The sequence below is a fragment of the Stenotrophomonas sp. YJH_SMC_82 genome, from assembly GCF_059368875.1.
Map to the genome: position 1 here is coordinate 341,688 of NZ_JCAFSE010000004.1, position 56,731 is coordinate 398,418.

The 56,731-nt window shown below is 67.9% G+C and carries 48 protein-coding genes, 1 pseudogene and 1 riboswitch (2 of these 50 only partly in view); of the genes and pseudogenes, 31 read left to right on the plus strand and 18 right to left on the minus strand.

The annotated features are described in order from the left end of the window. From AC5P53_RS16840 to lpxC, 10 genes and pseudogenes are all read left to right on the plus strand, one after another. On the plus strand, window positions 1-1,116 hold the 3' portion of the coding sequence (locus tag AC5P53_RS16840; RefSeq protein WP_241887622.1) for a UDP-N-acetylmuramoyl-tripeptide--D-alanyl-D-alanine ligase. The gene continues 279 nt to the left of window position 1, outside the view; 1,116 of the gene's 1,395 nt are visible here — the last part of the coding sequence; its start codon lies beyond the left edge, outside the window; the stop codon is at window positions 1,114-1,116. Then, window positions 1,106-2,191, plus strand: coding sequence for a phospho-N-acetylmuramoyl-pentapeptide-transferase (mraY, locus tag AC5P53_RS16845; protein WP_004154219.1), 1,086 nt, complete (start codon window positions 1,106-1,108; stop codon window positions 2,189-2,191). The genes AC5P53_RS16840 and mraY overlap by 11 nt, the downstream gene beginning before the upstream one ends. A 1-nt stretch (window position 2,192) precedes the next feature. Beyond that, on the plus strand, window positions 2,193-3,518 hold the full coding sequence (gene ftsW / locus AC5P53_RS16850) for a putative lipid II flippase FtsW (RefSeq protein WP_014645940.1): 1,326 nt from the start codon (window positions 2,193-2,195) through the stop codon (window positions 3,516-3,518). Continuing rightward, window positions 3,515-4,603, plus strand: coding sequence for an undecaprenyldiphospho-muramoylpentapeptide beta-N-acetylglucosaminyltransferase (gene murG / locus AC5P53_RS16855; RefSeq protein WP_241887623.1), 1,089 nt, complete (start codon window positions 3,515-3,517; stop codon window positions 4,601-4,603). Before ftsW ends, murG begins: the two co-directional genes overlap by 4 nt. A 40-nt stretch (window positions 4,604-4,643) precedes the next feature. Continuing rightward, window positions 4,644-6,080: a UDP-N-acetylmuramate--L-alanine ligase gene (gene murC, locus AC5P53_RS16860; protein ID WP_014645942.1), complete on the plus strand. Its 1,437-nt coding sequence runs from the start codon at window positions 4,644-4,646 to the stop codon at window positions 6,078-6,080. Continuing rightward, window positions 6,077-7,039 carry a D-alanine--D-alanine ligase gene (locus tag AC5P53_RS16865; RefSeq protein WP_014645943.1) on the plus strand — a complete coding sequence of 321 codons (963 nt, stop codon included), beginning with the start codon at window positions 6,077-6,079 and terminating at the stop codon, window positions 7,037-7,039. The genes murC and AC5P53_RS16865 overlap by 4 nt, the downstream gene beginning before the upstream one ends. Beyond that, window positions 7,036-7,713, plus strand: a pseudogene (locus AC5P53_RS16870) (cell division protein FtsQ/DivIB); the annotation flags it as partial. The gene AC5P53_RS16865 and the pseudogene AC5P53_RS16870, both read left to right, overlap by 4 nt. 68 nt (window positions 7,714-7,781) lie before the next feature. Beyond that, the gene (gene ftsA, locus AC5P53_RS16875) at window positions 7,782-9,017 is read left to right on the plus strand and encodes a cell division protein FtsA (protein ID WP_005408083.1); all 1,236 of its coding nucleotides are present in this window, start codon (window positions 7,782-7,784) and stop codon (window positions 9,015-9,017) included. A gap of 170 nt (window positions 9,018-9,187) precedes the next feature. Then, window positions 9,188-10,423 (plus strand): cell division protein FtsZ, encoded by a 1,236-nt coding sequence (ftsZ, locus tag AC5P53_RS16880; RefSeq protein WP_005415297.1) that lies wholly within the window; start codon window positions 9,188-9,190, stop codon window positions 10,421-10,423. A gap of 205 nt (window positions 10,424-10,628) precedes the next feature. Then, the gene (gene lpxC / locus AC5P53_RS16885) at window positions 10,629-11,540 is read left to right on the plus strand and encodes a UDP-3-O-acyl-N-acetylglucosamine deacetylase (RefSeq protein ID WP_049440195.1); all 912 of its coding nucleotides are present in this window, start codon (window positions 10,629-10,631) and stop codon (window positions 11,538-11,540) included. 281 nt (window positions 11,541-11,821) lie between these two features. On the opposite strand, the gene AC5P53_RS16890 is transcribed toward lpxC, so the two are convergent. After that, window positions 11,822-12,271: a DciA family protein gene (locus tag AC5P53_RS16890; RefSeq protein ID WP_032956682.1), complete on the minus strand. Its 450-nt coding sequence runs from the start codon at window positions 12,269-12,271 to the stop codon at window positions 11,822-11,824. A 12-nt stretch (window positions 12,272-12,283) separates the two neighbouring features. Here AC5P53_RS16890 and AC5P53_RS16895 point away from each other — a divergent pair, with 12 nt between their 5' ends. The 3 genes from AC5P53_RS16895 to AC5P53_RS16905 all read left to right on the plus strand — a co-directional run bounded on the left by AC5P53_RS16895 (window position 12,284) and on the right by AC5P53_RS16905 (window position 17,316). Next, on the plus strand, window positions 12,284-13,240 hold the full coding sequence (locus AC5P53_RS16895) for a M23 family metallopeptidase (protein WP_014645946.1): 957 nt from the start codon (window positions 12,284-12,286) through the stop codon (window positions 13,238-13,240). Window positions 13,241-13,527: 287 nt separating this feature from the next. After that, window positions 13,528-16,260: a preprotein translocase subunit SecA gene (gene secA, locus AC5P53_RS16900; protein WP_014645947.1), complete on the plus strand. Its 2,733-nt coding sequence runs from the start codon at window positions 13,528-13,530 to the stop codon at window positions 16,258-16,260. A 102-nt stretch (window positions 16,261-16,362) separates the two neighbouring features. Continuing rightward, a complete protein-coding gene (locus AC5P53_RS16905) occupies window positions 16,363-17,316 on the plus strand; it encodes a Nudix family hydrolase (RefSeq protein ID WP_049406070.1) in 954 nt (317 codons plus the stop codon). A gap of 102 nt (window positions 17,317-17,418) precedes the next feature. Here AC5P53_RS16905 and AC5P53_RS16910 read toward each other — a convergent pair whose 3' ends face one another. Further along, window positions 17,419-18,003 (minus strand): DUF4124 domain-containing protein, encoded by a 585-nt coding sequence (locus tag AC5P53_RS16910; protein WP_075076538.1) that lies wholly within the window; start codon window positions 18,001-18,003, stop codon window positions 17,419-17,421. A 40-nt stretch (window positions 18,004-18,043) separates the two neighbouring features. Further along, complete coding sequence (gene metF, locus AC5P53_RS16915) at window positions 18,044-18,871, minus strand: methylenetetrahydrofolate reductase [NAD(P)H] (protein WP_014645950.1); 828 nt, start codon at window positions 18,869-18,871, stop codon at window positions 18,044-18,046. Between the two features lie 203 nt (window positions 18,872-19,074). Between metF and AC5P53_RS16920 the strand changes: the two genes are divergently transcribed. The 5 genes from AC5P53_RS16920 (at window position 19,075) to AC5P53_RS16940 (ending at window position 23,187) form a co-directional block, all read left to right on the plus strand. Continuing rightward, the gene (locus tag AC5P53_RS16920; protein ID WP_049406074.1) at window positions 19,075-20,001 is read left to right on the plus strand and encodes an alpha/beta fold hydrolase; all 927 of its coding nucleotides are present in this window, start codon (window positions 19,075-19,077) and stop codon (window positions 19,999-20,001) included. A gap of 36 nt (window positions 20,002-20,037) precedes the next feature. Continuing rightward, window positions 20,038-21,087, plus strand: a complete 1,050-nt coding sequence (locus AC5P53_RS16925; protein WP_241887624.1) for a sensor histidine kinase — start codon at window positions 20,038-20,040, stop codon at window positions 21,085-21,087. Beyond that, complete coding sequence (locus AC5P53_RS16930) at window positions 21,084-21,815, plus strand: LytR/AlgR family response regulator transcription factor (protein WP_014645953.1); 732 nt, start codon at window positions 21,084-21,086, stop codon at window positions 21,813-21,815. The genes AC5P53_RS16925 and AC5P53_RS16930 overlap by 4 nt, the downstream gene beginning before the upstream one ends. A 50-nt stretch (window positions 21,816-21,865) precedes the next feature. Then, the gene (locus AC5P53_RS16935; RefSeq protein ID WP_014645954.1) at window positions 21,866-22,450 is read left to right on the plus strand and encodes a DUF3228 family protein; all 585 of its coding nucleotides are present in this window, start codon (window positions 21,866-21,868) and stop codon (window positions 22,448-22,450) included. A 101-nt stretch (window positions 22,451-22,551) separates the two neighbouring features. Continuing rightward, the gene (locus tag AC5P53_RS16940) at window positions 22,552-23,187 is read left to right on the plus strand and encodes an energy transducer TonB (RefSeq protein ID WP_241887625.1); all 636 of its coding nucleotides are present in this window, start codon (window positions 22,552-22,554) and stop codon (window positions 23,185-23,187) included. Between the two features lie 70 nt (window positions 23,188-23,257). Here the strand turns inward: AC5P53_RS16940 and AC5P53_RS16945 are convergent, their stop codons facing one another. From AC5P53_RS16945 to ahcY, 5 genes are all read right to left on the minus strand, one after another. Beyond that, a complete protein-coding gene (locus AC5P53_RS16945) occupies window positions 23,258-23,743 on the minus strand; it encodes a hypothetical protein (protein WP_049440185.1) in 486 nt (161 codons plus the stop codon). After that, entirely contained in the window at window positions 23,743-24,216 is a 474-nt protein-coding gene (ybaK, locus tag AC5P53_RS16950) for a Cys-tRNA(Pro) deacylase (RefSeq protein WP_014645957.1), read from the minus strand. The genes AC5P53_RS16945 and ybaK overlap by 1 nt, the downstream gene beginning before the upstream one ends. A 110-nt stretch (window positions 24,217-24,326) precedes the next feature. After that, window positions 24,327-25,661, minus strand: coding sequence for a peptidoglycan-binding domain-containing protein (locus AC5P53_RS16955; protein ID WP_241887626.1), 1,335 nt, complete (start codon window positions 25,659-25,661; stop codon window positions 24,327-24,329). A 50-nt stretch (window positions 25,662-25,711) separates the two neighbouring features. Next, window positions 25,712-26,500: a lysozyme inhibitor LprI family protein gene (locus tag AC5P53_RS16960; protein ID WP_241887627.1), complete on the minus strand. Its 789-nt coding sequence runs from the start codon at window positions 26,498-26,500 to the stop codon at window positions 25,712-25,714. A 258-nt stretch (window positions 26,501-26,758) separates the two neighbouring features. After that, entirely contained in the window at window positions 26,759-28,204 is a 1,446-nt protein-coding gene (gene ahcY / locus AC5P53_RS16965) for an adenosylhomocysteinase (RefSeq protein WP_014645960.1), read from the minus strand. Window positions 28,205-28,240: 36 nt separating this feature from the next. Next, a riboswitch (S-adenosyl-L-homocysteine riboswitch) is annotated at window positions 28,241-28,324 on the minus strand. 120 nt (window positions 28,325-28,444) lie between these two features. Here ahcY and AC5P53_RS16970 point away from each other — a divergent pair. Together AC5P53_RS16970 and ppc are read left to right on the plus strand one after the other, a co-directional pair. Next, entirely contained in the window at window positions 28,445-30,976 is a 2,532-nt protein-coding gene (locus AC5P53_RS16970) for a prolyl oligopeptidase family serine peptidase (protein WP_241887628.1), read from the plus strand. A gap of 237 nt (window positions 30,977-31,213) precedes the next feature. Next, window positions 31,214-33,925, plus strand: a complete 2,712-nt coding sequence (gene ppc, locus AC5P53_RS16975; protein WP_241887636.1) for a phosphoenolpyruvate carboxylase — start codon at window positions 31,214-31,216, stop codon at window positions 33,923-33,925. Between the two features lie 41 nt (window positions 33,926-33,966). Here the strand turns inward: ppc and AC5P53_RS16980 are convergent, their stop codons facing one another. Together AC5P53_RS16980 and metK are read right to left on the minus strand one after the other, a co-directional pair. Further along, a complete protein-coding gene (locus tag AC5P53_RS16980) occupies window positions 33,967-34,473 on the minus strand; it encodes an acyl-CoA thioesterase (protein ID WP_010481883.1) in 507 nt (168 codons plus the stop codon). Between the two features lie 140 nt (window positions 34,474-34,613). Beyond that, window positions 34,614-35,825, minus strand: a complete 1,212-nt coding sequence (metK, locus tag AC5P53_RS16985; protein ID WP_010481882.1) for a methionine adenosyltransferase — start codon at window positions 35,823-35,825, stop codon at window positions 34,614-34,616. A 335-nt stretch (window positions 35,826-36,160) separates the two neighbouring features. Between metK and olsF the strand changes: the two genes are divergently transcribed. The 3 genes from olsF (at window position 36,161) to AC5P53_RS17000 (ending at window position 39,860) form a co-directional block, all read left to right on the plus strand. After that, the gene (olsF, locus tag AC5P53_RS16990; RefSeq protein ID WP_241887629.1) at window positions 36,161-37,876 is read left to right on the plus strand and encodes a bifunctional ornithine lipid synthase OlsF; all 1,716 of its coding nucleotides are present in this window, start codon (window positions 36,161-36,163) and stop codon (window positions 37,874-37,876) included. Beyond that, on the plus strand, window positions 37,873-38,673 hold the full coding sequence (locus tag AC5P53_RS16995) for a UDP-2,3-diacylglucosamine diphosphatase (protein ID WP_005412268.1): 801 nt from the start codon (window positions 37,873-37,875) through the stop codon (window positions 38,671-38,673). The genes olsF and AC5P53_RS16995 overlap by 4 nt, the downstream gene beginning before the upstream one ends. Before the next feature lie 119 nt (window positions 38,674-38,792). After that, the gene (locus AC5P53_RS17000) at window positions 38,793-39,860 is read left to right on the plus strand and encodes a metal-dependent hydrolase (RefSeq protein WP_046428852.1); all 1,068 of its coding nucleotides are present in this window, start codon (window positions 38,793-38,795) and stop codon (window positions 39,858-39,860) included. A 57-nt stretch (window positions 39,861-39,917) separates the two neighbouring features. On the opposite strand, the gene AC5P53_RS17005 is transcribed toward AC5P53_RS17000, so the two are convergent. From AC5P53_RS17005 to AC5P53_RS17025, 5 genes are all read right to left on the minus strand, one after another. Then, on the minus strand, window positions 39,918-40,745 hold the full coding sequence (locus AC5P53_RS17005) for a class I SAM-dependent methyltransferase (protein WP_005415318.1): 828 nt from the start codon (window positions 40,743-40,745) through the stop codon (window positions 39,918-39,920). A 64-nt stretch (window positions 40,746-40,809) separates the two neighbouring features. Further along, window positions 40,810-41,805, minus strand: coding sequence for a tRNA dihydrouridine synthase DusB (gene dusB / locus AC5P53_RS17010; RefSeq protein WP_046428891.1), 996 nt, complete (start codon window positions 41,803-41,805; stop codon window positions 40,810-40,812). 147 nt (window positions 41,806-41,952) lie between these two features. Next, window positions 41,953-42,384, minus strand: coding sequence for a hypothetical protein (locus AC5P53_RS17015; protein ID WP_014645966.1), 432 nt, complete (start codon window positions 42,382-42,384; stop codon window positions 41,953-41,955). Window positions 42,385-42,533: 149 nt separating this feature from the next. Next, window positions 42,534-43,499 (minus strand): ribokinase, encoded by a 966-nt coding sequence (locus tag AC5P53_RS17020; protein ID WP_014645967.1) that lies wholly within the window; start codon window positions 43,497-43,499, stop codon window positions 42,534-42,536. Between the two features lie 25 nt (window positions 43,500-43,524). Beyond that, entirely contained in the window at window positions 43,525-44,823 is a 1,299-nt protein-coding gene (locus AC5P53_RS17025) for a NupC/NupG family nucleoside CNT transporter (RefSeq protein WP_014645968.1), read from the minus strand. 193 nt (window positions 44,824-45,016) lie between these two features. Here AC5P53_RS17025 and AC5P53_RS17030 point away from each other — a divergent pair, with 193 nt between their 5' ends. The 5 genes from AC5P53_RS17030 to AC5P53_RS17050 all read left to right on the plus strand — a co-directional run bounded on the left by AC5P53_RS17030 (window position 45,017) and on the right by AC5P53_RS17050 (window position 50,335). Further along, the gene (locus tag AC5P53_RS17030) at window positions 45,017-45,988 is read left to right on the plus strand and encodes an aldo/keto reductase (RefSeq protein WP_014645969.1); all 972 of its coding nucleotides are present in this window, start codon (window positions 45,017-45,019) and stop codon (window positions 45,986-45,988) included. A gap of 193 nt (window positions 45,989-46,181) precedes the next feature. Continuing rightward, complete coding sequence (hemP, locus tag AC5P53_RS17035; protein WP_005412278.1) at window positions 46,182-46,376, plus strand: hemin uptake protein HemP; 195 nt, start codon at window positions 46,182-46,184, stop codon at window positions 46,374-46,376. 153 nt (window positions 46,377-46,529) lie between these two features. Next, the gene (locus AC5P53_RS17040) at window positions 46,530-48,722 is read left to right on the plus strand and encodes a TonB-dependent hemoglobin/transferrin/lactoferrin family receptor (protein ID WP_369334247.1); all 2,193 of its coding nucleotides are present in this window, start codon (window positions 46,530-46,532) and stop codon (window positions 48,720-48,722) included. A 4-nt stretch (window positions 48,723-48,726) separates the two neighbouring features. Further along, on the plus strand, window positions 48,727-49,326 hold the full coding sequence (locus tag AC5P53_RS17045) for a hemin transporter (RefSeq protein WP_032956720.1): 600 nt from the start codon (window positions 48,727-48,729) through the stop codon (window positions 49,324-49,326). A gap of 73 nt (window positions 49,327-49,399) precedes the next feature. After that, the gene (locus AC5P53_RS17050) at window positions 49,400-50,335 is read left to right on the plus strand and encodes a DUF6607 family protein (RefSeq protein ID WP_032956723.1); all 936 of its coding nucleotides are present in this window, start codon (window positions 49,400-49,402) and stop codon (window positions 50,333-50,335) included. Window positions 50,336-50,437: 102 nt separating this feature from the next. Here the strand turns inward: AC5P53_RS17050 and AC5P53_RS17055 are convergent, their stop codons facing one another. Both AC5P53_RS17055 and AC5P53_RS17060 read right to left on the minus strand, forming a co-directional pair. Further along, entirely contained in the window at window positions 50,438-52,948 is a 2,511-nt protein-coding gene (locus AC5P53_RS17055; protein ID WP_495227472.1) for an ABC transporter permease, read from the minus strand. Next, complete coding sequence (locus tag AC5P53_RS17060) at window positions 52,945-53,592, minus strand: ABC transporter ATP-binding protein (protein ID WP_075076551.1); 648 nt, start codon at window positions 53,590-53,592, stop codon at window positions 52,945-52,947. Before AC5P53_RS17060 ends, AC5P53_RS17055 begins: the two co-directional genes overlap by 4 nt. A gap of 75 nt (window positions 53,593-53,667) precedes the next feature. On the opposite strand from AC5P53_RS17060, the gene AC5P53_RS17065 reads away from it, so the two are divergent. From AC5P53_RS17065 to AC5P53_RS17075, 3 genes are all read left to right on the plus strand, one after another. Next, complete coding sequence (locus AC5P53_RS17065) at window positions 53,668-54,309, plus strand: arylesterase (RefSeq protein WP_032956728.1); 642 nt, start codon at window positions 53,668-53,670, stop codon at window positions 54,307-54,309. Between the two features lie 87 nt (window positions 54,310-54,396). Further along, complete coding sequence (locus AC5P53_RS17070; protein WP_002811889.1) at window positions 54,397-55,110, plus strand: response regulator transcription factor; 714 nt, start codon at window positions 54,397-54,399, stop codon at window positions 55,108-55,110. Window positions 55,111-55,263: 153 nt separating this feature from the next. Further along, window positions 55,264-56,535, plus strand: a complete 1,272-nt coding sequence (locus tag AC5P53_RS17075) for an ATP-binding protein (RefSeq protein WP_164077288.1) — start codon at window positions 55,264-55,266, stop codon at window positions 56,533-56,535. Between the two features lie 135 nt (window positions 56,536-56,670). Here the strand turns inward: AC5P53_RS17075 and AC5P53_RS17080 are convergent, their stop codons facing one another. Continuing rightward, window positions 56,671-56,731, minus strand: partial view of an SGNH/GDSL hydrolase family protein gene (locus tag AC5P53_RS17080; RefSeq protein ID WP_014645976.1) — the final stretch only. It continues 641 nt past the right edge of the window; the window shows 61 of its 702 coding nt (coding positions 642-702); its start codon lies off the right edge, out of view; the stop codon is at window positions 56,671-56,673.

The following is a 56,731-nucleotide window of genomic DNA, read 5'->3' on the forward strand; positions in this document are numbered from 1 at the left end:
ATGCAGCGTGACCGTGGCACCGAGGTGTTCGCGATCACCGGCAGCAATGGCAAGACCAGCGTGAAGAGCCTGCTGCTGTCGATCCTGCAGCAAGTGGCCCAGCACGCGCACAAGGTGGTCTACGCCAACCCGGGCAACCGCAACAACGAGATCGGCCTGCCGCTGGCGGTGATCGATGCGCCGGAAGATGCCGACTACGCCGTCTACGAGATGGGCGCCGGCAAGCCGGGCGACATCGCCTACCTGACCGAGATCGCCCGCCCGCGTTATGCGCTGGTCAACAACATCGCCCCGGCGCACCTGGAACGTATGGGCAGCCTGCTCGGCGTGGCGGTGACCAAGGGCGCGATCTACGCCGCGCTGCCGGCCGATGGCGTGGCGGTGATCAACGCCGACGATGCCTATGGCCGCTGGTTCGAACAGCATTTCATCAGCACCCCGGCGCGTTGCCGCGTGCTGCGCTATGGCCTGGAACACTCGGCGGACGTGACCGCGCGCGATATCCGCGCCGGTGCGCAGGGCAGCCAGTTCACTCTGGTCGCACCGGCCGGCGAAGCGCGCGTGGTGCTGGGCCTGCCGGGTCGCCACAACGTCAGCAATGCGCTGGCCGCCGCCAGCCTGGCGCTGGCCGCCGGTGTCGATCTGGCGCTGATTGCCGCCGGCCTGGCCGAAGCGCAGCCGGTGCCGGGTCGCCAGATCGCCCATCAGCTGCGCAATGGCGCGGTGCTGGTGGATGACAGCTACAACGCCAACCCCGGGTCGCTGGCCGCGGCCATCGATGCCCTGGCCGCGGCGCCGGAAGAGGGCTGGCTGGTGCTGGGCGACATGCGCGAGCTGGGCCGGGACGCGGAAGCGCTGCATGCGCAGGCCGGCATCCGCGCACGTGCTGCCGGCCTGAAGCGCCTGTATGCACTGGGCCCGCTCAGCGCCGCTGCCGCCTCCGCCTTCGGCGAAGGCGGCCGCCATTTCGCCACCCACGACGCGCTGTCGCAGGCGCTGAAGGACGAGCTGCACGCCGGCGTGCGCTGCCTGGTCAAGGGTTCCCGTGGCAGCGCCATGGACACGATTGTCAAAGCGCTGCTGGCGCAAGGAGAGGAATCCCCGCATGTTGTATGAACTGGCTCGATGGTTGCAGCAGTTGGAGAGCCTGTTCGGGCTGTTCAACTACCAGACGTTCCGCGCCATCCTTGCCGCGCTGACGGCCCTGTTCCTGTCGCTGTGGCTGGGCCCGGCGATGATCCGCAAGCTTGCCCAGTTCAAGGGCGGCCAGCCGATCCGCAAGGACGGTCCGCAGACCCATTTCTCCAAGGCCGGCACGCCGACCATGGGCGGTTCGCTGATCCTGCTCACCATCACCCTGTCGGTGCTGATGTGGGCCGACCTGCGCAACCGCTACGTGTGGCTGGTGCTGGCGGTGATGCTGTGCTTCGGCGCCATCGGCTGGTATGACGACTGGATCAAGATCGTCCGCCGTGACCCGAACGGCCTGAAGTCGCGCTGGAAGTACCTGCTGCAGTCGATCTTCGGCCTGGCTGCGGGCCTGTTCCTGTTCTACACGGCCGACGTGCCGGCGGCGCTGACCTTCTACATCCCGATGTTCAAGTCGGTCGCGCTGCCGCTGGCCGGCATCGGCTTCGTGGCCATCGCCTACTTCTGGATCGTCGGTTTCTCCAACGCGGTGAACCTGACCGACGGCCTGGACGGCCTGGCGATCATGCCGACCGTGCTGGTGGCCTGCGCGCTGGGCGTGTTCGCCTATGCCTCGGGCAACGTGGTGTTCGCCAACTACCTGCAGATCCCGCAGATCCCGGGCGCCGGCGAGCTGGTCATCATCTGTGCGGCCATCGCCGGCGCGGGCCTGGGCTTCCTCTGGTTCAACACCTACCCGGCCATGGTCTTCATGGGCGACATCGGCGCACTGGCACTGGGTGCGGTGCTGGGCACGATCGCGGTGATCACCCGCCAGGAGCTGGTGCTGGTGATCATGGGCGGCGTGTTCGTCATCGAAACGCTGTCGGTGATGATCCAGGTTGCCTCGTTCAAGCTGACCGGCAAGCGCGTGTTCCGCATGGCGCCGATCCACCACCATTTCGAACTGAAGGGCTGGCCGGAGCCGCGCGTGATCGTGCGTTTCTGGATCATCTCCGTCGTGCTCGTGCTGATCGGCCTGGCCACGTTGAAGGTGCGCTGAGATGAACGACCTGTCCCGCCAGGCAACACGCCTTGAAGCCATCGAAGGCAGCTACGACAAGTGGCTGCTGGGCGCGATCATCGCGCTCACCGGTGTCGGCGTGGTGATGGTGGCCTCCAGCTCGATCGCGCTGATGAGCAGCCCGTTCTATTACCTCAACCGCCACCTGATCTTCCTGGCGGTGGGTATCGTGCTGGCGGTCATTGCCGCCCGCACCGAGCTGAAGTCGATCGAGCAGTACAACCAGATGCTGCTGCTGGGCTGCTTCGTACTGCTGCTGGCGGTGTTCGCACCGGGACTGGGCAGCACGGTCAACGGTGCGCGCCGCTGGATCAACCTGGGCATTTCCAAGTTCCAGACGGTCGAAGCGGTGAAAGTGCTCTACATCGTCTGGCTGTCGAGCTACCTGGTGCGTTTCCGCGACGAGGTCAATGCGACCTGGCCGGCAATGCTCAAGCCGCTGGGCGTGGCCGGTGCGCTGGTGGTGCTGCTGCTGCTGCAGCCGGACTTCGGTTCCTCGACCCTGCTGCTGGCGATCACCGCCGGCATGCTGGTGCTGGGCGGGGTGAACATGCCGCGCATGTCGATGCCGGTGATCATCGGCCTGGTCGGCATGAGCGCGCTGGCGATCATCGAGCCGTACCGCATGCGCCGCATCACCTCCTTCCTGGACCCGTGGGCCGACCAGCAGGGCGACGGCTACCAGCTGTCCAACGCGCTGATGGCGGTGGGCCGTGGTGAATGGACCGGCGTCGGCCTGGGCAACTCCGTGCAGAAGCTGTACTACCTGCCCGAAGCGCACACCGACTTCATCTTCTCGGTCACCGCCGAGGAATTCGGTTTCCTGGGTACCTGCGTGATCGTGGCGCTGTATGCGCTGCTGGTCGGCCGCACCTTCTGGCTGGGCATGCGCTGCGTGGAAATGAAGCGCCACTTCTCCGGCTACATCGCCTTCGGCATCGGCCTGTGGATCAGCATGCAGACCTTCGTCTCGATCGGCGTGAACCTGGGCATCCTGCCGACCAAGGGCCTGACCCTGCCGCTGATCTCCTCCGGCGGTTCGTCGGTGCTGATGACCTGCGTGGCGATGGGCCTGCTGCTGCGCGTGTCGTATGAACTCAAGCGCGCCGAGCGCCGCCAGGCCGTGCGCATCGGTGGCGCCGAAGACGCCGCGGCCGAACCGATGGACAAGCCCGCCGCAGCGGTGGACGCCAGCGTGCCGATGCGTGCCGAGCCGGTCGCACCCGCGTCCGCTGCAGCGAGCGCCGCACGTGGCACCAGCCGCCTGCAGTCGCGCATCGAACCGACCTTCGGGAGGCTGTCATGAGTGCAGCCACCGAGAGTGGGCGCCCGGTGATGATCCTGGCCGGAGGCACCGGCGGTCACATCTTCCCCGGCCTGGCCGTGGCCCGCGTGCTGCGCGAGCGCGGCGTGCCGGTGACCTGGATGGGCGCCGACGGTGCGATGGAAACCCGCCTGGTGCCGCAGCACGACATCGCCATCGATACGCTGGCCATCACTGGCCTGCGCGGCAAGGGCAAGCTGGCCCTGCTGGCGGCGCCGTGGCGGCTGATGCGCGCGCTGCGCGCGGCCGGGCTCATCATCCGCCAGCGCCAGCCGCGCGCGGTGGTCGCCTTCGGTGGCTTTGCCTCCGGCCCCGGTGGCATGGCCACGCGCCTGCATGGCCTGCCGCTGATCGTGCATGAGCAGAACCGTGCGCCGGGCCTGACCAACCGCATCCTGTCGCGTTATGCGCGTCGCCTGCTGACCGGTTTCCCGGGCACCTTCGCCAAGGGCGAGGAGTTCGTCGGTAACCCGGTGCGCGCGGAAATCGCTGCCATCGCGCCGCCGGAACAGCGCTTCGCCGACCGGCAGGGCCCGCTGCGGGTGCTGGTGGTGGGCGGCAGCCAGGGCGCGCGTGCCCTCAATACCGGCGTGCCGCAGGCGATTGCCGCGCTGGGCGCCGGCCTGCCGGTGCAGGTGCGCCACCAGAGCGGCGAGAAGATGCATGCCGAAGCGGTGGAGGCTTACGCCAAGGCCGGTGTGCAGGCGGAAATCACGCCGTTCATCGCCGACATGGCCGAAGCCTTTGCCTGGGCTGACCTGGTTGTCTGCCGCGCCGGCGCGTCCACGCTGGCCGAGCTGTGCGCGGTCGGTGTCGGCAGCGTGCTGGTGCCATTCCCCGCTGCCGTCGACGATCACCAGACCCGCAACGCGGAGTACCTGGTCGAGCGCGGCGCGGCGGTGTTGCTGAAGCAGGACGGAACGCTGGCCGACGGCATTGCCGCACTGCTGCGCGATCTGTCCGAAAATCCCGCCCGCCGCATGCAGATGGCGCAAGCCGCGCGTGCCCTGGCCAAGGTCGATGCCGCCGAGCGCATCGCCGATATCATTCTCGAGGAAGCTGTATGAAGAAGGCATGCCACCGCGCCTGCCCTGCGCGAGGCCGCGCATGATCCGTCGCCTGCACGACACCAACGACCTGGTGCGCGCGTTCCCGCGCGTGCATTTCGTCGGCATCGGCGGCACCGGCATGAGCGGTATCGCCGAAGTGATGCTGACGCTGGGCTATGAAGTGTCCGGCTCGGACAACGCCGACAACGTGGCGACCCGCCGCCTGGCCAGCCTGGGTGCGCGCATCATGCGCGGCCACTCCGCGGCCAACGTGCTGGGCACCGACTGCGTGGTGGTCTCCAGTGCCATCCGCGAAGACAACCCGGAACTGATGGAAGCACGCAGCCAGCGCATTCCGATCATGCCGCGTGCGGCGATGCTGGCCGAGCTGATGCGCTTCCGCCGCGGCATCGCCGTGGCCGGTACCCATGGCAAGACCACCACCACCAGCCTGACCGCTGCGGTGCTGAGCGAAGGTGGCCTGGACCCGACGTTCGTGATCGGTGGCCAGCTGCTGGCCGCCGGTGCCAACGCCAAGCTGGGTGGCGGGCAGTGGCTGGTGGCCGAGGCCGATGAAAGCGATGGCAGCTTCCTGCGCCTGAACCCGCTGATGTCGATCATCACGAACATCGATGCCGACCACCTGGAAAACTACGGCAACGATTTCGCCCGCGTGCAGGCGGCGTTTGCCGAGTTCCTGCAGCGCCTGCCGTTCTACGGCCTGGCGGTACTGTGCATCGATGATCCGGAAGTCGCCGCGCTGGCCGCCAGGACCCCGCGCCACGTGATGAGCTACGGCATGAGCCCGCAGGCCGACGTGCGCGCCGAGAACGTGGTGCAGGAAGGGTCGCGCATGCGCTTCACCCTGCGCCTGCCGCAGGGCACCAGCCAGGAAGTGGTGCTGGCGCTGCCGGGCAGGCACAACGTGCTCAACGCGCTGGCCGCCGCTGCGGTGGGCTGGCAGCTGGGCGTGGCCCCGGACGCGATCGCACGCGCGCTGGAGGGCTTCGCCGGTGTCGGCCGTCGCTTCAACGATCTGGGCGAGGTGACCACCGCCAGTGGCGCCAAGGTCCGCATCATCGACGACTATGGCCATCACCCGAGCGAGCTGGAGGCAGTGTTCGCCGCCGCTCGTGGTGGCTGGGCCGACAAGCGCCTGGTGGTGGCCTTCCAGCCGCACCGCTACAGCCGTACCCGCGACCAGTTCGACAAGTTCGCCGCCGTGCTGTCGAGCGTTGATGCGCTGGTGCTGAGCGAGGTCTACCCGGCCGGTGAAGAACCGATTGCCGGCGCCGACTCGCACGCGCTGGCCCGTGCCATCCGCGCGCGTGGCCGCAGTGAGCCGGTGGTGGTGGGCAAGGCCGCCGAGCTGGCCAGCGTGCTGCCGGACGTGCTGCAGGACGGTGACCTGCTGCTGATGATGGGCGCCGGCGACATCGGTGCCGTGGCCACCCATATCGCGGTGGAAGGTTTCAAGGGGGAGGGCCAGGCGTGAGCACGCTGACCTTCCCGCCGCTGCGCGTGACCGACCCGGCCGAGTTCGGCCGCGTCGCCGTGCTGCTGGGCGGCAGTTCCAGCGAACGCGAGGTGTCGCTGGATTCGGGCCGCAACGTGCTCGAAGCCCTGCAGTCGCGTGGCGTCGATGCGTTCGCGGTGGACGGCATTCCGGCGCTCGCCAGCGCGCTCGCCGCCGGTGGCATCGATCGCGTCTTCAACATCCTGCACGGCCACAACGGTGGCGGTGAGGACGGCATCGTGCAGGGCCTGATGGACGCCTTCGGCGTGCCGTACACCGGCTCGAACGTGCTGGGTTCGGCGCTGAGCATGGACAAGATCCGCACCAAGCAGGTGTGGCTGTCGCTGGGCCTGCCGACCCCGCAGTACCGCAAGGTCACTGCCGAGGACGTGCACGCCAATGCCGCCGAACTCGGCCTGCCGGTGGTGGTGAAGCCGGCCAACGAAGGCTCCAGCGTGGGCATCAGCCGGGTCACCGATGACGCCGGGCTGGATGAAGCGGTGGCCCTGGCTGCGCGCTACGACGGCCAGCTGCTGATGGAGCAGATGGTGGTCGGCGACGAATTGACCGTGGCCATCCTTGGCGACGTCGCACTGCCGTCGATCCGCATCGTGCCCAAGGGCCAGTGGTACGACTACAACGCCAAGTACATCGCCGAGGACACCCAGTACCTGTGTCCGGGCCTGGACGGTGGCGACGAAGAGGACATCCGGCGCATCGCGCTGGCCGCGTTCCGTGCCGCCGGGTGCCGTGGCTGGGGCCGCGTGGACGTGATGCGCGATCGCGACAGCGGCCGTTTCTTCCTGCTGGAAGTGAACACCGCGCCGGGCATGACCAGCCATTCGCTGGTGCCCAAGGCGGCCCGCCAGGCCGGCATCGGTTTCGAGGAACTGGTGTGGCGCGTGCTGGAACAGACCCTGGAGGCCTCGCACGCATGAACGCGGTGCTGCGCATCTTCGTCTGGCTGTTGGCGCTGTCGGTGGTTGCACTGCCGGTGGTGGCCGTGGTCAATGGCTGGGTCGGCGCCGAGCGCTGGCCGCTGGCGAAGCTGCGCGTGCATGGTGAGTTCAAGCGGGTGCCGGCCGAACAGCTGCAGCAGGTGCTGCTGCCGTATGCGCGCGCCGGCTTCTTCGCGGTCAAGCTGCAGGACGCGCAGGACGCCCTGGAAAAGCTGCCGTGGGTGGAAAGCGCGCAGGTCCGCAAGCAGTGGCCGGACGTGCTGGAAGTGACCCTGGTCGAGCACAAGCCGTTCGCCCGCTGGGGTACCGACCGCCTGGTGTCCGAGCAGGGCAAGCTGTTCCCCACGCCGAAGAAGCTGTCCGACCTGGCGCTGCCGGAGCTGGATGGCCCGGACAGCCAGACCGCGGAAGTGATGAAGCTGTACAGCGACTCGCGTGCATTGTTCGCACCGGCCGGCGTCGATGTGCGCCGGGTGACGATGGACGCACGCGGCAGCTGGTCGCTGGTGCTGAGCAACGGCACCGAAGTGGTGGTCGGCCGCGACGACGCGCGCTCGCGCATGCAGCGCTTCGTCAAGGTACTGCCGCAGCTCAACCGTCAGGACGCGCCGATCGAGCGCGCCGACCTCCGTTACACCAATGGTTTCACGCTGAGCTGGGGTACCCCGGCCACGCCGGCGAAAACGCCGGCGACCCCGGCCAGAAGCACGCAGGAAAGGACATGAATCGCAAGGGTGACAAATCGCTGATCGTTGGCCTGGACATCGGCACCTCCAAGGTGGTGGCGCTGGTGGGCGAGTATTCGCCGGGCAACCCGATCGAAGTGATCGGCATCGGCTCGCACGAATCGCGCGGGCTGAAGCGCGGCGTGGTGGTGGACATCGAATCGACCGTGCAGTCGATCCAGCGCGCGGTGGAAGAAGCCGAGCTGATGGCCGGCTGCGAGATCCGTTCGGTGTACGCCTCGATTTCCGGCAACCACGTGCAGTGCAAGAACTCGCCGGGCATCGTGCCGATCCGCGACGGTGAAGTGACCTGGGGCGACCTGGATCGCGTGCTCGACGCGGCCAAGGCGGTGGCGATCCCGGCCGACCAGAAGATCCTCCACGCGATCCCGCGCGAGTACGTGCTGGACGATTCGCAGGAAGGCATCCGCAACCCGGTCGGCATGACCGGCGTGCGCCTGGAAGTGCATGCGCACCTGGTGGTGTGCGCGCAGTCGGCCGCGGCCAACATCAGCAAGTGCGTGCAGCGCTGCGGCCTGCAGGTGGACGACCTGGTGCTGTCCTCGCTGGCCTCCAGCGTGGCAGTGCTGACCGCCGACGAGCGCGAGCTGGGCGTGGTGCTGGTCGACATGGGCGCCGGCACCACCGACATCGCGGTGTTCGTGCAGGGTGCGATCTGCCACACCGCCTCGCTGCCGATCGCCGGCGACCACGTGACCAACGACATCGCGCACATGCTGCGCACGCCGACCCCGGAAGCCGAGCAGATCAAGGTGCGCTATGCCTGCGCCCTGGCCCAGCTGGCCACGGCCGAGGAGAGCATCCAGGTGCCGTCGGTGGGCGACCGCCCGCCGCGCCGCATGCCGCGCCATTCGCTGGCGCAGGCCGTGCAGGGCCGCTACGAGGAAATCTTCGAGATGGTGCAGGCCGAACTGCGCCGCTCCGGCTTCGAGGAGCTGGTGCGCGCCGGCATGGTGCTGACCGGTGGCGCGTCGAAGATGGAAGGCGTGGTCGAACTGGCCGAGGAAATGCTGCAGATGCCGGTGCGCGTGGGTATCCCGCAGCACGTCACCGGCCTGGGCGAAGTGGTCGGCAACCCGGTACACGCCACCGGCGTGGGCCTGCTGCTGATGGGCAGCCAGATCGAGCACCCGCGGCGGCCGTCGCTGCCCACCGGGCGCGCCGGAAGCATGTTCAAGAAACTCAAGACCTGGTTCCGCGGCGAGTTCTGACGCGGAACCCGTAAACCCGGGCCTCGCCCGGGCGCAACACCCGCAGTACCCGCATCACAACGCAGTACCGGCTACACACAACCCACACAGCCGCAACGTCGGCATGCAGCAGGACGGCAGGACGCCCGAATGCCCATGCCAGCCAAAGCGGATACAACGAGGACACGGACATGGCGCATTTTGAACTGATCGAAAAGATGGCACCCAATGCGGTGATCAAGGTGGTTGGCGTGGGCGGCGGCGGCGGCAATGCCGTGGCGCACATGGTCAACTCGGCGGTGGATGGCGTGGAATTCATCACTGCCAACACCGACTCGCAGGCCATCAAGAATTGTGGTGCCAAGCTGCAGCTGCAGCTGGGTACCAACGTGACCAAGGGCCTGGGCGCAGGCGCGAACCCGGAAGTCGGCCGCCAGGCCGCGCTGGAAGACCGTGAGCGCATCATGGACGCGCTGCAGGGCGCCGACATGGTGTTCATCACCGCCGGCATGGGCGGCGGCACCGGTACCGGCGCTGCGCCGGTGGTGGCACAGCTGGCCAAGGAAATGGGCATCCTGACCGTGGCCGTGGTCACCAAGCCGTTCCCGTTCGAAGGCCGTCGCCGCATGCAGGTGGCGCTGAAGGGCATCGAGGAACTGAGCCAGCACTGCGACTCGCTGATCACCATCCCGAACGAGAAGCTGATCACCGTGCTGGGTCGCAACGCGACCATGATCCAGGCCTTCCGCGCTGCCAACGACGTGCTGCAGGGCGCCGTGCAGGGCATCGCCGACCTGATCGTGCGTCCGGGCCTGATCAACGTCGACTTCGCCGACGTGCGCACCGTCATGTCCGAAATGGGCCTGGCGATGATGGGTACCGGCACCGCCCGTGGCGATGACCGCGCCCAGGCCGCTGCCGAATCGGCGATCCAGAACCCGCTGCTGGACGATGTGAACCTGGCTGGTGCCAACGGCATCCTGGTCAACATCACCGCCGGCGCCGATTTCACCATGGCCGAGTTCGACGAGATCGGCCGCACCATCGATGGCTTCGCTTCCGAAGATGCCACCGTGGTGGTCGGCACCGTGCTCGATCCGGACATGCAGGACGAAGTGCGCGTGACCGTGGTGGCCACCGGCCTGAACCGCGTCTCGGCCAGCAAGACCCAGCGTCCGGGCGAGCGTGCGCCGATCAAGCTGGTCCGCAACGCCACCACCGGCCAGCCGGAGTTCGGCGAGTTCGACAACGGCGGCGATGCCGTCTCCAAGGCGGTGGGTGGCATGGGCCTGGGCCTGCGTCGCGCCAGCAGCGATACCGCAGCGGCCTCCGCCCCTTCGGCCCCGGCCGCTTCGGCCCCGGCGGCGGCGGAACTGCCGAACGATTACCTGGACATCCCGGCGTTCCTGCGCCGCCAGGCGGACTAAGCGGGGCGGCCCGGGGTTGTCCTCCCCGGGTTGCGCCACCATGTCCTGAAAACGCGGGCGCCGGGCCAGGATGGGCCCGGCCGCCCTGCTTCACGCGCTTTCCAGCGGCGTGCCGGTGGATTCTGCCGGTGGCTGCAACTGGCGTTTCAGCCGGGGTAGGGGAGTGCGCGTGTTAATCTAATGTGTCACTTCCGGTCCATCCCCCATGATCCAGCAACGCACCCTCAAGAACACGATCCGCGCCACCGGCGTTGGCCTGCACAGTGGTGACAAGGTCTACATGACCCTGCGCCCGGCACCGGTCAACCATGGCATCGTGTTCCGCCGCGTGGACCTGGACCCGGTGGTGGAGGTGCCGGCCAAGGCCGAACTGGTCACCGAAGTGACCCTGTGCACCGGCCTGACCTGCAACGACGCAAAGATCCAGACCGTCGAACACCTGATGTCGGCGCTGGCCGGCCTGGGTGTGGACAACATCATCGTCGAACTGTCCTCGGCCGAGCTGCCGATCATGGACGGTTCGGCCGGCCCGTTCGTGTTCCTGCTGCAGTCGGCGGGCATCATCGAACAGGATGCGCCCAAGCGCTTCATCCGCGTGCTCAAGACCGTGGAGGTGACCGAGGGCGACAAGGTGGCCCGTTTCACCCCGTACGAGGGCTACAAGCTGGGCTTCACCATCCAGTTCGACCACCCGATGATCCCGGCCAAGCAGTCGCGGCAGGAAATCGAGTTCTCGACGCTGGCCTACACCAAGGAAATCTCCCGCGCGCGCACCTTCGGTTTCATGCGCGACCTGGAATACATGCGCGAGCGCAATCTGGGCCTGGGCGGTTCGATGGACAACGCCATCGTGCTGGACGAGTTCCGCGTGCTCAACGAAGACGGCCTGCGCTACGCCGACGAGTTCGTGCGCCACAAGATCCTTGACGCCATTGGCGACCTCTACCTGGCCGGTGGCCAGGTGCTGGGCGCCTACGAGGGCTTCAAGTCCGGCCACGCGCTCAACAACAAGCTGGTGCGGGCCCTGATGGCCGACGCCAGCGCCTGGGAATGGGTCAGCTTCGACTCGCCGACCACCCCGGATCCGGTGGAATATGCCACCCCGGCCTACGCCTGATTCCGTAGATCGTTGAATTTCAAGATAAAAACGCCGCCTTCCAGGGCGGCGTCGTTGTTTCCGGCGCTTGCGACGCATTCAGCGTGCTTGAAAGGCGTCAAGGCCGGTTCAAGGTCACGGTTTTGTGAACCTGTTGGATCGGAAGCCTGAATTTAACGAAGTTTTAACTTCAATCTAACGACAGGCCTCCGGATGGCCGCTAGGATGCGACCCGGCCCCCGAAATGTTTCACGCCGTGGTGACACGCGCGACGGGGAGCGGAGCCGGATGCTCCGTTGCCATCAGGATCGCTTCTTCGGCTTCGAGGGAACGTCCTGCAGGCAAGCCAAGGCGTCGCGTAGCCCTTTGTGCGTGGCGGCTGAAACTGCGTGGGGGCCATTCCGGTTGTCGATCGCTGGGGAGCGTGAGGGAGTGGTGGACGCAGTCTTGATGGTCACCCTGGTGGCCTTCAGCCCGATGGAACGGGCCGCGTCGAGCAACTGGGCTTCGGCAAGCCGCAACTTGGCATGCCAGACCGGGGACTCGACGAGAAAAACGAGGTGTTCCCCGTCCACATTGGCCAGCCGGCAGCGGCTGCGCAGAGGTGGCGGCAACTGGGGGCGCAACTGCCGGTCCAGCGCGTCGAGCCACAAGGCCCGACGCAGCGGGTTCCCGCTTTTGTCCGCCATTACCGCATCCAGCGCCGGTTTCGGCACTGACGCGGGGCGAACGCTGGATTTCGGCTCAGACATGAAAACTCACTGATGGCATTCAAAAAGATCGTAATCAAAACGCGTGAAGGACAGGCCAAGGCGTCGCCGATCACGCGTTTGCGGTTCTATTTCGAGGACCGCCCCCGCGCCCTGCTGGGCAGCGTGCTCGGGGTAGGCTGCATTATCGGCCTTGCCGGCGGCATTGGCGCCAGTGCGCTGAATGATTCGCGCCTGCAGGCCAAGGTCGAGCGCCAGGATGCGGAGCTGGCCAAGGTCAAGCGCGATGCGCAGACCCAGGTCAACGCGCTGGCCGCCCGCCTCGGCGAGCTGCAGGCGCAGGCCACCCGCCTGAACGCCCTCGGCGAACGGCTGACCCAGATGGGCAAGCTGGAAGATGGCGAGTTCGACTTCAACGAGACCCCCGGCCTCGGTGACGGCGACGCCGGCGGCCCGACCAGCGACATCCCGGTCAAGGACGTCAACGCCGACTTACAGGTGCTGGAGCAGCGCTTCGCTGCTTCAGGCCGCCAGTTGTCGGTGATGGAATCGCTGATGTTCGACCACCAGCTGCAGCAGAACGCCGTGCCGTCGCGCATGCCGATCCGCAACAGCTACGTGACCTCCGGCTTCGGCACCCGTGCCGACCCGTTCGGCCGCGGCGCCGCCACCCACAAGGGCATGGACTTCCACGCCAAGGTCGGTGACCCGGTGATGGCCGTGGCCGAAGGCGTGGTCAGCTTCGCTGGTGTGAAGGGCGGCTATGGCAACGTCGTCGATGTCGACCACGGTAACGGCTATGTCACCCGCTACGCGCACAATTCGCGCCTGGTGGTGAAGGCCGGTGACCTGGTCCGCGCCGGCCAGGAAGTGGCCAAGGCCGGTTCCACCGGCCGTTCGACCGGTGCCCACGTGCACTTCGAGGTGTGGGAGAACGGCAACGTGGTCAACCCGCGCAAGTTCCTCGGCGACGGCGGCAACACGCCGGTCGGCCGCGTCAGCCGCGGCTGATGCCCGGGTCGGATTCCTTCCGCGCCGCGGAAGGGCTCTGACCCGATTCGGTTGAGGGCTGGGGTCAGAGCCCTTTCGCCATGGCGAAAGGGGTCCGACCCCGCATCCGTGTTTCTTTGCCGAATCCGGGGCGATTGCGACCGGATTGGCGCTTGAAACCTCAGCCGCCCGTCCCAAGCTACAATGGGTGTTGCCATCGACAGGGCGCCAGGCGCCCTGTTTCGTTTGCGGCGGACGGATCCCAAGGGGGAGGCCGGGCGTCGTGTCCATCCAACCCGGTTCCTTCAATGATCAACAGCCTGCTTACCCGCGTATTTGGCAGTCGTAACGAACGACAGCTGCGCCAGCTCAACCGCATCGTCGCCAAGATCAATGCGCTGGAGCCGGAGATCGAGAAGCTTTCCGACGAGCAGCTTCAGGCCAAGACGCCGGAGTTCAAGCAGCGCATCGCCGGCGGTGAAGCCCTGGACAAGGTGCTGCCGGAAGCGTTCGCGGTCTGCCGCGAAGCCGGCCGCCGCGTGCTGGGCATGCGCCACTACGACGTGCAGCTGATCGGCGGCATGGTGCTTCACCTGGGCAAGATCGCAGAAATGCGCACCGGTGAAGGCAAGACCCTGGTGGCGACCCTGCCGGTGTACCTCAACGCGCTGGAAGGCAAGGGCGTGCACGTGGTCACCGTGAACGACTACCTGGCCCGCCGCGACGCCGCGCAGATGGGCAAGCTGTACAACTGGCTGGGCCTGAGCGTGGGCGTGGTGTACCCGGGCATGCCGCACAGCGACAAGCGCGAAGCCTACGCGGCCGACATCACCTACGGCACCAACAACGAATTCGGCTTCGACTACCTGCGCGACAACATGGCGCTGTCCAAGGCCGACCGTTACCAGCGCGGCCTGCACTACGCCATCGTCGACGAAGTCGACTCCATCCTGATCGACGAAGCGCGTACCCCGCTGATCATCTCCGGTCCGGCCGATGATTCCCCGGAGCTGTACATCCGCGTCAACCGCGTCGTGCCGCACCTGGTCAAGCAGGAAGCGGAAGACGGCGAAGGCGATTTCTGGGTCGACGAGAAGGGCAAGCAGGTGCACCTGTCCGAAGCGGGCATGGAGCACGCCGAGCAGCTGCTGGTTGAAGCCGGCATCCTCGACGGCGAGACCGAAGGCCTGTACGCGGCGCAGAACCTGACCGTGGTCCACCACCTCAATGCCGCCCTGCGCGCGCACGCGATCTACCAGCGTGACGTGGACTACATCGTGCGCGACGGCGAAGTGGTCATCGTCGATGAGTTCACCGGCCGTACCCTGGCCGGCCGCCGCTGGTCCGACGGCCTGCACCAGGCGGTGGAAGCGAAGGAAGGCGTGCCGGTCCAGCGCGAGAACCAGACGCTGGCGAGCATCACCTTCCAGAACCTGTTCCGCATGTACAAGAAGCTGTCCGGCATGACCGGTACGGCCGATACCGAAGCGTTCGAATTCCAGAGCATCTACGGCCTGGAAGTGGTGGTGATCCCGACCAACCGCCCGACCATCCGCAAGGACAGTCCGGACCAGGTGTTCCTCAACCGCAAGGGCAAGTTCAATGCGGTGCTGGCCGACATCGAAGAGTGCGCCAAGCGCGGCCAGCCGGTGCTGGTGGGTACCACCTCGATCGAAACCTCGGAAATGCTGTCCGAGCACCTGAGCAAGGCCGGCGTGAAGCACGAAGTGCTCAACGCCAAGCAGCATGACCGCGAAGCGACCATCGTCGCCAACGCTGGCCGCCCGGGCGCAGTGACCATCGCCACCAACATGGCCGGCCGCGGTACCGACATCGTGCTGGGCGGTTCGCTGGAAGCCGAGATCCACGCCCTGGGCGAGGACGCGACCGACGAGCAGAAGGCGGCGGTCAAGGCCGAATGGCAGAAGCGCCACGAGGCAGTGAAGGCGGCCGGCGGCCTGCACATCGTCGGCACCGAGCGCCACGAATCGCGTCGTATCGACAACCAGCTGCGCGGCCGTTCGGGCCGCCAGGGTGACCCGGGTTCGTCCCGCTTCTACCTGTCGCTGGAAGACAACCTGATGCGCATCTTCGCCTCCGACTGGGTGCAGAAGGCCATGCGCATGATGGGCATGAAGGAAGACGACGTCATCGAGGACCGCCTGGTCAGCCGCCAGATCGAAAAGGCGCAGCGCAAGGTCGAGGCCCACAACTTCGACATCCGCAAGAACCTGCTGGACTTCGACGACGTCAACAACGACCAGCGCAAGGTGATCTACGCCCAGCGCGACGAGCTGCTGGATGCCGAGTCGGTGAAGGCGAATGTCGATGGCATCCGCGACGACGTGATCTTCGACATCGTGGCGCGCTTCGTGCCGCCGAACTCGATCGACGAGCAGTGGGACCTGCGCGGCCTGGAAGCGACCCTGGAGTCGGACTTCGGCCTGCAGATGTCGCTGACCGACCTGGTCAAGGAACACGAAGAGCTGGACGCCGAGGCCATCGCCACCAAGGTCCAGGAGCGCGTCAACCAGCACTTCGCCGAGAAGGAAGCCGGCCTGGGCGAAGAAACCATGCGCGCGCTGGAGAAGCACGTGATGCTGACCGTGCTGGACCAGAGCTGGAAGGAGCACCTGGCGCGCATGGATTACCTGCGCCAGGGCATCTACCTGCGTGGTTACGCGCAGAAGCAGCCGAAGCAGGAATACAAGAAGGAAGCCTTCGAGCTGTTCTCGGACATGCTGGAGAACGTCAAGCGCGAAGTGGTGACCCTGCTGGCCCGCGTGCGCATCCGCAGCGACGAGGAAGTGCAGGCGCTGGAAGCGGCCGAGCGCCAGCAGGCGCAGGCGCGCCTGAGCCAGTCGCAGTTCCAGCACCAGGATGCCGGCGGTTACAGCGCCGACGAGGAAGCCGCGCAGGTCGAAGCCGCCCAGCAGGGCGTGGCCACGCTGCAGCGCGACGAGCCGAAGATCGGCCGCAATGATCCGTGCCCGTGCGGCAGTGGCAAGAAGTACAAGCACTGCCACGGCCAGCTGAGCTGACCCCGGAAGGCCCCGCGCAAGCGGGGCCTTCTGCTTTGGCGCGGGCGATCCGGCGCGGATTCGTGATTGCGCTGGCCGCCCTGTTCTGGGCATGCTGGCCCCATGGTTTCTCCCACCCGATCGATCCATGTCGTGGCCGCCGTCATCACCGACGCCCGTGGCCGCGTGCTGCTCAACCGCCGTACCGAGAACCGCGACATGGCTGGCCTGTGGGAGTTCCCCGGCGGCAAGCGCGAATCCGGCGAGACCTCCGAACAGGCGCTGGTGCGTGAACTGCGCGAAGAGCTGGGCATCGAGGCCGATGTCGGGCCCTGGCTGATGGATGTGCCGCAGCGCTATCCGGACAAGCACCTGACCCTGGAAGTGCGCCACGTGCGCAGCTGGAAGGGCACACCGCGCGGGCGCGAGGGCCAGGCGATCACCTGGGTGGCGCAGGACAAGCTGGGCCGCTATTCCATGCCGCCGGCCGACCTGCCGGTGGTGGCCGCACTGCGCCAACCGGATCGCTACCTCATCACGCCGGCGCCGGCCGAAGATGCCGGCGGCGTGCAGCACTGGCATGAACGGCTGCAGCAGGCAGTGGCGGCGGGCCAGCAGCGCATCCAGCTGCGCCTGCCGCCGGAGCATCCGCAACGGCAGGCGATGATCGAACAGGCCGTGCGCGCGCATCGTCGCGGCGTGCAGTGGCTGCTCAACCGCGATGTCGCGTTGGCCCGCACACTGGGCGTGGGCGTGCACCTGGGCAGCGAGCAGTTGCTGGCCCTGCAGGAGCGGCCCTTGCCGGAAGGACAGCTGGTCGCCGCGTCCTGCCACGACCTGGAGCAGCTGCAGGCGGCGCAGCAGCTGGGCTGCGACTTCGCGGTGCTCGGCCCGGTGCAGGCCACGGCCAGCCATCCCGGGGCGGTGCCGCTGGGCTGGGAGGCCTTCGCTGCGCTGCGCGCGCAGGTGTCGCTGCCGATCTACGCGTTGGGCGGCATGGCCGCCGGCCATATCGCCGAAGCGCGTCGGCATGGCGGGCAGGGCATCGCTGCGATTCGTGGGCTGTGGCCGGCGTGAGCCGGCATGCAGGGTCAGATCCCTGCGCAGCAGGGCTCTGACCCCATCGCGGCAATCTGGGGTCGGAGCCCTTTCCGCTGGAAGGGATCCGACCCCTCCCGATCACAACGTGATCCAGAAGCATCCGTATTGCCGCCGCAATCCCAGCACCGTGGACGCTCGCGACGCGCTGCCGGGCAGCGTCTGCTCCAGGCGCAGGCCGACCGGATGCCGTGGCGCTGGCGGCTCAGGGTCGGATTCCTGCGCCGCAGGGCTCTGACCCTCTTCCTGCGAGGACGCCAGCCCCTGTGGCGGATACACCGGCACCACGTCCACCAGTGGCCGCCGTGCCAAGGATTCCAACTGGCCGAGGATGCGCTGCGCGCCGGCATCGGAGACCGCACCCCACAGGTACAGCGAGGACAGCCGGTTCACATCGTTGCTGACGATGCCGGTGCGCAGTGCGTCCACCAGCTCGCTCAGGCGTCGTGGGCAGCGCGCACCCAGGGTGTCGCGTGGCAGGGTGCTGCCGGTGGGCGCGGGCGGTGGCAATCGCGACCGGGCGCCAACGCTGTCGCAGGGGCGGTCGGTATACACGCTCTGCCCCTGCGCATCGGTGCAGCGGTTCAAGCGCGGGGACTGCGCATGGACAATGCTCGATACCGAACACAACGACAGCAGCAACAGCAGGAAGGAAAACCGGTTCATCGGCGCAGGGTAGCGCCGATCGCGGTGGCATGGCGTGCTTTCAGCCGTGCAGCAGCTTCAACACCGACGTGGTCGGCTTGGCCAGGTTCAAGGTGTAGAAGTGCAGGCCCGGCGCGCCGCCCTCGATCAGGCGCTGGCACAGTTTGGCCACCACTTCGGTACCGAACGCCCGCACCGATTCGGCGTCATCGCCATAGGCCTGCATCTTGCGGCTGATCCAGCGCGGGATCTCCGCACCGCATTGCTCGGAGAAGCGGCGCAGCTGGCTGAAGTTGGCGATCGGCATGATGCCGGGCGTGATCGGCACCTGCACGCCGAGCCGGCGCACGGCATCGACGAAGTGGAAGTACGCATCCGGGTTGTAGAAATACTGGGTGATCGCCGCGTCGGCGCCGGCATCGATCTTGGCCTTGAAGTGCTTCAGGTCGGCCAGTGCATCGGAGGCCTGTGGATGGGTCTCCGGATAGGCACCGACTTCGATGCGGAAGGCGGTGCCGTGTTCGGCGCGGATGAAGTCGATCAGCTCGGCGGCGTAGCGCATGTCACCGGGGAAGCCCATGCCGGAGGGCAGGTCGCCGCGCAGCGCGACCAGGCGATGGCAGCCGATGGCGCGGTACAGCTTGAGCAGTTCGCGGATTTCCTGGCGGGTGCCGCCGACACAGGACAGGTGCGGTGCTGCCTCGAAGCCGTGGTGCTGGTTGAGGTGGCGCACGGTCTCGGAGGTATAGCTCAGGGTCGAGCCACCGGCGCCGAAGGTACAGGACACGTACTCGGGGTCGTAGTCCTTCAGCCTGGCCGCGGCGCGGTCCAGCTGGCTGCGCTGTTCGTCGGTCTTGGGCGGATAGAACTCGAAGCTGATGGCGGTCATGGCACGGGCGGCAGCGGCGGGTGCGGGTCAGTATATCGCTTCATCAAGATGGATGTTAGTTGGCTGCATGGACTGGCACCGTCCGCCGCCGGCGACCGTTTGCCCGGGTCTGCGGCCGTTGCTCCGGAATCGCAACCTGGCTGCCGTAGCCGGGCGCACGCTGCTCCCATCCCGGCACCCCCCACCTGATGAAGGAGCACACGATGAAGATCTTCCTGGCACTCTGGTACGCGATGAAGGCCCTGGCCCGGCTGGCGATGATCGGCATGGCGATGGCCGTGCTCGGCTCCGGTTCCGCGCATGCCGCCACCGGCTCGACCGCTGGCAAGGTACAGGTCGAGGTGGTCGGCATGGGGCGACCGCTGCTGATGATCCCCGGCCTCAACAGCAGCGCCGAGGCCTGGCGCGAGACCTGCCTGGCCCTGAAGGACGTGCAGTGCCACCTGGTGCAGTTGCCGGGCTTTGCTGGCGCGGCAGCGGCCGACCCGCGCCCGGCCGGCTTCCTGCCGGCGATGCGCGGGCAGCTGCTGGCCTACCTGCATGACCAGCACCTGGGGCCGGTGGTGGTGGTCGGCCACAGCCTCGGTGGCGTGCTGGGCCTGCAGATGGCGCAGGCCGAGCCGAAGGCGATCAGCGCACTGGTGGTGGTCGATGCCCTGCCGTTCCTGCCGGCGGCGCGCGACCCGAGTGCCACCGCTGACAGCGTGCGGCCGATGGCCGACCAGCTGCGCAAGGGCATGCTGGCCGCCGACGCCGCGCAATGGCAGGCGCAGTTGAAGGCGGGCCTGCCGGGCATGACCCGCGATCCGCGGCGCCAGGCCGAACTGGGCCGCTGGGGCGAAGCCAGCGACCGCCAGACCACGGCCGATGCGATGCATGCGGTGATGACCACCGACCTGCGCGACAGCATCGCTTCGATCACCGCGCCGACGCTGGTGCTCGGCAGCTGGGCCGGCTACCAGCCGATGGGCGGCACCGAGGACGGCACGCGTGCGGTGTTCCAGGCCCAGTACGCGAAACTGCAGGGCGTGCAGATCGCGATGAGCGCGCAGGGTTTCCACTTCCTGATGTGGGATGATCCGCGCTGGTTGCAGGAACAGGTGCAGCGTTTCCTCGCCGCGCATCCCTGACCCTTGTCCGCCCTCCTGCCACCGCCGAGAGCCCGCATGGACGCCACCACGCCTTCCCGCCGTTTCTGGACGCTCAATGCACTGGCATGGGCCGGCTATGCGCTGTACGGGCTGTGGGTCGGCATGCGGATCGGTGGCGGCATCGTGTTCAGTGGCATCGTGCTGATCACCGTCAGCGTGGCGGTCTCACTCTGGCTGTGCAGCGGCGCATTGCGTTCGGTTGCACTGCGCCAGCGCTGGTGGGAGGGCAGCCTGGGCAGCCTGGTGCTGAAACTGGCTGCCGGCGTGGTGCTCGGGGCCAGCGTCGCACAGGCGGTAACGGCGGCGCTGCTGCTGCCGGCGCTGGCGCTGGGTTGGGTGCAGCTGCCTGGCGGCCATGCGGATTACCAGTGGTCTTCGGTGCTGCTGTATTGGATGAACACCGCGTTGTTCCTGCTGGTGTGGACCGGTTTGTGGGCGGGCCTGCACGGCCTGCGGCGGGCACGCCACAGCGAGCTGGCACGCCTGCGCGCCGAAGCCGAACGCAGTGTGCTGGAACGTGACGCACTGCGTGCGCGGCTCAATCCGCATTTCATGTTCAATGCGCTGAACAACCTGCGTGCGCTGATCCTGGAAGACCCGGAACGGGCCCGTGACATGGTCACCCGCCTGTCGCGCACGCTGCGCCAGGCGCTCGCCCACAACCGCAGCGAGCAGGTCACGCTGGCCGAGGAACTGGCGGTGGTCGATGATTACCTGGCCATCGAGGCGGTCCATTTCGAACAGCGCCTGCAGGTGCGGCAGCAGATCGATGCCGATGCCACGCAGGCGCAGCTGCCGGCGATGGCGTTGCAGTTGCTGGTGGAGAACGCGATCAAGCACGGTATCGCCAGCCGTCCCGGCGGCGGCGAGGTGCAGATCCGCGCCACGCTGGACAATGACGTGCTGCGGTTGCAGGTGGACAATCCACTTCCAACCGGCAGCGAACCCACCCATGGCCATGGCGTCGGCCTGGCCTACCTGCGTGCGCAGCTGGGCATGCGTGGCCGATTCGTGCTGCAACCGGCCGGTGACCGCATGCAGGCCCTGCTGGAGATTCCGCAATGACTGGCATGCTGCGCGTGTTGATCGTCGATGACGCACGGCTGGCCCGGCAGGAGCTGCGCACGCTGCTGTCGGCGCTGCCGTGGGTGCAGTGCGTGGGCGAGGCCGACGACGTGCCCGCCGCACGCGAGGCGATCACCACGCTGGCACCGGACCTGGTGCTGCTGGATGTGCAGATGCCCTCCGGCAGTGGTTTCGACGTGCTGGACGGCCTGGACACGGTGCCGGCCGTGGTCTTCGTCACCGCCTACGACACCTATGCGGTGCGTGCGTTCCAGGCCAACGCGCTGGACTACCTGGTGAAGCCGGTGGAGGCGCCGCGGCTGCTGGAAGCGCTCGAGCGGGCGCGGCAGTGCGAGGCGGTTGCGGCCGACGTGCCGGAATCGCGCGGCACGCTGGGCGCGCACGACCAGGTGTTCGTGCGCGAGGGTGAACGCTGCTGGTTCGTGGCAGTCTCCGAGATCCGTCGGCTGGTGGTGGATGGCAACTACACGCGGCTGTGGTTCCGCGACCAGAACGCACTGCTGACCCGCAGCCTGAGCGCGCTGGAAGCACGCCTGCCGCCGGATCTTTTCTTCCGCGCCAACCGCAACACACTGGTCAACCTGCGCCGTATCCGTGGGGTGTCGCCCAGCATCGGCGACGGCTATGACCTGACGCTGGATGATGGCAGCGAGGTGGAGGTATCGCGGCGGCAGGCACGCGAGCTGCGCGAGCGGATGGCGTTGTAGGTGCTGCCAGCGGTTACCCTGTGCAGCGGATTCCCAGATCACGCCGCGCCATGTCCATCGTCCTCACCGATTTCGCCCGTCCCCGCCTGTTCCCGCGCGTGCCACGCGGCAATACCATCCAGGACTGCACTGCCGAGCAGTTCGAGGCACACCTCAATGCGCACGCGCCGCTGAAGGTGCTCGACGGCTACGCCCCGTTCTGCAAGTTGTTCGTCTACGAGAACTGGACCAGCACGCGCTGCCTGACGGTGCCGGTCACCGAGGCCAACCGCCACCAGCTGCGCAGCGGCTACGAAGCGCGCAACCGCGAGGAACTGCCGGTACTGGTGCGCTGGTTCGAGGGCGTGGAGTCGCCGCGCGCGAACTACCTGGTGGTGATCCTGTACAACGCCGAGCAGCTGGCCAGGGAAGGCTCACCGATCGAAGCCGACTGGGGCATCGTCGGCTGCATCTACACCGCCGAACCGGAAGAAGTGCCGATGGCGCCGATCACCATGATGCGCAATGCGCTGGGCGTGGAGGAGGGCGGTTCCGGCGTGCCATTGGACAAGGAGGCCTACCGGCGCTCGGTGGAGTTCTGGGAGAACAACGCCAACTGGCGGCCGGGGTCGGATCCCCGCATCGCAGGGCTCTGACCCGATCATTCGAGCCCCCGGTCGAAGCCTTTCCCTGAGGAGGGGATCCGATCCCAGGCGCGCGCTATGATCGGGCCAGGCAAACCCAAGGAGGGCGGGGCATGGCGGTCTGGGCAAGGATGATCCTGATGTTGCTGGCGGGCACGCTGCCCGCCACCCCGGTACTGGCCGCGAAGCCTCCTGCCGGGATGGCCTGCGAACCCATGGCACGCCTTCCCGGGCTGCGCGATGCAGGCGTGACCGCGCTGTCGATGCAGCCGCAGGACGGCCGCTGCGTGATTGAAGTGGCGGCGGCCAATGGCAACGCGCTGCGTCGGCAGCAACGAATGCTGGAGGCGCTGGTGCAGCATGCCTGCGCCGCGCCGGCGCACGTGACCGTGAATGAGGTGCAGGTATCCCTGCAGCTGCGCCTGCCGACGCCCTGCACGGCACGCAGCAACCGGGATCTGTTCGCGGGTGAAGGTATTCCCTGGCTGCCTCCACGCGGCGTGTCGCCGCGCTATCCGGTGGAGGCCATGCGGCAGGGGCTGTCCGGCCGCAGCATGCTGAAGGCGTTGGTCGATGCGCGGGGGCGCGTTGCGGCCGTGATCGTGGAGACCTCCAGCGGTCATGCGTTGCTGGATGACGCTGCAGCGGAGGAGCTGCAGGGCTGGCGTTTCAGCCGCGCCGATGCGAAGGGTACGGTGCCGGCGTTGACCCTCGTGCGCATGCCGATGCGGTATGAATTCGTGGAGTGAGCGTCATCCATGCATGGCATGGATCTGGACGTACCGCAGCGGAGCCACGCCGTGCGTGGCTGCATCACTGTCAGAGGCGCTTCCACTCCCACCACGGGTAGTGGTATTCACGCTCGGTGGCGCTCCACGGCTGCGTGCAGGACGTGCACGTCACCCGGTAGCACTCACCCCAGCCATCCTCGGCCTCGCCTCGTCCGAGCAGCAGCACGTGGCCCTGTTCCAGCAGCGGTGCAGGGTTGAAGAACACATAAGAAGGGTAGAGTGCGCACAGGCACCCCTCACGCGCCCGCCAGTAGCGCAGCCGTTGCAGGGCCGCCTTCAGGTGCGCCTGGTTGCTGATCAGCATGCCGCCAAGTGCGATGCCCTCGCAGTTGCGTTCGATCGTATCCACATGTGCGACCAACGCGTCCAACGATGCGGTGCTGAACAGCCGTGCCACCGTGCGTGCGGCATCGGTGATGCGCGTGGCATCGCGCGACAGCAGGTCCTGCAGCAGCACGTCGGCCTGTGCATCGTCGAGCCGGGGTACCGGCGCTGCAGACCACGGCCAGCGCATCAGCGTGACTTGCCGATGGCAGCGTAGTGGCCGGCGGTGAGGCGCAGAAGGTCGGCCGGTGCCAGTTCTACCTCGAGGCCGCGGCGCCCGGCGCTGACATGCAGCGCGGGCAGCGCTTCGGCACTGGCGTCCAGGAACGTGCGCAGGCGCTTCTTCTGCCCCAGCGGGCTGATGCCACCGACCAGGTAGCCGGTCGCGCGCTGTGCGGCATCGGCGGCGGCCATCTCGCACTTCTTGCAGCCGGCGGCTTCGGCCAGCGCCTTCAGGTCAAGCTGGCCGGCGACCGGCACGATCGCCACCAGCAGTTCGTGTGCTTCCGTGCTGGCCAGCAGGGTCTTGAACACCTGGGCCGGGTCGAGGCCGAGCTTGTCGACGGCTTCGCCGCCATACGATTCGGCGTGGGCGTCGTGCACGTAGCTGCGCACGGTGTGGGCGATCTTCTCGCGCTTGAGCAGGTTGATGGCCGGGGTCATGGGCGCATCCTAGCGCGAGGTAGGGATATTGCCTTGACCGAAACTCGCGCATCAACGCAGGACGGGCCCCCGAAGGCGCCCGTCCCGGCTGTGATCGTCGGCATCCCGCGTCAGCGCGACATCGACTGCTGCGTCTGAATCTGTTCCTGGGTCTGTCGCTGCGACAGTTCGTTGTCCAGCGCCTGGCTATGCCGCGTGCTGTCCTGCAGCGTGTGGTTCGCCGCCTGCGACAGATCGACGTAAGTGCGGTGCATGGCGGGATCGCCAAGCTGGCCCTGCACGGCGAACACGCCCTGGTTGTCCGGCCGCGCCAGCACGGTATCGACCTGGCTCATGCCGGCCAGCTTGGACTCGTAAGCCACCAGGCCTGCGGCGTTCTCGAGCTGGCTGCGGTCATTGAACAGTGGCGCCAGGCCACCCTGGCGGCGTTGTTCTTCCAGCGTTTCCAGCTTTTCCACGACCTGCTGGTAACGCGGGTTGTCGGCGTGGCCGGGGGTGGCCATGGTCGGTTCGGCGGCCCGCTGTTGCTGTTGCGCGGTGGCCTTGTCGAGCGCACCCAGGGTGGTGGCACCGACCTTGCCATCGACGGTGAGCTGGTGCTCACGCTGGAACTGCTTGACCGCTTCCAGGGTGCCGGGCCCGAAATCGCCATCGGCTACCAGTGGCTTGCCGTCCTTGCCCAGATAGCCCAGGTCGGCCAGCTTCTGCTGCATCGCCTTTACCTCATCGCCCCTGGCGCCGCTGACCAGTACGCCGTTGCCGCCGGGCGACCCGTGCGAGGGGGCATGGGTGGGGGTGATGCCCAGCTGGGTCATCGCCCGGTCGAAGCGCTCATCGCGGCTGGTCACCGCGGCCGGCGACTGGATGCCGTACTTGGTGGCATCGACGAAGTTCTGCACGTCGCCGCGGGTCGGTGGATTGCCGGCCTGGACCGTACCGCCCTGCAGCTTTTCCGCGTTGCCGGCCAGATAGCTGATGAACTGCGGGCCCATGCCGCCGAACTGGTTGTCATAGTCGGCCATGGCCAGCTGCAGTTCGGGGTTGGCCGCGATGGCATCGGCGGCGGCCGGGTTGATGGCACGCACCTTGGCGATGGCTTCATCGACGCGCTCGATGGCGCTGTCCAGCTTGTCGTTGGTGAGCTGGTCCATCTTCGCCTGCGGAATGGCCTGCAACTTGGCGTCAAGCGCCGCCAGCTGCCGGGTGCTCAATCCGCCCTGCTGGGACAGCAGTTCGATATCAGCGGCGGTGAAGCCGTTGTCGCGCAGGAAACGCCTGGCCTGCGGATTGCCGCCGACATCGAACTGCACCAGTCCGAACGAGTAGGTGCTTGCGCCTTTCTGCGCGTATGAGAAGTGGTCCAGGTGGCGGGTGTTTCCGCCCAGCTCCGTGTTGAGGAACAGCGTGGACAGCTGTTCACGGGTAAGGGTGGAATCCTTTGCCATGGTCATCGTCCTTCAATGTGGGAAAAAGCGCCGGGCGCACCCAGCGGATGTCAGCCGGCGCAGTGCTGCTGCGTGAAGCCGAGCAGCTGGCGGACGGCCTGGGTGCCGTAGGCGGTCGATGCCGGTTCGAGGGCGAACTGGCCGACCATCTGGTTGCTGCACAACTGCACGTTGCGCTTGCCGGCGGTGGTTTCCTGGATGCAGTTGGCCGCCAGCACGGCGTTGGGGCCACCGCCCACGTTGGTGGCGGCCGTACAGCCCAGCAGGCGGCCTTCCTGGCCGTTTTCTCCCAGCAGCGTGTTGAAGTTCGCCAACTGGCTGTTGGGGTCGCGCAGCACCAGCAGGTCCACGCACTGCTGCTGGCCGTCGGGCACTTCGCAGGCGTCCTGGTCGACCAGGCCGTCGCGCGTGGCCGAGAGCACCTTGAGGCGATCGGCAAATACCTGTTGCAGGCAGTGCGCGTCACCGCACAGGTCGCGCGTATGCTGGATCCAGCGCTGCTGCTCGGCCTGCAGCTTGGCCTTGCCGGCGGCATCGAGGGTGTCGCGTGCGGAGGCTTCAGCCTTGACCAGCTCAGCTTCCTGCTGCAACAGGGCGGGGTCGTTGCAGATCAGGGTCTGCACCTGTGATGCCCCCTCGGCGCAGGCAGCGCTGCTGCCCGTGGCCGCTGCCGGGGTGCTGGTTGCCTTGCCGTCGGTGCTTGCCTGGCCGGTGTTCGCTGCCGGCGCGCTGGCACCGGCATCGCTGCCAGGCGGGCTGCAGGCGGCCAGCAGGGCCACCCAGCACAGGATCATCAGGGGCTTCATCGCCCGGGTCACTCGGTCATTGTTGCGCGGCATGTCCTGTCCTTTGCTGTCAGCGTCCCGGCGCATGGCCTGCAGTTGGCAGTCCATGGGGGCATAGAGACTAGCAAGCGGCTTCTTAGGGCACTGTGACAGGGCGCGCGGATCTGCTGCGGGGCGACGCAACGCAGAACGGGCGCCCGAAGGCGCCCGTTCTGTCTGCATCTGTTGCCGGGGTCAGCGCCCTTTCCTGCGGAAAGGGATCCGACCCCGCCTGCGCCGGTAGTGCCGGCCGCTGGCCGGCACCGCGCACGATCAGTAGCGGTAGTGGTCCGGCTTGAACGGGCCTTCCACCGGCACGCCGATGTAGTCGGCCTGTTCCTGGCTCAGGGTGGTCAGCTTCACGCCGATCTTTTCCAGGTGCAGGCGAGCCACTTCTTCGTCCAGCTTCTTCGGCAGCAGGTACACCTTCTTCTCGTAGCTGTCCTTGTTCGCCCACAGGTCGATCTGTGCCAGGGTCTGGTTGGCGAAGCTGTTGGACATCACGAAGCTCGGGTGGCCGGTGGCGCAGCCCAGGTTCACCAGGCGGCCTTCGGCCAGCAGGAAGATCGCATTGCCGTTCGGGAAGATGTACTTGTCGACCTGCGGCTTGATGTTGACGTGCTTGATGCCGGCGAAGGACACCAGTGCGTCGACCTGGATCTCATTGTCGAAGTGGCCGATGTTGCAGACAATGGCCTGGTCCTTCATCGCGCTCAGGTGCTCGATGCGGATGATGTCGCGGTTGCCGGTGGTGGTGACGTACAGGTCGGCACGGCCCAGGGTCGATTCGATGGTGTTGACTTCATAGCCTTCCATCGCCGCCTGCAGGGCGCAGATCGGGTCGATCTCGGTGACGATCACGCGCGCGCCGTAGGCACGCAGCGACGCGGCGCAGCCCTTGCCGACATCGCCGTAGCCGCAGACCACGGCTACCTTGCCGGCCAGCATCACGTCCATCGCGCGCTTCAGGCCGTCGGCCAGCGACTCGCGGCAGCCATACAGGTTGTCGAACTTGCTCTTGGTGACCGAGTCGTTGACGTTGATCGCCGGGATCAGCAGGGTGCCGGCCTGGGCCAGCTGGTACAGGCGGTGCACGCCGGTGGTGGTCTCTTCGGAGACGCCCTTCCAGTCCTTGACCACGCGGCCCCAGTAACCCGGGCGCTCCTTGGCGACGCGCTTGAGCAGGTTCTTGATGACCTGTTCTTCGTGCGAGGCGGACGCGGTGTTGACCCAGTCGCTGCCGTTCTCCAGTTCGTAGCCCTTGTGGATCAGCAGGGTCACGTCACCGCCGTCGTCCACCACCAGTTCCGGGCCGGTCAGGGTGCCGTCGGCCAGGGTGAAGGTCAGCGCGTCCAGGGTGCAGTCCCAGTACTCTTCCAGGGTCTCGCCCTTCCAGGCGAACACCGGGGTGCCAGTGGCGGCGATGGCGGCAGCCGCGTGGTCCTGGGTCGAGAAGATGTTGCACGAGGCCCAGCGCACGTCGGCGCCGATGTCCTTCAGGGTCTCGATCAGCACCGCGGTCTGGATGGTCATGTGCAGCGAGCCGGTCACGCGCACGCCCTTCAGCGGCAGCTCGGCCTGGTACTTGCGGCGGATCGACATCAGGCCCGGCATTTCGTGCTCGGCGATGTCCAGTTCCTTGCGGCCCCAGTCGGCCAGCGTGATGTCGCGGATCTTGTAATCACCTTCGGTGGAGAAGGTCTTGGCAACAGCGTTCATTCGTGTGCTCCGGTTGTGGGCGAGCGGGTGCTCGCATCTAGCCGGGCGCCGTTGTTACAAAGCCACCTTACCGAGCCTGGCCGGGCCTCATCGGATCCGGTCGCAGCGCCCCTCGGCAGGGGAGAACCCCCATTATATCGCGGCCCCGGCATGACATCCGGATGACCCAACCATCGGCAGATGGGGGCGCGTGCACGGCCTGTTAAGGTCGGTGCTTTCACGCATCACGCAGGTAGAACGATGAGCATGCACGCGCGCCGTACGCGGCGCTGGACCGGCCTGGTCCTGTCGATGGGACTGCTGGCCGTGGCCCCGCTGGCCGTGGCCCCGCTGGCCTGGGCGGTGGCCCCACAGCCCGCTGCAGCACAGGCCCAGGGTGCCAATGGCTACGAACTGCCCTCGGCGGCGCTGCAGGCGGTGGTCGACGCACCGCGCGCGCCGTCGCTGCACCTGTCGCCTCGCCGCGACATGGCCGCGTTGATGCAGATGCCGTCGCTGCCGCCGATCCGGGTGGTGGCGCAGCCGGAACTGAAGCTGGCCGGCCTGCGCATCAACCCGCGCACGTTCTCCGACAGCCGTTTCAGCTTCGGCGAGAAGCTGTGGCTGATGAACGTGGCCGATGGCAAGGAACGGCAGATCAGCGGCCTGCCGGCCACGCTGTCGATCGCCAGCCTGATGTGGTCTCCGGATCAGAAGTGGCTCGCTTTCAACCAGGTCGACGCCACCAGCGGCGCCAACGAACTGTGGCTGGTGGACGTGGCCGCCGGCAGCGCCCGCCGCCTGCTTGCCGGCCTGAACACGGTGATCGGCAGCGGTTACCAGTGGCTGCCGGACAGCCGCGGGCTGGTGGTGTTCACCCGCCCGGCCAACCTCGGTGCGGCCCCGGCCACCGACGGCATCCCGACCGGCCCGGCCGTGCAGCAGACCCGCCAGGGCGATGGCGTGGTGTCGATCCGTACCTACCAGGACCTGCTGAAGAACGAGGCTGACGCGCGCCAGTTCGACTACTACGCCACCACACAGCCGGTGGAAGTCAGCCTGGATGGCAGCACCCGCGCGATCGGCGCGGCCGGCATCTTCATGGGCTTCTCCGTGTCGCCGGATGGCCGCTTCGTGCTGCGGCAGCCGGTGCAGCGCCCGTATTCCTACGTGGTGCCGGTGAGCAGTTTCCCGCGCCGCATTGAAGTGATCGACCGTGCCAGCGGCAAGCTGGTGCATACCGTGGCCGTGCGTCCGCTGGTGGAAGGCCTGCCGACCGGCAACGACGCCGAAGTGACCGGCGTGCGTGACATCGGCTGGCGTGGTGATGCCGACGCGACCCTGGTCTGGGCCGAAGCGCAGGATGGTGGCGACCCGAACAGGGATGCCAAGGTGCGCGATGCGGTGCTGATGCAGGCCGCGCCGTTCGACACACCGCCGGTGACGCTGGCCCAGCTGGGCAGCCGCCTGGCCGGTATCAGCTGGGGCCGTGGCGACCTGGCCCTGCTGACCGAATCGTGGTGGAAGACCCGCAGGACCAAGACCTGGCTGATCGCCCCGGACAATGCCAGCGCCGAACCGCGCCTGCTGTGGGATCGCGATGCGCAGGACCGCTACGCCGATCCGGGCCGGCCGCTGCGGGCCAGCGACGAGCGCGGCCGTTCGCTGCTGCAGACCAGCGCCGATGGCGGCAGCCTGTACCTGGCCGGCGCCGGTGCTTCGCCGGAAGGCGACCGTCCGTTCGTGGACCGCTTCGACATCGCCACGGGCAAGGCAACGCGCCTGTTCCACTCGCAGGCACCGAGCTATGCGCTGCCGGTGGCATTGCTGGACAAGCAGGGCAGTTCGCTGCTGCTGAGCCGCGAGAGCCCGGACGAGCCGGCCAACTTCTACGTGCAGTCGCTGGTCGATGCTGGGAGCGCACCGCGCGCGCTGACCCATTTCGCGCATCCGCTGCCGCAGCTGAAGGGTGTGCAGAAGGAGCAGATCCGCTACAAGCGCAAGGACGGCGTCGACCTGACCGCGACCCTGCTGCTGCCGCCGGGATACGACCCGAAGCGCGACGGCCCGCGCCCGCTGCTGATGTGGGCCTACCCGGGCGAGTTCAAGAGCGCGGCCGCGGCCAGCCAGGTGACCGATTCGCCGTATCGCTTCAATGCGGTCAGCTACTGGGGTCCGCAGGCGTTCCTGGCCAAGGGTTACGTGGTGCTGGCCAGCCCGTCGATGCCGATCATCGGCGAGGGCGACAAGGAGCCGAACGACACCTACATCGAACAGCTGGTGGCCAATGCGCAGGCGGCCGTGGATGAAGTGGTGCGGCGTGGCGTGACCGACCGCGATCACATCGCCATTGGTGGCCATTCGTACGGTGCGTTCATGACGGCCAACCTGCTGGCACACACCCGCCTGTTCAAGGCGGGCATTGCGCGCAGCGGCGCCTACAACCGCACGCTCACGCCGTTCGGCTTCCAGGCCGAGGAGCGCAACTACTGGCAGGCGCAGGACGTCTACCAGAAGATGGCGCCGTTCAATTACGCCGACAGGATCAAGGATCCGATCCTGTTCATCCACGGCGTGGACGACAACAACTCCGGCACGTTCCCGATCCAGAGCGAGCGCATGTTCGCGGCGGTGAAGGGCCTGGGTGGCACCGCGCGGCTGGTGATGCTGCCCAACGAATCGCATGCCTACCGTGCACGCGAATCGATCATGACCATGCTGGCCGAGAGCGAGCGCTGGCTGGAGCAGACCATCGGCCCGGCCGAGCAGGGCACGGCGAAGAAGAAGCGCTGATACGTGCATGAGGGTGGCCGCTGCAACAGCGGCCGCCTGTGCGGCTGCGCCGCCGCCCGAGCATGGGCTCGGGCGCTACACGGTGTCACGCGCCATGACGCTTGTAGAGCCGAGCCCATGCTCGGCTGCGTCCGCCATGGATACGTGCAGATGAAACCATTCTTGCATCGCAGCACGACGCCCGATCTGGGATAGGCTTGGGGTCTGGATCCGTTGACCGAGGCCTGTGCGTCGCCGATGAACGAGTACCGCAGCAGCATCGAGTTTGCTTCTCCCGATCTTCCGCTTCGCGATGACGTGCGCCGGCTCGGCGCACTGGTCGGTGACCTGCTGGTCGAACAGGTTTCGGCCGCTTTTCTCGACGATGTCGAGGACGTGCGCACCCGCGCCATTGCCCGCCGCGAGAACCAGGCGCCGCTGTCGGAGCTGGCCGAAGGGCTGGCCGGGCGCACGCCGCAGCAGGCCGAGACCATGGTGCGGGCCTTCAGCACCTACTTCCAGGTGGTCAACATCGCCGAGCGCGTGCATCGCATCCGCCGCCGCCGTGATTACCAGCGTGCCGGTACCGCCGGGGCGCAGCCCGACGGCCTGCAGGATGCGCTGCAGCACCTGAAGGCGCAGGGCGTGGGCCTGGATGAGCTGGCGCAGTGGCTGCCGCGCATCGACATCGAACCGGTGTTCACCGCGCACCCGACCGAAGCGGTGCGCCGCGCGCTGCTGGAGAAAGAGCAGCTGATGGTGGCCAGCCTGGTCGACAACCTCGACGGCCAGCGCACGCCGGGGGAAGCGGCCGCCGATGCTGCGCGCTTCCGCATGGCGCTGACCGCTTCGTGGCAAACCACCGATTCCTCGCCGGTGCGGCCTACCGTCGATGACGAGCGCGAGCACGTCGGCTTCTATCTGGTGCAGGTGCTGTACCGGGTGATCCCGGTGCTGTACGAATCGCTGCAGCAGGCGCTGCGCGATACCTACGGCGAAGAACTGCCGCTGCCGCGCCTGCTGCGCTTCGGTACGTGGGTGGGCGGCGACATGGACGGCAACCCGAACGTGGATGCCCACACCATCCGCACTACGCTGGACGCGCAGCGGCAGGCCGTGCTGGGTCGCTACCAGAAGGAACTGCTGCAGCTGGCCAGCCTGCTCAGCCAGTCCACCGAGCGGGTGGGCGTGAGCGAGGCGCTGCAGGCGCGCGTGGCGCACTACCAGCAGCTGCTGCCGCAGGTGCAGTCGCGCCCGCGCCATGCCGACATGCCGTACCGCCTGCTCAACGACCGCATGCGCGCACGCCTGCAGGCCACGTTGGATGACGGCGAAGGCGCCTACGCCGGTCCGGACGAACTGATCGACGACCTGCAGCTGATCCTCGACAGCCTGCGCGCCAACCGCGGCGAACATGCCGGTGGCTTCGCCGTGCAGCGCCTGCTGTGGCGGGTGAAGACCTTCGGCTTCCACCTGGCGCGGTTGGACGTGCGCCAGGAATCGAGCGTGCACGCGCGCGCGCTGGCCACGGTGCTGGGCGGCGACGCAGCGTGGGACGGTCTGGATGCCTTGGGCCGCGCACGCCTGCTGGCGCCGCATGCCAGTGGTGACGCGCCGTTGCCGAAGGGCGACGACGAAGGCAACCGGCGACTGGACGCCGTGTTCGCCGCACTGGCCGATGCCCGTGCGCGGCATGGTGGCGATGCACTGGGCAGCTACATCATCTCGATGGCACATGACCGCAGCGACGTGCTGGCGGTGCTGGCGCTGGCGCGCCGTGGCGGCCTGGTGGAAGAGAACGGATCAGTACCGCTGGATATCGCGCCGCTGTTCGAAACGGTGGAGGACCTCAAGCGCGGCACCGCGACCCTGCGTGATCTGCTGGCCGACCCGATCTATCGCGCGCACCTGCGAGCGCGCGATGACGTGCAGATGGTGATGCTGGGCTATTCGGACAGCAGCAAGGACGGTGGCATCGCCGCATCGCGCTGGGGCCTGCAGCGTGCACAGGTGGAGCTGCTGGAGGTGGCGGCCGAGGCCGGCATCCGCCTGACCTTCTTCCATGGCCGTGGCGGCTCGATCAGCCGCGGTGGCGGCAAGACCACGCACGCGGTGGACGCATCGCCGCGCGGCAGCATCGATGGCCGCCTGCGGGTGACCGAGCAGGGCGAGGTGATCCATCGCAAGTACGGCATCCGTGCGCTGGCCCTGCGCTCGCTGGAGCAGGCCACCGGTGCGGTGCTGCGTGCCAGCCTGCGCCCGCGTGCCGCCGAGCCGCGCGAGGATGAGTGGCGACCGGTGATGGACGCGGTGGCATCGGCCAGCAGCGAGGTATATCGCGCGTTCGTTGGCCAGGCCGGCTTCATGGACTACTTCCGCACCGCCACGCCGATCGACGTGATCGAACGCATGACGCTGGGCTCGCGGCCATCGCGCCGGCTCGGCCAGGACGCCGCGCTGGGCAACCTGCGTGCGATTCCCTGGGTGTTCGCCTGGAGCCAGGCGCGCGCGGTGATTCCCGGTTGGTACGGCGTGGGCAGTGGCCTGCAGGCGGCGGTTGATGCCGGCCACGAACAGACCCTGCGCGAGATGGCGCGGGACTGGCCGTTCTTCCGCACCTTCCTGGACGACATCGCGATGGTGCTGTCCAAGGGCGATATCACCATCGCCGAGCAGTTTTCGCTGTTGTCGGGTGAACGGCACGGGCACTTCTTCCCGCAGGTGCAGCGCGAACTGGAACTCACCCGGCACTGGCTGCTGGCGCTGATGGACCAGCGGACGCTGCTCGACCACGATGCGCGGCTGGCGCTGTCGATCCGCCTGCGCAATCCCTACGTCGATCCGATCAGCGTGCTGCAGGTGGACCTGTTGCAGCGCTGGCGGGCCAGCGGGCGCGAGGATGACGGGTTGCTGCGCGCGCTGGTGGCCTGCGTGAACGGTGTTGCGCAGGGCGTGCAGAACACCGGTTGATCCGCATCCGCCGGGCATGGCCCGGCGAATTCGCAACTACCTCATTCCTCCGGTGACGGCGGATTCGATGCCAGCAGTTCCAGATGGCGCTGTTCCATTTCCTGGCGCAGCTGGCGGCGGATCTGCGCGGCGGCCTGGCGGCGCTTCTCGTCGGACGTCGCCGGCTGCAGGGGCGGGACGGGCGTCGGCCGGCCTTCCTCATCCACGGCCACCATGGTGAAGAAGCAGCTGTTGGCGTGGCGCACGCTGCGCTTGAGGATGTCCTCGGCCACCACCTTGATGCCGATCTCCATCGACGAGGTGCCGGTATGGTTCACCGACGCCAGGAAGGTGACCAGCTCGCCCACCGCGATCGGCTGGCGGAACATCACCTGGTCCACCGACAGGGTGACCACGTAGCTGCCGGCGTAACGGCTGGCGCAGGCGTAGGCAACCTGGTCGAGCAGGCGCAGGATGGCGCCGCCGTGGACCTTGCCGGAGAAATTGGCCATCTCCGGCGACATCAGCACGGTCATGGACAGCTGGTGGGTTTTCAGTTCGGTCGACATGCGGCGATTGTATCGGCGTGGCGTAGCTCTTGTAGAGCCGAGCCCATGCTCGGCTGCTCTTGTCGCAGGAAAAAGAAAGCCGAGCATGGGCTCGGCTCTACAGAAAGCAGAAGGGCCGCGTGAGCGGCCCTTCGTGTTTCTTACTTCAGCTTCGCATCGGCGCGCAGGGCGGCGGCGCGGTCGGTCTTCTCCCAGGAGAAGGCCGTGGCGTTGACGGTCTCGCCTTCGCCGTTGAGGTAGCTGAACTCCTTCGGCTTGCGGCCGAAGTGGCCGTAGGCCGCGGTCTGCTGGTACATCGGGTGCACCAGGTCCAGCATCTTGATGATGCCGTACGGGCGCAGGTCGAAGTGCTTGCGGATCAGCTTCTCGATCTTGTCGTCGCTGATCTTGCCGGTGCCGAAGGTGGTGACCGAGATCGAGGTCGGCTCAGCCACGCCGATGGCGTAGGAGACCTGCACTTCGCAACGGTCGGCCAGGCCGGCGGCCACCACGTTCTTGGCGACGTAGCGGGCCGCGTAGGCTGCCGAACGGTCGACCTTGGACGGGTCCTTGCCGGAGAAGGCACCACCACCGTGACGGGCCCAGCCGCCGTAGGTGTCGACGATGATCTTGCGGCCGGTCAGGCCGCAGTCGCCCACCGGGCCACCGATCTCGAACTTGCCGGTCGGGTTGATGTGGAACTTGGTGCCCTTGTGCAGCCACTTGGCCGGCAGCACCGGCTTGATGATCTCTTCGCGGACGGCCTCGATGAGGTCCTTCTGCTTGATGCCGGGGGCGTGCTGGGTCGACAGGACCACGGCGTCGATGGCCGAGACCACGCCGTTTTCATAGCGCAGGGTGACCTGACTCTTGGCGTCCGGACGCAGCCACGACAGCGGCGAGTTCTTCTTCTTGCGGATCTTGGCCTGCTGCTCGACCAGGCGGTGCGACAGGTGGATCGCGGCCGGCATGTAGCTGTCGGTCTCGTTGGTGGCATAGCCGAACATCAGGCCCTGGTCGCCAGCGCCCATTTCTTCCGGCTTCTTGCGATCCACGCCCTGGGCGATGTGCGGCGACTGCTTGCCGATCAGGTTCAGCACGCCGCAGGTGGCGCCGTCGAAACCGACGTCGGAGCTGTCGTAGCCGATGTCCGTGATGACCTTGCGGGTCAGCGCTTCCAGGTCGATCCAGGCGCTGGTGGTGATTTCACCGGCCACGATGGCAACGCCGGTCTTGACCATGGTCTCGCAGGCCACGCGGGCGCGCTGGTCCTGGGTCAGGATCGCGTCCAGCACCGCATCGGAGATCTGGTCGGCAACCTTGTCCGGATGGCCTTCGGAGACCGACTCGGAGGTGAAGAGATAGCTGGACATCAGGCGTAATATCCCTTGATTCGGATGGAAAGATGGGCGCGCATGATACACGGGGTGCGCCGCCTGTGCATTGTGAACCTGTGCCGGTTGCCGGTGGTTAAGCCCGCGTAGGCCTGGAGGGGCCGTCCCTTGGGGATTGGGGCCCAGCCTTGAGGCCCAGTGTTCCACCAGCGTGACAACAGACGGGACGGCTGCCGGCCCCGACCGCGCAGGCGGCGACCTCGCCGCGAAGGCGGGCCGGCCGTCATCGTTCTGCCCCGAAACCGCCATCTGGCTGCCGCCTGCCGGGCGCAGGCTGTCGGCCAATCCGGCCGCCGGGCATCAGTGGATCCGCCATGCAGGAACTCGAACAGCGTCTCCAGCAACGTTTCCCCGATTGGTTCCATGGCCGTCGCGGCCAACTGGCGCGGCCGCTGCTGCGCAGCGTCGGGCGCTGGTCGCGCCTGGACCAGATCGAAGCCTTCCTGCAGCGCAGCTCAGGACTGCGCGGCTTCGGTTTCGTCGCCGCCGGCCTGGAATTCATCGGCGGCCAGTACCAGGTGGATCCGGCCGCGCTGGCCAGGATCCCGGCCACCGGCCGCCTGCTGATCGTCGCCAACCACCCCTCCGGGGCACTGGATGCCCTCGCACTGCTGGACGCGGTTGGCCGTATCCGCCGCGACGTGCGGATCGTGGCCAACGATCTGCTGGGGGCGATCGCGCCGCTGCAGGACCTGCTGCTGCCGGTGCGCATCCTCGGTGGCAAGGCCCGGCGCGGCAGCCTGCATGCGGTGGAGGAAGCATTGGCCGCCGAGCAGTGCGTGATCGTGTTCCCGGCCGGCGAGGTCTCGCGCCTGTCGCTGCGCGGCATCCGCGATGGCCGTTGGCAGCGCGGGTTCGTCCGCTTTGCCCGCGCGGCCGCTGCGCCGGTGCTGCCGGTGCGGGTGGAAGCGCGCAACTCGGCGCTGTTCTACGGCGCCTCGACCCTGTTCAAGCCGGCCGGCACCGCGCTGCTGGCGCGCGAAATGTTCGCCCGTCGTGGCCGCCCGCTGCGGCTGAGCATCGGCGAGCCGATGCAGCTGGGCAAGGGCGGTGACCCGGGCGCACAGCTGCTGGCGGTGCGCCGCGCGCTGTACGCGCTGGGCCGCAACGGCGCGGCCGGCAATGCCGCTGCGTGCGCAGGCCCCGAGCCATTGGCGTCTCCGGTGCCGCCTTCGCAGGTCGCCGCCGGCATTGCCGCGGCCACCCAGCTGGGCCAGACCGCCGATGGCAAGCAGATCCTGTTGGCGACCTGTACCGCCGATTCACCGCTGCTGCTGGAACTGGGCCGCCTGCGCGAGCTGACCTTCCGCCAGGTGGGCGAGGGCACCGGGCGCAGCCGCGACCTGGACGCCTACGATCCGCAGTACGAGCACATCGTGATCTGGGACGCGGCGGCGCAGCGCATTGCCGGTGCCTACCGCATCATGCGCGGCGCCCAGGCCCTGGCCCGGCACGGCCTGTCCGGGCTCTACAGCGCGTCGCTGTTCCGCTATTCCGACGATGCCATCACCCACATTGCCGAGGGCCTGGAGCTGGGCCGCAGCTTCGTGGTGCCCGATTACTGGGGCAGCCGCAGCCTGGACTACCTGTGGCAGGGCATCGGCGCCTACCTGCAGTGCCGGCCGGGCATCCGCTACCTGTTCGGCGCGGTCTCGATCAGCGCAGCGCTGCCGCGCGATGCGCGCGAGCAGCTGGTGGCCTACTACCAGCGCTACTACGGCGGAACCGCCGGGTTGGCCGAATCGAACCGCCCCTTCCAGTACTTCGCCGCACCGCCAAGTTTCGGCGAGCTGGATGCGGGTGCCGCGTTCGATGTGCTCAAGGCCAACCTGGCCGCACTGGGTACCGGCGTGCCGACGCTGTACCGCCAGTACACCGATCTGTGCGAACCCGGCGGCGCGCGCTTCCTCGCCTTCGGTGTGGACCCGGACTTCAGCGATTCGATCGACGGCCTGATCGAAGTGGACCTGTGCGCGATCCGGCCGAACAAGCGCAAACGCTACCTGCGCGACACGGGTGCGCCGGCATGAGCACGCTGGCGAACCTGTCGCCGCACCGGCGCGCAGTGTTCGTCTCCGACGTGCACCTGGGCTCACGTCATTGCCATGCCACCGAGCTGGCGCGGTTCCTCTCGCAGCTGCGCTGCGAGCGGTTGTACCTGGTCGGCGACATCATCGACCTGTGGTGGATGGCGCATCGCCGCGCCAACTGGCGGCAGTCGCACAGCGAAGTCATCCAGGCCCTGCACGCGCTGCGCCGTGCAGGGACCGAGATCATCTACATTCCCGGCAACCACGATGCCTCGCTGCGCCAGGTGTGCGGGCTGATGTTGCCGGCCATGCAGGTGCGCCGCCGTGCCATCCACGTGACCGCCGATGGCCGCCGGCTGCTGGTCGCGCATGGCGACGACTACGACGGCGTGACCCATTTCGGTGGCCTGCAGGAAAAGTTCGGCGACTGGCTGTACTACCGCATCCTGACCGGCAACCAGGCGCTGAACGCGGTACGGCGCCGGCTTGGCATGCGCTACTGGTCGCTGTCGGAGTTCCTGAAGAAGCGCAGCGGGGCCGCCGAACGCTACATCGAGCGCTTCGTGCAGGCCGGGCTGGACGACGTGCGCCGGCGCGGCCTGGATGGCATCGTCTGCGGCCACATCCACCGCGCGGCGCTGGTCGAACGCGATGGCCTGGTCTACGCCAACGACGGCGACTGGGTGGAGAGCCTGACCGCACTGGCCGAGGACCATGATGGTGCGCTGCGCCTGCTCGACCACAACGGCCAGACCCTGGTGGAACTGCCAGGCGCGCGGTTGTCGCAGGCGGCGTAACGCGCGTCTGTCCTACTGTAGAGCCGAGCCCATGCTCGGCTGACGTGGCGCCGAACGAAGCGCAGCCGAGCATGGGCTCGGCTCTACATGCACCGCCCGCAAGCCGCTAGCATCGGCCCATGGACTCCCTGACCCAGATCGTGCTCGGTGGCGCCGTCGCCGCTGCCATCGCCCCGCCCGGACATCGCCGTGCGGCCCTGCTCGCTGGTGCCGCGCTTGGCACCCTGCCGGACCTCGACGCGCTGTGGCTCGGTTTCACCGCAGCCGATCCGGTGGCGAACATGATCGAGCACCGCAGTTTCAGTCATTCGCTGCTGGTACTGCCATGGGTGGCGGCATTGATCTGGTGGCTGTTCAAGCGCTTCGGCAATGGCCGCGTCGCGCAGTCACCGCTGCGCTGGTTCTGGGCGATCCAGCTGGCGCTGGTCACCCATCCGGTGCTGGATGCGTTCACCGTGTATGGCACCCAGTTGTGGTGGCCGCTGCGCCCGCATCCGACCATGGGATCCAGTGTCTTCATCATCGACCCGGGGTATACGGTGTGGCTTCTGCTGGGCTGCGTGCTGGCCTGGTTCGGCCGCGCCCGGCCCTGGGCGGGCAAGGTGCTGGGCGTGGCCCTGCTGCTCAGCAGTGGCTACCTGGGCTGGGGCCTGATCGCCAAGTCACAGGTCGACCGTGCCGCACAGCAGAGCCTGGCCGCGATGGGCCTGGGAGATGCGCCGCGCTTCTCGGTACCGATGCCGTTCAACACCCTGCTGTGGCGGGTGGTGGCGATGACGCCCAATGGCTACGTGGTGGGTGACCGCTCGCTGGTGGCCGACCACCGGCCGATGCGGTTCGAAGGCCATGCGTCCAACGTACAGGCCTTGCGCGAAGCGCAGGCCATCCCGGCGGTGCAGCAGCTGACGTGGTTCAACCGCGGTTTCATGCGTGCGCAGGTGGTTGACGGCCGGTTGGTGCTGAGTGACCTGCGCATGGGGCTGGAGCCGGACTACACCTTCAACTTCGTCGTGGCCGGGCAGGCCGACGGGCAGTGGCGGGCGATCGTTCCCGAGCAGGTGCGGGTGGACTACAGCAGTCCCGCCGCGCGTGCCGACGCCGGTCGCCGCCTGGCGGCGATGTGGCAGCGGATCTGGCAGGAGCCGGCGGCGGCGCCGGGCGCGGCCGACCACACCGCCGTGCATTGATCACTGGATCCACGCATGGCGTGGCTCTACGGCCCCGATCGGCAGCAGAACACCGGATCAATACACCGTGGCGCGGCCCTGGACGAACGAGTAGAAGAACACGGCGTTCGGGTCGTTCTGCACCAGGCGGAACTCGCGGCGCATGCCTTCCACGGTTTCCTCGTCCACCGAGCCGGCCTGCAGCAGCTGGTCGGCGGCCGACAGCAGGAGCTGTTCCCAGAACGCGATCATCGTCTTGCGACGCGCCGGTTCGCGGTTGTCCAGGTGGATGGTCTTGATCTCGGTGTGCACGTCGCGGAAGCCGCCGGCCAGCAGCAGGTTGCCCAGCTTTGCACCGACGAACGGGTCACCGCCATGGTCGTACTGGAAGTCGTTGAAGGCCATCCAGTAGCGCCAGATGTGCGGCGAGTACGGGTCGAGCAGGAACGAGGCATTCATCACTTCGGTGATGTAGACCGGCGAACCCGGTGCCAGCACGCGGCGCACTTCGCTCAGCACCCGCGCCGGTGAAGGCACGTGTTCCAGCACCCAGCACAGGAACGCCGAGTCGAAGCTGCGTGCCTCGAACGGCAGCTCGCCGGCGTCGGCCTGCTGCAGGGTGTATCGGTCGCTGCACCACGGCGTGCGCGCCAGGTTCTCGCGCGCGGTGGCCAGCTGCGTTTCGCTCAGGTCCACGCCGGTCACGTGCAGCTCGGGGAAGCGGCGCAGCAGGATCTCGGTCTGCGCACCGACGCCACTGCCGACTTCCAGCAGGCGCCGCGCGCCGCTGTAGTCGATCTGGCCGAAGATGCTCGATTCCAGCAGCCGGGCCTGGGTCATCAGGCGCTGCTGTTCGGTGCCGGAAAATCCGTGCAGGTAGGTCGGGGAGGAAATCGGCGGGGTCATGGAGGCGGGCTCTCGGAGTTCAATTCGGTCGAGCAGGCTCGACGTTGCGACGCGGCGGGGGCGGTCAGGCGGCCGAAGACAGCGCCGGTTCCCCGGCGATCAGGCGGTCGAAGTACTCGGTGGTCAGCGCGATCTGGCCCTGCGGGTCTTCGGCACGGTTGACCACGGCGCGGAAGGCGGCGTTCTCCGGCCGGTCCTTGGCATACCAGCCCAGGTGCTTGCGCGCGATGCGCACGCCCTGCGGCTCGCCATAGAACGCATGCAGCGCATGCAGGTGGCCGAGCAGGATGTCGCGCACTTCCGCCAGCGACGGCGGTGGCAGTTCCTCGCCGGTGGCAAGGTAGTGCGCCACTTCGCGGAAGATCCACGGCCGGCCCTGCGCGGAGCGGCCGATCATCACTGCATCCACCCCGGTCTGCTGCAGCACGTGGGCGGCCTTCTGCGGTGAATCGATGTCACCGTTGGCGATCACCGGGATGCGCAGCGCAGCCTTGATCTCGCCGATGGTGGCGTACTCGGCCTGGCCGGTGTAATGCTGGTCGCGGGTGCGGCCATGCACGGCCAGTGCGGCGATGCCGCTGGCCTCGGCGATGCGGGCGATCACCGGGCCATTGCGATGGTCGCAGTCCCAACCGGTGCGGATCTTCAGCGTGACCGGCACGTCCACTGCGTTGACCACGGCTTCGAGGATGCGCGCCACCAGCTGCTCGTCGCGCATCAGCGCCGAGCCCGCCCACGCGTTGCACACCTTCTTGGCCGGGCAGCCCATGTTGATGTCGATGATCTGCGCGCCGTGGTCGACGTTGTAGCGCGCGGCCTCGGCCAGCTGCTGCGGCTCGGTGCCGGCGATCTGCACGCTGATCGGGGCCGGCTCGCCGTCATGGTCCATGCGGTGGATCGACTTTCGCGTGTTCCAGAAGCGCGGGTCGCTGATGGTCATTTCCGAGGCGGCCAGTCCCGCACCCAGCCGTTTGCACAGCAGGCGGAAGGGCTTGTCGGTGACGCCGGCCATGGGTGCCAGCACGACGTTGGGGGCAATGGTGTACGGGCCGATCTGCATGCGCCCATTGTAGGGTGCGGGCGGCGGTACGGCCGTGCCGCGCGCGGTCCGGTTCAGGCCGATCGGCACCGACCTCATGCCGTACCGGCATCAGCAGATGCTTGACGGTTGCTTCCGCCGCCCCCACGGGCGGGCGATGGTGGGCGGCTACCCCAGGCTCTGCCAGGCCTGGCGGGTACCCAGCGCGAAGGCCAGCCCCAGGCCCAGGCAGACCAGCGAGCTGACCGCCCAGAAGCGCGTGCCGTTGTACCCCGGCCGGAACAGCGCCAGGCCGAAGCCCATCGCGGCACGCAGCAACAGCAGCGCGGCGATGCCGGGCAGGACCAGGCGGCTGGCCGGCAGCGGCGAATGCCAGCCCGCGGCGGCCAGTGCGTACAGGGTCCAGGCCACCAGCACGGCAGTGATGACCGCGGTCATCAGCGGTGGCCACCAGTGCCCCGCATGCGCCAGCCGGACCACGCGCTGGCCGGCACCGAAGTACCTGTACCACGCGGCGCCGAAGGCGATGCAGCCGATATGCAGCAGCGCCGCCACGGCACTGCCGGCGGCCGCGACCAGCAGCCAGGGGAATCCGTCCATGTCCTGCCCGTGCGAGGAAGCTGCGCGGATGGTGGGCCAGGGGCAGGATGTGGGCAATGCGACAGGCGGTCGCAGGGGCTGGGCAATGGGCAAAAGAATGGCCCGGGTGTCTGCACACCCGGGCCTTGTCATCCACGCGTGGCGTGGAATTACCTGGCTTCAGCGTCGGCCGGGGTGAAGCGCGGCATCGCCGCAGCGGCGCCTTCCTTCTCGGTCGAACGGCCGGCGAACTGGTTGGCGAAGCGCACGTGGCGGGCGAACGGGGCGTCGGCCACCTGCGCCAGCGACGCGGCCAGCGCACCGTTGAAGGCGTCACCGGCACCGGTGGTGTCGATCGCCTGCACCTGTTCGGCACCCACGCGGTAGTACGGCTGGGTATCGCCGCGCAGGTTCTCGTCGGCATGCGACACGAACACGCCCACCGAACCCAGGGTCACCACCACGGTGCCGTTGCCGACCAGCTTGCGGCACAGCGCGTGCAGGCTGGCGCCATCCAGCGCGGCGACGTCGTTGGCATCCACGCGCTCACCGACATGGCGGCCGAGCAGGGCAGCGAACTCGGTTTCGTTCGGGGTGATCACATCGGCCAGCTTGAGCAGGCCGATGGTCGAGGGCGCATCGGCCGGTGCGGTATTGAGCACGGTGGTGACACCGGCCTCGCGGGCCGTGGCCAGCGCCGCTTCGATGGTCTGCACCGGCGATTCCAGCTGCACCAGCACCACCTTGGCGCGGGTCAGCAGGGCCTGCTGCTGTTGCAGGAAATCGGTGCCCAGCGCGGCGTTGGCACCCGGGCCGATCACGATGGTGTTGCGGCCACGCGCGTCCACGTAGATGCCCGCGGTGCCGGTCGGTTCGCTGCTGGCCTCGGCGATCAGCGCGAAGCCATCCTGCGCAGCCAGTTCACGCGCGGTGGCGCCACCGGCGTCATCGCCCAACGCGCACACGAAGTGCGTGTCGGCACCGGCGCGGCAGGCCGCCACCGCCTGGTTGAAGCCCTTGCCCCCGGGGCCGGTGCTGTAGCGGCCGGCAATGGTCGCACCCGGTGCCGGCAGCGACTCACACCGCCACACGTGATCGACATTGAAGGAACCGACGACAACGACACTGCTGCTCATAGGGAATCTTTTCTCAACCAAGGGTTCAACTGAAGTGCGTCAGCACGCCGGCGATGGTCGCCGTCATGAAGGTGGCAATGGTACCGCCCAACACCGCGCGCAGGCCGAACTTGGCCAGGTCGTGGCGACGTTCCGGGGCCAGGCCGCCGATGCCGCCGATCTGGATCGCGATCGAGCTGAAGTTGGCAAAGCCGCACAGCGCGTAGGTGGCGATCAGGCGACCTTCCTCGGACAGGCTCACGCCGGCCACCTGGCCGTTCACGATCTGCGACAGTTCGGTGTAGGCGACGAATTCGTTGATCACGACCTTCTGGCCGATCAGCGAACCGACGGTGGTGGCATCAGCCCACGGGGTACCGATCACCCAGGCGATCGGGGCCAGCACGTAACCGAAGATGGTCGACAGGTTGGTCGGCTTGCCGATGGCAGCGGCCAGGCCGGTCACCTCGCCGATCCAGGTCAACGGGGCGTTCAGCAGCGCGATCAGGGCGATGAAGGCCAGCAGCATCGCGCCGATGTTCAGCGCCAGCTTCAGGCCGTCACCGGCACCGGCAGCGGCCGCGTCGATGATGTTGCTGGAGGTCTTTTCGACTTCCATCTTCACCGTGCCGCGGGTCAGCGGGGTGCCGGTTTCCGGAATCAGCAGCTTGGCCACGACCAGGGTGGCCGGTGCGGCCATGATGCTCGCTGCCAGCAGGTGCTTGGCGTAGAAGGCCTGCTGCGCCGGGTCGCCACCGCCGAGCATGCCCACATAGGCCGCCAGCACGCCGCCGGCGATGTGGGCCATGCCGCCGATCATCATGGTCAGCAGCTCGGACTGGGTCATCCTGGCGATGTACGGGCGCACGGTCAGCGGCGCCTCGGTCTGGCCGATGAAGACGCTGGCGCAGACGCTGGTGGTTTCCGCGCCGGACACGCGCATCACCTTGGTGATCGACCACGCCATCACGCGCACGATCGCCTGCATGACGTTGAGGTGGTACATCACCCCCATCAGCGCCGAGAAGAAGATGATGGTCGGCAGCACCTGGAAGGCGAAGATGAAGCCGTAGTTCTTGGTGTCCATCAACGAGCCGAAGATGAAGCCCGAGCCTTCATTGACGAAGCTGAGAACCTTGACGAAGCCCTTGCCCAGCGCATCGAACACGTCGCGGCCGCCCGGCACCAGGATCACCAGCGCCGCGAACGCGATCTGCAGGGTGATACCGGTGGCAACCAGCTTCCAGTCAACCGCACGCTTGTTGTTGGAAAACAACCAGGTGATGCCGATCAGCACCGCCAACCCGAACAGGCCGAAGCCGATCCTGCCCAAACCTTCGACCATGTGAGTGACTCCCCTGGGGCGTCGCGAAAAACGGGAAGCCTAGTGCAGGGCAGGGGCCGGGGCAAGAAAAAGCAGCGTGCGCGCATCTATCGGTACCGATCAGGCCAGCAACGGCAAGGGCTTGCGGCCGGCGGCGGCAGGTAGAATGGGGCTCGATCCCGGCCCGGATGCGGGCCCGCAGCAGGAGATTCGCATGCAATACCGTCGCCTGGGCTCCACCGGCCTGCCGATTTCCGCCCTGTCCTTCGGCGCCTGGGTGACCTTCGGTGACCAGATCCCGCGCGACGAGGCCCGCAACCTGGTGGCCGCCGCCTGGGACCACGGCGTCAACTTCTTCGACAACGCCGAGGGCTATGCCAACGGCCGCGCCGAACAGGTGATGGGCGATGTGATCGCCGACCTGCGCCTGCCGCGCGACGGCATCTGCGTCTCCAGCAAGGTGTTCTTCGGCAGCGCCAAGGACCCACGGCCGACCCAGCGCGGCCTGTCGCGCAAGCATGTGACCGACGCCTGCCATGCGGCGCTCAAGCGCCTGCGGGTGGACTACCTGGACCTTTATTACTGCCATCGCCCGGATCCGGACGCGCCGGTCGCCGAGACCGTGCATGCCATGGATACCCTGGTGCGGCAAGGCAAGATCCTCTACTGGGGGACCTCGGAGTGGTCGGCGGTGCAGATCCAGCAGGCGCTGGACATCGCCGAGGCGCGCAACCTGCAGGGCCCGTCGATGGAGCAGCCGCAGTACAACCTGCTGCACCGCGAACGGGTCGAGGTCGAGTACGCGCCGCTGTATGCCGGTGCCGGCCTGGGCACCACCATCTTCTCGCCGCTGGCCTCGGGCCTGCTGAGTGGCAAGTACGACCAGGGCATTCCGGCCGATGCGCGGCTGGGCCGCGAGGGCATGGAATGGCTGCAGGCGCTGGTGCTGGGTGACGACGCCGAGGCCCGCCTGGCCCAGGTGCGCCGCTTCAGCGAAGTGGCGCGTGCGCTGGGGCAGGCGCCGGCCACGCTGGCCATCGCCTGGTGCCTGCGCAACCCGAACGTCTCCAGCGTGATCCTCGGTGCCAGCCGGGTCAGCCAGCTGCTGCAGAACCTGCAGGCGCTGGAGGTGCTGGAGCAGGTCGACGCCGCCGGCTGGGCCGACGTCGAAGCCGCCTTCGCCTGAACCCGGGGGCCGACCGGGCCTCGGGGGCCTCGGTAGAGTCGACTCTACACGGCTGCGCCGCCATTTGATTGACATGATCTATCGAATTTCAGAATTCGATCATTAATCTCATCAATCAAATTGAGAATGGTTGTTGATTGTCAACTGAGAATCATTATCATTTGACTCGTCCCTCGCACGAGTCCAGATGCTCATGAATGCTCAACCTGTACTGCTGCGCCCCGAAACGCTGACCCTCCGCGATCGTCCGGTCCGTGTCGTTCCGCCGGAAGAGGTCATCGACAGCGAAGCCCTGCTCAAGGGCCGTCGTGAAATCCTGATCCAGCACGGCGACCGCTTCTATCGCCTGCGGCACACCAGCAACGACAAGCTGATCCTGACCAAGTAATCGCGGCCTGGTCGCCCCCCCCCCTCCCTCCTGCCGGCCGCGCCGGCAGGGTGGGCGACCCGTCCGCTCCCGCTCTCTCCCCCTCGGTCTACCGCGTGCACCCTCCGGGTGTGCCGGTAACCGGGGGTTCCCCTGCCTGACCGAACGAACCCGATGACCCGCCCTACCGCCCTTTGCCTTGCCGTCTGGATGGCCCTGCCGCTGTCCGCCCATGCTGCTGCCGCGGCCACCGCCGCGCCCGATGCGCGCGAATTCGACCGTGTGCAGGTCACCGCCACCCGCACCGAGCGGGCGGTGAGCGATGTGGCGGCCACCGTGGACGTCATCGACCGCGAGCAGATGGACCGGCACCTGGTGCAGGACATCAAGGATCTGCTGCGCTACGAGCCGGGCCTGTCGGTCAGCCGCAGCGCCGCGCGCTTCGGCCTTGGCAGCATCCGCATCCGTGGCCTGGACGGCAACCGCGTGCGCGTGCAGACCGACGGCATCGCCATGCCCACCAGCTTCAACATCGGCTCGTTCTCCAACGCCAACCGCAACTTCACCGATCTGGATACGCTCAAGCGCGTGGAGATCGTGCGCGGCCCGGCCAGCTCGCTGTATGGGTCCGACGCGCTCGGGGGTGTGGTGGCCTTCGTCACCAAGGATCCGGCCGATTATCTGAAGGATGGCAAGGACAGCTACGTCGGCCTGAAGTTCGGCTACGACGGTGAGTGGAAGGGCCTGCTCGGCGGCGTGACCAGCGCGTTCGGCGGCGAACACTGGAGCGGCATGGTCAACATCAACCATCGCCAGGGCCAGGAAACCGGCAACAAGGGTGATGTACGCAGCCTCGACAACACCCGCACCGCGCCCAACCTGCAGGACCGCGATGGTCGCAGTGGCCTGGCCAAGCTGGTCTATGCACCCAGCCAGGACCAGCGCTTCCGCCTGACCGTGGAAGGCAACGAAGACAACACCGATACCAACGTGCTGTCCTCGATCGACCGCACCACCACCACCGGCATGAAGGCGCGCGATACGCAGAACCGCACCCGCGTGTCGTTCGCCCATGAAATGGATGCGCTGGACAAGGGCTTCGCCGACAGCCTGCATTGGCAGCTGTATACCCAGCACAGCGAAACCACCCAGATCACCGATGAGGACCGCGCCAACCGCAGCCGCCGCCACCGCGAGTTCAGCTTCGACCAGCGCGTCTACGGCCTGCAGGCGCAGTTCAACAAGGCGTTCAGCACCGGCAGCGTCGAACACGCGCTGACCTACGGTTTCGAGGGCGCGCATACCGAGATCCGCCAGAAGCGCGACGGCTACCAGGTGTTGGCCAATGGCCAGACCAGCACCACCATCCTGCCCGACGCCTTCCCGGTGCGCGATTTCCCGATCAGCAAGACCACCGAGCTGGGCCTGTACGCACAGGACGAAATGCGCATGGCCAACGGCAAGCTGTCGCTGGTGCCGGGCGTGCGCGTGGACCGCTACGAGCTGAAGCCGGAGGTGGACAGCATCTTCGCCGACGACAATCCCGGCGTTGCGGTGGCCAGGCTGACCAAGACCAGCGTCTCGCCGAAGCTGGGCATGGTCTATCGCTTCACCGACGAATGGTCGCTGTTTGCCGGCTATTCGCATGGCTTCCGCTCGCCGCCGTACAACGACGTCAACCTGGGCTTCACCAACTTCGCCTTCGGTTACACCGCCATTCCCAATCCGGACCTGAAGCCGGAAACCAGTGACGGCCTGGAGCTGGGCCTGCGCTTCCTGTCGCCGGCGGCCTACGTCAGCCTCAGCGGCTACTACAACGAGTACAAGGACTTCATCGAGTCGCAATCGCTGGTCGGCACCAACGCCCAGGGCCTGATGGTGTTCCAGTCGCGCAACATCGCGGATGCGCGCATCTATGGTGCCGAAATGAAGGCCGGCGTCGACTTCGGCCAGATCAGCCCGGCGCTGCAGGGCTGGGCGCTGCGCAGCTCGGTGGCCTGGTCGCGCGGCGACAACAGGACCGAAGACACCCCGCTGGATTCGGTCGACCCGCTGCGTGGCACCGTCGGCCTGATGTACGACACCGACACCTGGGGCGTCGAACTGGCCGGTACCTTCGTCAAGCGCAAGGACCGCGTCACCGCCGCCACGGTGTACCGCCCGGCCGGCTACGGCGTGGCCGACCTGATGGCGCACTGGAACTTCGCCCCGGGCGCCACCTTCAACGTCGGCGTGTTCAACCTGGGCGACAAGCGTTACATCGACTGGTCCAACGTGGGTTCGACGCTGTCGCCGGGCAGCCGCGTGCTGGACCGCTATACCAACCCGGGCCGCACCCTCTCCGCCAGCCTTGCCGTTTCCTGGTGACCTCATGAGCCGAGCCTTGTCCGCACGCAGGAACGACGCCATCGCCGCGCAGGGCAGCGCGGCCTGGCCGACGCCGGCACAGCTGGCCACGCTCGGCACCGTGTTGTGCCTGTACCGCGCCGACGGCAACGAGCTCGGTGGCTGGCGCCAGGCAGTACGCGTGCATGCCTGCCAGGGCGTGGACAGCGAGGGCGTGCGCGAAAGCCTGTGCTTCCTCGATGCCCGCGGCCGCTGCGTGTGGCGGCTGTACCTGTTGCCCGACAGCGATTTCCTGGCCTGGGACCGGCTGGTCGCGGCGCTGCCGCCGGGCCCGGAGCATGACAGCGAGGGCAGTGTCGGCGAACGCCTGTGGCGGCGCCTGGCCGGCCATCTCGGTGGCCAGCGCTGGCGACTGTGTGCGCTGCGCCTGCATGCCGCCGACGACGGCCGCACCCTGGCTGCAAGCCTGTCGACGTTGTCCTCGCTGGGCGCAGCCACCGCGCGTCGCATCGCGCGGCTGGAAGGTGCCGAAGGCGAGCTGGCGATCGACGATTGCTGCTGCGCCGATGCTGCACGTCGCTCGGCGCCGCGGGTTCCCGGCGACCTGCCGCTGATCCGGCTGTAACCCTTTCCCGATGGAACGCCTGTCGGCCACGGACGGCCTCTCACTGCATCTGCAACCCCGAAGGAAGACCCCGATGAAGCTCCAGACAGCCAGCGTCCTGCTGCTGCTCGCCACCAGCGGCGTGGCCAGCGCGCAGCCCTCCGGCATCGCCCGCGACCACGACAGCATCCTTGCCATGCAGGGCGAGTACACCGTCGATTTCGCATTCGACGAGACCGTGCTGCTGAAGCCCGGCTACGAGCGCGCCCCGGCGATGCGCAGCGGCGGCAACGAACTGGTGATCGTGGTCGAGGACACGCCGAAGCGCATCGTGCTGCAGCACCTGCTGCTGGACGAGAAGAGCGGCCACATCACCAAGCACTGGCGCCAGGACTGGGTCTACGAAGCACCGAACCGTTTCGAGTTCAGCGCCGACCAGACCTGGCAGGTACGCCGCATTCCCGCGGCGGTGAACCAGGGCGCCTGGACCCAGTGCGTGTACGAAGTGAGCGACGCACCGCGCTACTGCGGCACCGGCAAATGGACCTACACCAACAACGTGCCGAGCTGGACCAGCGACCTCAGCTGGCGCCCGTTGCCGCGCCGTGAGTACACCAAGCGCAGCGACTACAACGCGCTGGCCGTCGTCAACCGCCACACGCTCACGCCCAATGGCTGGACCCACGAGCAGTTCAACACCAAGGTGCAGCGCAACGCCGACGGCAGCCAGGTGGAGATCGCACGCGAGTTCGGCTTCAACGACTACGTGAAGACCACCGAGGTCGACTTCACCCCGGCGCGTGACTACTGGAAGGCCACTGCCGGCTACTGGGCCAAGGTGCGCCAGCGTTGGGACGGCTTCCTCGGCCAGGCCCCGGGCGTGCACCTGAAGACCAAGATCGATGGCATGGCGATGATCATTCCGCTGTTCACCCAGGCCGAAGCGATCCAGTCCGGCAAAAAGGTGAAGGACAAGCAGATCGACGAGGTGTTCGCCAAGTACGTGGAAAAGGCGCCGAAGGAAGGCTGATCGCCGCGATGGAGAGAGGTGCCGGGGGTACCCGGCACCGCATTCACCGGCTGCCGGTGGGGGCCGGGCTTGCTCGGCACGCCATCCGGAGGCGCAACCGATTCAGGCCTCGCGCAGCGCCAATGCCGGCGGCGTATGCAGGATCGCCCGCGTACCCCACCAGCCCGCCAGCAGGCTCAAGCCGATGCCGACCACGCCGCCGATCAGCAGGCCCGGCCACGGCGGCAGCAAGGGCAGCTCGAACACCTTCTGCGACACCGCCACGCCGATCGCTGCGGCCGCGCCCACCGCCAGCAACGCCGCCAGCGTGCCCAGCGCGCCGAACTCCACCAGCACCGCGCCGCGCAGCTGGCGCCGGGTCGCGCCCAGCGTGCGCAGCACCGCGCTGTCGTAGCGGCGCTCGCCGGCGGTGGCCTGCAGCGCCGCCAGCAGCACCAGCACGCCGGCCAGCAGGCTGAACACCATCACCAGCTGCACTGCCTGCGCCACGCGCTCCATCACATCGCGCACCTGCGAGATCACCGCGTCCACGTCCAGCAGCGACAGGTTCGGCTGCGCGCGCACCAGCTCGCCCAGCCCGGCCGCGTTGCTGGACGGCAGATGGAAGGCCGACAGCAGGTTGTGCGGGGTATCGCTCACCGCATTGGGGTTCAACAGCACGAAGAAATTCGGGCGGAATGTGTTCCAGTCCGCCTTGCGGATGCTGGTGACGGTGAACTCGCGCTGCTGCTCGCCTACGGAAATCGTAATGCGATCACCCAGGTGCGCGCCGTAGCGCCGCGCCCAGCCGGTTTCCACCGAGGCTTCCGCCGCGGTGCTGCCGGCCTGCCAGAAGCGGCCCTCCAGCAGCGCATTGGCGGGTGGGAAGCTGCTGCGCCAGCTGAAGTTCAGCGGCCGGTTCTCGTCGTCGTCCTCGCGCGGGCCGTTGTTCGCGCCGTTCCCCTCGGCGGCGGCCTGGTCCACGCGCAGCGGCGGCTTGCCGTTGATCGCGATCAGGCGGCCGGTCGCCATCGGCTCGATACTGGCGTCGCCGGCGCCCAGTCCACGCAATGCGGCCAGCACACCGTCGCGTTGTTCGGGCTGGATGTTGATCAGGAAGTAGTTCGGCGTATCCGCAGGCAGGCGCTCGCGCCACTGCTGCAGCAGGCCGGGTCCGGTCACCGCCAGCAGCAACAACGCGCACAGCGACAGCGACAGCCCCACCAGCTGCATCACCGCCAGCAGCCGGCGCCGGGTCAGCGCGGCCAGGCCCAACCGCCAGTTGCCATGCAGGCGGTGCTGCAGGCCGCGCAGCAGCTGCAGAAGCACGAAGCCGACCGCACCGGCCGCCAGCGCCAGCGCGGCCAGGCCGCCCAGCACCCACAGCGCCAGTTTCAGATCGCCGGTGACCTGCACCGCCAGCAGCAGGCTGGCCGCCAGCGCCGCCACATAGGCCAGCAGCGACGCCGGCGGCAGGGCGGCGAAGGAACGGTTGAGCACCCGCATCGGCGGCACCCCGCGCAGGCGCAGCAGCGGTGGCAGGCCGAAGCCGAACAGCAGCAGCAGGCCGATGCCGGCACCGGTCAGCGCCGGCATCGCTTCCGGCAGCGGCAGGCGCTGCGGCACCAGGCTGCCCAGCACCTGCACCAGGCCTTCCTGCGCGGCCATGCCCAGGCCGATGCCGAGCGCACAGGCTGGCACCGCCAGCATCAGCAGCTGCAGCGCCAGGCCCAGCAGGATGTCGCGCTGGCGTGCGCCCAGGCAGCGCAGGATCGCCACCTGGTCGATGCGACGCAGGGCGAAGCGGTTGGCCGCCAGCGCGGTGGCCACACCGGCCAGCAGTACCGCCAGCAGCGCGCTCAGGCCGAGGAAGCGCCCGGCCAGATCGAATGCCTGGCGCACGCCACGCTGGGTGTCGTCCACGCTCAGCAGGCGCAGGCCTTTCACCTGCGGCAGCAGCCACTGGCGCAGCGCCGCGATCGGCTCCGCTGCGCCGGCGAACATCAGCCGGTAGTTGATACGGCTGCCCGGGCCGAGCAGGCCGGTGCCCTCCACATCAGCGCGGTTGACCAGCAGGGTGGGCGAGAGAGTCAGCAGGTCGCCACCGCTGTCCGGCTCGGCCTCGATGATGCCGGCGATGCGCAGCGTGCCGGCGCCGAACTCGAGGTCATCGCCGGCCTTCAGCCCCAACCCCTGCAGCAGGCGTGGGTCGGCATAGGCCTGGCCCTTGGGCGGCATGCCGGCATCGGCGATCAACGCACCGCCGGGCGTGGCCCGGACCCGCAGCGTGCCGCGCAGCGGATAACCCGCCTGTACCGCCTTGATGCTGGCCATCTGGCTGGCATCGCCGTTGAACAGCACGCTGCCGAAGCTGGCGATGCGGGTATGCGCCAGGCCGCGCTGTTGCGCCTCGTCGGCGAATGCCTGCGGCGGATCATCGCGCCCGGCGATGCCGAGGTCGCCGCCGAGCATTTCCGCCGCGCTGCCGGTCAGCGCCAGGTTGACCCGGTTCACCAGCGTGCCCACCGCAGTCATCACCGCCACGCCCAGCACCAGCGCGGCGAACACGGTCAGCAGGTCGCCGGCCAGCGCCTCGCGGCGCAGCGCGCGCCACGCGTGGCGCAGCACGTTCATGCCTGTGCCCCACGCTCGACCGGCAGCAGGCGGCCGTCATCGATGCGGTGGATGTACTGGCAACGCTGGGCCAGGCGCAGGTCGTGGGTGACCAGGACCAGGGTGGTGCCGCTGCCGGCGTTGAGTTCGAACAGCAGGTCGCTGATGTGCTGGCCGGTGGCATGGTCCAGCGAGCCGGTCGGTTCGTCGGCGAACAGGATGCGCGGGCGGGTGACGAAGGCACGTGCCAGCGCCACGCGCTGCTGCTCGCCGCCGGACAGCTGGCGCGGGTAGTGGCGGGCGCGATGGGCCAGGCCGACCTGCGCCAGCACCTCGTCCACCCGCGCCCGGTCCTCGCGTCCGGCCAGTTCCAACGGCAGCGCGACATTCTCGGCGGCAGTCAGCGCCGGCAGCAGGTGGAAGCTCTGGAACACGAAGCCGACCGCACGCGCGCGCAGCTGGGCCCGTGCTTCTTCATCCAGGTCGCCCAGGTTCTGGCCCGCCAGCGCGACGTGGCCGCGGCTGGGCAGGTCCAGTCCGGCCAGCAGGCCGAGCAGGGTGGTCTTGCCGGACCCCGAAGCGCCGACGATGGCCACACTGGTGCCTTCATGGACGGTCAGGGTGATGTTGTCCAGTATGTGGACTTCACCCTCCGGGCCCTGCACGGACTTGCCGACCTGGTCGACGGCGATGGCGACGGGCGTGCTGCGGGGGGACAGGCTGTCGATGAGGAGACTCCAATGCGCAAGACGGGATGGAGCCGGCGAGCCGGCGCGATGATGGTGCTGCTGCTGGGATTGCTGCTGCCCGGGCTGGCCGGAGCCAAAGACCCGGCAGGTACGGTGCTGGTGCTCGGCGACAGCCTCAGTGCTGCCCACAATATCCCTGCCGACGCCGGCTGGGTCAGCCTGTTGCAGCAGCGGGTCAGGCAACAGTCGAAAACACCGGCGCGCATCGTCAATGCCAGCATGAGCGGGGAAACCACGGCCGGCGCGCTGACCCGCCTGCCGGGCCTGTTGGCGAAGGAAAAGCCGACGGTGGTGGTGATCGCGCTGGGCGGCAACGACGCGCTGCGCGGGCTGACCCCGGCACAGGTGCAGGGCAACCTGGAAAAGATGGTACAGGCCAGCCAGAAGGCCGGCGCCAGGGTGCTGCTGCTGGGCATCGACGTGCCGCCCAACTATGGGCCCGCTTACCGCCAGCGCCTGGCGGCGGCCTACAAGGCGCTGGCCACGCAGTACAAGGTGCCGCTGCTGCCGTTCCTGCTGGAGGGCGTGGCCCTGCAGCCGGGCATGATGCAGGCCGATGGCCTGCACCCCACGGCGCAGGCGCAATCGAGGGTGCTGGACAACGTCTGGCCACTCCTGCGGCCCCTGCTCTGAACGATTTACAACCCTCTTGACGGAACTTCACATCGCGTCCACCGTCGATCCGGCATGTTTCACAAAGCTGAAGTTAGAGGGAATCACATGCGTCAGACGAAGGAGACCTCCGGCTTGGTGCTGGTGGTCGAAGACAACCGCAACATCTCCGAGATGATCGGGGAATACCTGGAAGGTCGCGGCTTCGAAGTCGACTATGCACAGGACGGCCTGGATGGCTACCGCCTTGCGGCGGAGAACAGCTATGACGTCGTGGTGCTCGACCTCATGTTGCCGCGCCTGGATGGCATCGAAGTATGCCGTCGCCTGCGCAACGATGCGCGCAAGTCCACCCCGGTGCTGATGCTCACGGCACGCGACACGCTGGACGACAAGCTCACCGGCCTCGGTTTCGGCGCCGATGACTACCTGACCAAGCCGTTCGCGATCCAGGAGCTGGAAGCCCGCCTGCGCGCGCTGATCCGCCGCGAACGCCGCCAGGTGGGTTCGGAAGTGCTGAAGGTCGCCGACCTGGTGCTCGATCCGGTCAGCATGCGGGCCACCCGTGCCGGTACCGAACTGCAGCTGTCGCCGATCGGCCTGCGCCTGCTGACCATCCTGATGCGCGAATCGCCGCGCGTGGTCACCCGCCAGGAGATCGAACGCGAGATCTGGGGCAATGGCCTGCCGGATTCGGACACCCTGCGCAGCCATCTGTACAACCTGCGCAAGATCATCGACAAGCCGTTCGACCGTCCGCTGCTGCACACCGTGCAGAGCGCCGGTTACCGCATTGCCGATATCGCCCAGCCGATGGCCTGATCGGGGCCAGGCCGGTGCAGCATCAGGCCCGGCCGGGCAACGACCCCGCACCGGGCACGGATGACCGGCCGGCACTGCCGCCGGTCATCCTCCGTGCACGACTACGGCGCAGCGCGCTGCCTATAATCGCAGCGCTCTGACCGGGACCCCGCAATGCCGCACGGCCTGCCGCGCAAGATCCGTATCGCCTTCATCCTGCAGGCAGTCCTGGCCAGCCTGGGCATCCTGCTCGGTGCCTGGCTGGTTTCGCTGGTGATCAAGCACAGCCTGGTCGGCGCCGCCCTGCGCGAGGAAGCGGCCTATTACTGGACGCTGCACGAGGCCTCGCCGGTGCAGCCACCGCCCAACACCCAGAACATCCGCGGCTACCTGCTGGAAAGCGGGCAGTCGGCGCTGTCGTTGCCGGCCAACCTGCGCAACCTGGAACCCGGTTTCCACGAGCTGCCCAAGGATGACCAGCTGGTACTGGTCGATGTGCGTCCGGCCGGCCGCCTGTACCTGGTGTTCCTGCGTTCGCGTGCGGAGATGCTGGCGTTCTGGTTCGGCATCGTGCCGGTGCTGCTGACCCTGTTGGCGGTGTATGGCGCCAGCTGGGTCACCTACCGGGCCTCCAAGCGCCTGGTGTCGCCGGTGAACTGGCTGGCACGGCGCGTCTCGCGCTGGGACCCGGGTCACCCGGAAGCGGCCGACCTGGAACCGAACAAGCTGCCCGCGGACATGCAGGGCGAGACCCGGCAGCTGGCGGCCGCGCTGCATTCGCTGGCCAACCGGGTCAGCGCGCACGTGGCGCGCGAGCGCAATTTCACCCGCGATGCGAGCCACGAGCTGCGCACGCCGTTGACCGTCATCCGCGTGGCCAGCGACATGGCCCTGGGCGATGAAACCCTGCAGCCGCGCCTGCGCCGCAGCCTGCAGCGCATCCAGCGCGCCGGCCGTGACATGGAAGCGGTGATCGACGCGTTCCTGATCCTGGCCCGCGAGGCCGACGTCGAACCCCAGATCGAGCTGTTCGACGTCAACGACATCGTCCGCTACGAGGTGGACAACGCCAACGAACTGCTGGGTACGCGTCTGGTGTCAGTGCACCTGCACAGCGAAGGCCCGGTGCACCTGCACGCCCCGCCGCGGGTGCTGCAGGTGGTGGTCAGCAACCTGGTGCGCAACGCCTGCAGCTACACCGACGAAGGGCGTATCGACGTGCACGTGCTCAATGACCGGGTGGTGGTGCGCGACACCGGCATCGGCATGTCCGCCGAGGCGCTGTCGCGCGCGTTTGAACCCTTCTACCGCGCCGAGCCGAGCCGCCCGCAGGGCACCGGCCTGGGCCTGTCGATCGTGCGCCGGCTGTGCGACCGCTTCGGCTGGAAGGTCAGCCTGGCCAGCCAGCCGGGCAAGGGCACCGAAGCCACGGTGGTCTTCCGGTAACGCGGCGACCTGCCGGGGTCGGATCCCGTTGCGGCGCAACCGGCTCTGACCCCATTCCGCTGAAATGTCGGTAGATCCAGGCCATGCGTGGATGGGGTGCGGTAGCGCCGGGCCATGCCCGACGTCCACAGTGCCTCAGTTGCAGTTGACCTTCGGCGCCAGCGCCTTGGTCCAGATCGCATAGCCGGCCGGGGTC

Bases quoted from the DNA above. Each gene is read 5' to 3' on its own strand.
- AC5P53_RS17005 (WP_005415318.1), bottom strand. From the start codon at position 40,745: ATGACCCCGCCGATTTCCTCCCCGACCTACCTGCACGGATTTTCCGGC.
- ftsA (WP_005408083.1), top strand. From the start codon at position 7,782: ATGAATCGCAAGGGTGACAAATCGCTGATCGTTGGCCTGGACATCGGC.
- secA (WP_014645947.1), top strand. From the start codon at position 13,528: ATGATCAACAGCCTGCTTACCCGCGTATTTGGCAGTCGTAACGAACGA.
- AC5P53_RS16970 (WP_241887628.1), top strand. From the start codon at position 28,445: ATGAGCATGCACGCGCGCCGTACGCGGCGCTGGACCGGCCTGGTCCTG.
- ppc (WP_241887636.1), top strand. From the start codon at position 31,214: ATGAACGAGTACCGCAGCAGCATCGAGTTTGCTTCTCCCGATCTTCCG.
- AC5P53_RS17020 (WP_014645967.1), bottom strand. From the start codon at position 43,499: ATGAGCAGCAGTGTCGTTGTCGTCGGTTCCTTCAATGTCGATCACGTG.
- AC5P53_RS17030 (WP_014645969.1), top strand. From the start codon at position 45,017: ATGCAATACCGTCGCCTGGGCTCCACCGGCCTGCCGATTTCCGCCCTG.
- olsF (WP_241887629.1), top strand. From the start codon at position 36,161: ATGCAGGAACTCGAACAGCGTCTCCAGCAACGTTTCCCCGATTGGTTC.
- ahcY (WP_014645960.1), bottom strand. From the start codon at position 28,204: ATGAACGCTGTTGCCAAGACCTTCTCCACCGAAGGTGATTACAAGATC.
- AC5P53_RS16945 (WP_049440185.1), bottom strand. From the start codon at position 23,743: ATGCGCTGGCCGTGGTCTGCAGCGCCGGTACCCCGGCTCGACGATGCA.
- AC5P53_RS16905 (WP_049406070.1), top strand. From the start codon at position 16,363: ATGGTTTCTCCCACCCGATCGATCCATGTCGTGGCCGCCGTCATCACC.
- AC5P53_RS17000 (WP_046428852.1), top strand. From the start codon at position 38,793: ATGGACTCCCTGACCCAGATCGTGCTCGGTGGCGCCGTCGCCGCTGCC.
- murG (WP_241887623.1), top strand. From the start codon at position 3,515: ATGAGTGCAGCCACCGAGAGTGGGCGCCCGGTGATGATCCTGGCCGGA.
- AC5P53_RS17050 (WP_032956723.1), top strand. From the start codon at position 49,400: ATGAAGCTCCAGACAGCCAGCGTCCTGCTGCTGCTCGCCACCAGCGGC.
- AC5P53_RS17055 (WP_495227472.1), bottom strand. From the start codon at position 52,948: ATGAACGTGCTGCGCCACGCGTGGCGCGCGCTGCGCCGCGAGGCGCTG.
- AC5P53_RS16940 (WP_241887625.1), top strand. From the start codon at position 22,552: ATGGCGGTCTGGGCAAGGATGATCCTGATGTTGCTGGCGGGCACGCTG.
- ybaK (WP_014645957.1), bottom strand. From the start codon at position 24,216: ATGACCCCGGCCATCAACCTGCTCAAGCGCGAGAAGATCGCCCACACC.
- AC5P53_RS17025 (WP_014645968.1), bottom strand. From the start codon at position 44,823: ATGGTCGAAGGTTTGGGCAGGATCGGCTTCGGCCTGTTCGGGTTGGCG.
- AC5P53_RS17045 (WP_032956720.1), top strand. From the start codon at position 48,727: ATGAGCCGAGCCTTGTCCGCACGCAGGAACGACGCCATCGCCGCGCAG.
- AC5P53_RS16910 (WP_075076538.1), bottom strand. From the start codon at position 18,003: ATGAACCGGTTTTCCTTCCTGCTGTTGCTGCTGTCGTTGTGTTCGGTA.
- mraY (WP_004154219.1), top strand. From the start codon at position 1,106: ATGTTGTATGAACTGGCTCGATGGTTGCAGCAGTTGGAGAGCCTGTTC.
- ftsW (WP_014645940.1), top strand. From the start codon at position 2,193: ATGAACGACCTGTCCCGCCAGGCAACACGCCTTGAAGCCATCGAAGGC.
- AC5P53_RS16925 (WP_241887624.1), top strand. From the start codon at position 20,038: ATGGACGCCACCACGCCTTCCCGCCGTTTCTGGACGCTCAATGCACTG.
- AC5P53_RS16955 (WP_241887626.1), bottom strand. From the start codon at position 25,661: ATGGCAAAGGATTCCACCCTTACCCGTGAACAGCTGTCCACGCTGTTC.
- metK (WP_010481882.1), bottom strand. From the start codon at position 35,825: ATGTCCAGCTATCTCTTCACCTCCGAGTCGGTCTCCGAAGGCCATCCG.
- AC5P53_RS17040 (WP_369334247.1), top strand. From the start codon at position 46,530: ATGACCCGCCCTACCGCCCTTTGCCTTGCCGTCTGGATGGCCCTGCCG.
- AC5P53_RS17070 (WP_002811889.1), top strand. From the start codon at position 54,397: ATGCGTCAGACGAAGGAGACCTCCGGCTTGGTGCTGGTGGTCGAAGAC.
- AC5P53_RS17065 (WP_032956728.1), top strand. From the start codon at position 53,668: ATGCGCAAGACGGGATGGAGCCGGCGAGCCGGCGCGATGATGGTGCTG.
- AC5P53_RS16890 (WP_032956682.1), bottom strand. From the start codon at position 12,271: ATGTCTGAGCCGAAATCCAGCGTTCGCCCCGCGTCAGTGCCGAAACCG.
- AC5P53_RS17075 (WP_164077288.1), top strand. From the start codon at position 55,264: ATGCCGCACGGCCTGCCGCGCAAGATCCGTATCGCCTTCATCCTGCAG.
- metF (WP_014645950.1), bottom strand. From the start codon at position 18,871: ATGACCGCCATCAGCTTCGAGTTCTATCCGCCCAAGACCGACGAACAG.
- AC5P53_RS17015 (WP_014645966.1), bottom strand. From the start codon at position 42,384: ATGGACGGATTCCCCTGGCTGCTGGTCGCGGCCGCCGGCAGTGCCGTG.
- lpxC (WP_049440195.1), top strand. From the start codon at position 10,629: ATGATCCAGCAACGCACCCTCAAGAACACGATCCGCGCCACCGGCGTT.
- murC (WP_014645942.1), top strand. From the start codon at position 4,644: ATGATCCGTCGCCTGCACGACACCAACGACCTGGTGCGCGCGTTCCCG.
- AC5P53_RS16935 (WP_014645954.1), top strand. From the start codon at position 21,866: ATGTCCATCGTCCTCACCGATTTCGCCCGTCCCCGCCTGTTCCCGCGC.
- ftsZ (WP_005415297.1), top strand. From the start codon at position 9,188: ATGGCGCATTTTGAACTGATCGAAAAGATGGCACCCAATGCGGTGATC.
- AC5P53_RS16980 (WP_010481883.1), bottom strand. From the start codon at position 34,473: ATGTCGACCGAACTGAAAACCCACCAGCTGTCCATGACCGTGCTGATG.
- dusB (WP_046428891.1), bottom strand. From the start codon at position 41,805: ATGCAGATCGGCCCGTACACCATTGCCCCCAACGTCGTGCTGGCACCC.
- AC5P53_RS16920 (WP_049406074.1), top strand. From the start codon at position 19,075: ATGAAGATCTTCCTGGCACTCTGGTACGCGATGAAGGCCCTGGCCCGG.
- AC5P53_RS16930 (WP_014645953.1), top strand. From the start codon at position 21,084: ATGACTGGCATGCTGCGCGTGTTGATCGTCGATGACGCACGGCTGGCC.
- AC5P53_RS16995 (WP_005412268.1), top strand. From the start codon at position 37,873: ATGAGCACGCTGGCGAACCTGTCGCCGCACCGGCGCGCAGTGTTCGTC.
- hemP (WP_005412278.1), top strand. From the start codon at position 46,182: ATGAATGCTCAACCTGTACTGCTGCGCCCCGAAACGCTGACCCTCCGC.
- AC5P53_RS16960 (WP_241887627.1), bottom strand. From the start codon at position 26,500: ATGCCGCGCAACAATGACCGAGTGACCCGGGCGATGAAGCCCCTGATG.
- AC5P53_RS16895 (WP_014645946.1), top strand. From the start codon at position 12,284: ATGGCATTCAAAAAGATCGTAATCAAAACGCGTGAAGGACAGGCCAAG.